Here is a 54495-nt window from a genome sequence, read left to right on the forward strand (position 1 = left end):
CTTCCCAAGCCCCCGACCGATCACCGCCATGACCGAGCGTTCCCGCATCATCACCTCCAACCAGCCCGGCCCCCATCACGATCTGGCGCGCCGGGTCGAACGGGCCCTGACCCACCCGCTGCGCAAGCCGCTGGCCGACCATACCCGCGAGGCCTTCGCCGCGGCCGAGGCGTGGCGCGCGGCGCGCGGCCAGGCGCCGCTGATCCTCGACGCCTGCTGCGGCGTGGGGCTGTCGACGCGGCGGCTGGCCGAGGCCCACCCCGACTGCGTGGTGATCGGCGTGGACCGCAGCGCCGACCGGCTGTCCCGCGAGCACGGTGCGCCGCCCGACAACGCCTTGCTGGTGCGCGCCGATCTGGTGGACTTCTGGCGGCTGGCGCTGGCGGCCGGCTGGCGGCCGGTGCGCCACTACCTGCTGTATCCCAACCCCTATCCCAAGTCGACGCACCTCAAGATGCGCTGGCAGGGGCACCCGGTGTTCCCCGCCATTCTGGCGCTGGGCGGGCGGCTGGAGCTGCGCTCCAACTGGCGGCTCTACGTCGAGGAGTTCTCGCTGGCCCTCGAGCAGGCGACCGGCGTCGCCGCGCCGGTGCAGGCGCACGACCCCGAGGGGGATTTCCTGACCCACTTCGAGCGCAAGTACCACCTCAGCGGCCAGCCGCTGTGGAAGATGGTCGCCGAGCTCCCGCATCGCCCGGGGCTGCTGCCGGTCGAGTGAGTCGGCTCAGCGGCTGCGGCGATCGCAGAACCTTTCGCTTAGCGTCTGCCGAAGCCAGCGGGCGATCGGCCCCTGGGCGGCGTCGCGACGCGAGACCGTCTCCACCTCGATGACCGGCAGGGTGCCCAGGGTCTCGTCCGACAGCGCGACCAGGTGCTCGCGAAACGGCGGGTAGCGGGCGATATGCTCGGGGACCATCGCCCAGCCCAGTCCGCGGGCGGCCAGCTCGCCGATCGAGTAGAAGCTGTTGAGGCGCCAGAACTGGGTGCCGAGCGGCGTCTCGTCGTCGCCCGTGGAGCGCGAGGCGATCAGCAGCTGGCGGTGGTCGGCCAGGTCGCCGAGGGAGGGCGCGCCCCGGCCGGCCAGGGGATGGTCACGGCCGGCCACCAGCGCCTGGCGCAGATGGGCGATCGGCACGCCCTCGAGCAGCGGGCCGCGGCCGAGGCGCCCGAGCAGGATGCCGAGATCGGCGGTGCGGTCCTCCACCCACCCGGCGATATCGCCCGGGGCGCCGTAGAGCAGGGTCAGCTGCAGGGCGGGGTAGTGATGGGCCAGGGCCTCGAGGGTCTCGTCCACCGGCGGCATCTCGACCAGCGCCTCGTCGATGGCCAGCACCAGCCGGGCCTCCTCGCCCTCGGCGATGGCCCGGGCGCGGGAATCCAGCCGCTGGCACTGGCGCAGCACCGCGCGGGCCTCGTGCAGCAGCGCCTCGCCGGCCTCGGTCAGGCGCGGCAGGCGGCCGTCGCGGTCGAAGAGCGTGCAGGCCAGGTCGACCTCCAGGTGGGCGATGGCGGTGCTTACCGCCGACTGGGCGCGGCCCAGGTGGCGGGCGGCGGCGGAGAAGGAGCCGCACTCGGCGCAGGCGACGAGCACCTCCAGCTGATCGAGGGTCCAGCGCATGGGTGACCTATCGGTTTTTCAGATGGAATCCAACTCGTATCCATCGCCATATTGGCGAGAATAGTCCGCCAGGTCGAGGCCGGCTGGCCTCGTGATGATATCTCGGGAGGTGACGATGCGCTCCTGGAAGGAACGTTTGACCCATACCACGCTGTTCGAGGCCGGCGGCCTGTTGATGGTGACGCCGCTGGCCAGCTGGCTGACCGGCCGTGACATGGGGGAGATCGGCGTGCTGGCCGCGGGGCTGGCCACCGCCGCCATGCTCTGGAACCTGGTCTGGAATCGCGCCTTCGATGCGCTGGTGCCGACCCGTCGCCGCAGCCTGGGACAGCGCTTCGCCCAGTCGTTCGGTTTCGAGCTGGGCCTGCTGGTGATGACCCTGCCGGCGGTCGCCTGGTGGATGGGCATCGGCCTCGTGGAGGCCTTCTGGCTGGATCTCGGCTTCATGCTGTTCTTCCTGGCCTATGCCATGGTCTTCAATACCCTGTTCGATCTCGTGATGCGCCGCCGGCTGGCGCGGGGAGGTGTCTGATGGCCTATCTGTATCTGGCACTGGCGATCGTCGCCGAGGTGGTGGCGACCAGCTCGCTGAAGGCGTCCCAGGAGTTCACCCGGCTGTGGCCGAGCGTGACCGTGGTGGTGGGCTACGTGCTGGCCTTCTACCTGCTGACCCTGGCGCTGCGCACCCTGCCGGTGGGCATCGCCTACGCCTTCTGGGCCGGGCTCGGCATCGTGCTGGTCACGCTGATCGGCGTGCTGGTCTACGGCGAGCGCCTGGATGTGCCGGCGGCGCTGGGCCTCGCCATGATCGTCGGCGGGGTGGTGATCATCCAGGCCTTCTCCGGGGTCTCCGCGCACTAGGGGGCATCAGGGGCGCGATGCCCCCATGGCCAAAAACCTTCTTCGCCCCGTCCCCGGTCTTCCTCCGGTTTCCGCCCCCTCTATCTTGCCGATCGGTGTCGGTCGGTCGAATCGCGCCCGGGGCACGGGTAGACTGCGGCCCTGCCGCGCTTTCTCCTGTGCCCTGCGATCTCTCGGATGACGCCCATGCTGCCTCGCTGTCTCTCGCTCTGCCTGCTGTTGCTGCTGCCCCTGACCGCCCTGGGGCAGGGCTTCTCCCATCTCGAGGAACTGGCCGATGACGGCTTTCGCATCGGCGCCGAGGCGCGCCTGCTGGGCAACGGCGGGCCGGGCGAGACCTTGGGCAGCCTCTCGCCGGAGCGCCAGCTGTCGCCGGCCTCGGTGTCCAAGATCTACACCGCGGCGGCGGCGCTCGCGCGCTTCGGCCCCCAGCATCGCTTCACCACGCGGCTGCTCGGCAGCGCCGAGCCCGATGCCGAGGGCGTGCTGCAGGGCGATCTGATCCTCGACGGCGGCGGCGATCCGGCGCTGACCAGCGAGGACCTGTGGCGGTTGGTGCAGCGGCTGCATCAGGCCGGGGTGCGCCAGGTCACCGGGCGGCTGGTGGTCAGCCAGTGGCGCTTCGGCCCGGTAGCCTGCCTGACCACCGACCGCTGCGAGGGGCAGCGTCGCGTCGACAACGCCTACAGCGCGCTGCTCTCCTCGGCGGCGGTCAACTACGGCAACTGGTGCGTGACCGTGGCTCCGGCGCGCACCGCCGGCGCCCCGGCCCGGGTCACGCCCTGCGACGGCCAGGCCGACCTGGTGCGCATCGACAACCGCATCGAGACCCGGCCGCCCGACAGCGGCACCGAGCTCTCGGCGCTGCGGGTGACCGACGGCGACGGCGACGTGATGCGGGTGTCCGGCCAGATCTCCACCAATGCCCGCCCGCGGGAGCTCTATCGCACCAGCTCGGACCCCGCCGAGCAGGCGGGCCGCACCCTGATGGCGATGCTCGAGCAGGCCGGCATCGCGGTGGCCGGTGGCCACGTCACCACCACCCTGGAGCCGCCGGCCGGCGCCTCGCGCCTGGCCGCGGTGGACGGCAAGCCGCTGCAGGAGCTGCTGCTGCGCACGCTCAACTACTCCAACAACTTCATGGCCGACACCCTGACGCTGGACCTGGCCACGACGCCGCGCCCCTCGCTGAGCCAGGGCGGCGATGCCATCGAGGCCTTCGCCGGCGGCCTGCCGGGCCACGGCCCGCTGCGCCTGGACAGCGGCAGCGGCCTGACGCCGGAGAACCGCACCAGCGCCGCCGGGGTGAACGTGCTGCTCGAGCACATGTTCCGCCAGCCCTCGCTGTTCCCGAGCTTCGTCGCCGCCCTGCAGTCGCCGAGCAACGGCGTGATGCGCTTCATCCGTCGCGGCCCGGCGACCTTCCAGGACCACGTCATGCTCAAGACCGGCACCCTCAACCAGCCGGTGTCGGTGCGCGCCGCGGCCGGCTACTTCCGCACCCGCTCCGGGCGCTGGGGCGTGTTCAGCGTGCTGGTCAACGGCACCGGCTCGACGCCCTACCTGAGCTGGTCCCAGGTGCTGGACCGGTTGTCGGTGGATCTCGCGGCGATGATCGAGGCGCATTGAGCCGCGCCGGCGTCGACGTAACAATTGCCCAACATGGCTCTGCTACTATCGGCGTTCTACGCCGAACGCTGATGGATGCTATCGATGAAACCCGGACACACCGGCTGGCGCCACCTGGTGCACTCCACCCGCTATTCCCTCAAGGGCCTCGGGGCGGCCTACCGCCACGAGGCCGCCTTCCGTCAGGAGCTCGGCCTGTGCCTGGTGATGGTGCCGCTGGCCGTGTGGCTGGGCCGCGAGCCGGTGGAGTGGATCCTGCTGATCGGCAGCTGCCTGCTGGTGCTGATCGTCGAGCTGCTCAACAGCGCCATCGAGAACGTGGTCGACCGCATCGGTCCGGAGCGCCACCGGCTCTCGGGGCGTGCCAAGGACATCGGCTCGGCGGCGGTGATGATCTCGCTGATGACCGTCGGGCTGACCTGGGGGCTGATCGCCTGGGATCGCTTCCTGGGCTGAGGCGGGCGGGCGCCGGCTAGTGCGTGGCGCCCCGGCTTGGGTATCCTGAGGGCATCGATCAACCGGATGCGAGACGCCCATGGCCCTGCCCGACGACTTCCTGCCGCTGGATGCCATCCCCGAGCCGCTGGCGGCCCCGCTGCAACACGCCCGGGAGCGCCTGGCCACGGCCCTCGAGCAGGCCGACAACCTGGCCGACATGCGCCAGCAGGAGGGCCCCGGCGAGAGCTGGGCGGCGCTGGCACCCCAGCGCCGCGAGCAGCTGGCGCGGGTGCTGGCGGTGTCGGAGTTCGTCGCCGAGACGCTGATCCGCCATCCCGACTGGCTGCCCCGGCTCGATGCGCTGGGCGAGCTGGGCGCCGCGCCGGACGCCGATGCCCTGAGCGAGGCCCTCGCCAAGCGGCTGGAGAGCGCCGAGGACGAGGCGGCCATGCACGCCGCGGTGCGCCGCTTCCGCCAGGCGCGCATGCTGGGCATCGTGTGGCGCGACCTGACCCGCCCGCCGGGCATCGACATGTGGGCCACCGCGGCCGCCGTCACCCGGCTCGCCGAGACCTGCCTGGAGCAGGCGCTGGGCTGGCTCGAACGCCACTTCGAGGCGCGCTGGGGGCGCCCCGGGCCGCGCGCCGACGGCGGCGAGCAGCGCCTGGTGGTGCTCGGCATGGGCAAGCTCGGCGCCGGCGAGCTCAACCTCTCCTCCGACATCGACCTGATCTTCGCCTTTCCCGAGAAGGGCGAGACGGTGGGCGGGCGCAAGGCGCTCGAGCACCAGGAATACTTCACCAAGATCGGCCAGAAGCTGATCGGCGCGCTGGACGCGGTGACCGCCGACGGCTTCGCCTTCCGCGTCGACATGCGCCTGCGTCCGCTGGGCGACGGCGGCCCGCTGGTCGGCAACTTCGCCTCGCTTGCGAGCTACTACCAGGACCAGGGCCGCGAGTGGGAGCGCTACGCCATGCTCAAGGCGCGCCCGGTGGCCGGCGATCTCGAGGCCGGCGCCGAGCTGCTGGCGAGCATCCGGCCCTTCGTCTATCGCCGCTACCTGGACTTCGGCGCCATCGAGTCGCTGCGCGAGCTCAAGGCGATGATCAACCGCGAGGTGCGCCGCCGCGGCATGCAGGACAACATCAAGCTCGGCCCCGGCGGCATCCGCGAGGTGGAGTTCGTGGTCCAGGCCTTCCAGCTGATCCGCGGCGGCCGCGACACCGAGCTGCAGGTCACCTCGCTGAAGACGGCGCTTGAACGCCTGCCGGACCTGGGCCTGCTGCCCGCCGCGGTGGTCGACGAGCTGATCCCCGACTACGCCTTCCTGCGCGACCTCGAGCACGCCATTCAGGCGCTGGAGGATCGCCAGACCCAGACCCTGCCGGCCGAGGAGATCGCCCGCGAGCGGGTGGCCCTGGCGCTGGACATGGAGGACTGGCCGGCGCTGACGGCGCGGCTCGACGAGGTGCGCGATCGGGTCCGCCGCCACTTCGACGCGGTGATCGCCGACCCCGAGGACGCCGACGAGGATGCCTCTGCCCCGGCGGGAGGCCGCGAGCGCGAGGAGTGGCGGGCGCTGTGGCGCGGCGAGCCCGGCGAGGAGGAGGCCGAGGCGCGCCTCCGCGAGGCCGGCTTCACCGATCCGGCCGCCGCCTGCCGGCGGCTGCGCGCGCTGCGCGACTCGCGCCAGGTGCAGGCGATGCAGCGCATCGGCTACGAGCGCCTGGAGGCGCTGATGCCGCTGCTGCTCGACGCCGCCGCGGACAGCGAGGCGCCCGACGTGGCCCTGCAGCGGGTGCTGCCGCTGGTCGAGTCGGTGCTGCGGCGCACCGCCTACCTGGCGCTGCTGCGCGAGAACCCCGAGGCGCTGGAGCACCTGATGCGCCTGTGCAGCGCCAGCCCCTGGATCGCCGAGCAGCTGGCCCGCCATCCGATCCTGCTCGACGAGCTGCTGACCCCGGACACCCTCTACACCCCGGCCGACAAGGCGCGGCTGGCCGACGAGCTGCGCCAGGCCCTGGGACGGATTCCCGAGGGCGACGAGGAGGCCGAGCTCGAGGCGCTGCGCGTGTTCAAGCACGCCCAGGTGCTGCACGTGGCGGCCTCCGACATCGTCGGCACCCGGCACCTGATGAAGGTCAGCGACTATCTGACCTACATCGCCGAGGTGATCCTCGAGACGGTGCTGGCCATGGCCTGGAAGCACCTGACCCGCAAGCACGGCTTCCCGCTGCGCCGCGACGGCGAGCGCTGCGGCCAGGCGCCGGAGTTCCTGATCATCGGCTACGGCAAGCTCGGCGGCATCGAGCTCGGCTACGGCTCCGACCTGGACCTGGTGTTCCTCCACGATGGCGCCACCCGCGGCAGCACCGACGGCGACCGGCCGATCGACAACGCGGTGTTCTTCACCCGCCTCGGCCAGCGCATCATCCACCTGCTCACCGCGGTGACCCCGGCCGGCAGCCTCTACGAGGTCGACATGCGCCTGCGGCCCTCGGGCAACGCCGGGCTCCTGGTGTCGAGCCTCGACGCCTTCGCCGACTACCAGCGCCGCGAGGCCTGGACCTGGGAGCACCAGGCGCTGGTGCGCGCCCGGGTGGTGGCCGGCCACGACACCCTGGCCGAGGGCTTCGACGCCGTGCGCGGCGAGATCCTCGGCCGCGAGCGCGACGTCGAGGCGCTGCGCGAGGAGGTGGTGGCGATGCGCCACAAGATGCGCAAGCACCTGGCGAGCCAGGGCGAGGGCGACGACTTCGACCTCAAGCAGGATCCGGGCGGCATGGTCGACATCGAGTTCCTGTGCCAGTACGCGGTGCTGGCGATGGCCCACGACAGCCCGGCGCTGCTGCAGTGGAGCGACAACATGCGCATCCTCGAGACCCTGGAGCAGTGCGGCCGGCTGCCCGCCGAGGACGGCGAGCGCCTGCGCGAGGCCTACCTGGCCTGCCGCACCGCGGCCCACCGCGCGGCGCTGACCGGCGATCCCCCCCGCGGCGACAACGCCGATTTCGCCGCGCATCGCCAGGCCGTGATCGCGGTCTGGCGGCGGCTGCTCGAGCCGGCGGCCTGACATCGCGCTCCTCCGCCCTTCAATGTTCAAGAACGTGACCACAAGGAAGCCATCACGATGCACAAGGTCCTGGTCCTGCACGGCCCCAACCTCAACCTGCTGGGCACTCGCCAGCCGGAGATCTACGGTCGCGAGACCCTGGCGGACATCGACGACGCCCTGCGCGCCAAGGCCGCCGATCACGGCTGGGCGATCGAGTGCCGTCAGAGCAATCACGAGGGCGAGCTGATCGATGCCATCCATGCCGCCCGCCTGGACGGCACCGGGGCGATCATCATCAACCCGGCGGCCTACACGCACACCTCGGTGGCGATTCTCGACGCCCTGAACGCCTTCGACGGCCGGGTGATCGAGGTGCATCTGTCCAACGTGCACAAGCGCGAGAGATTCCGCCATCATTCCTATGTCTCGCTGCGCGCCGACGGCGTGATCGCCGGACTCGGCAGCCGCGGCTACCATGCCGCGCTGGAAGCGGTGATGGGGGGCGTCTGACCTGGCGTCGGCGACGGCGCAGCTCGTGCCGAGGTAAGCCACGTGTGGGTGGCGGCGTCGTCGAGGCCGAAGCGTGGTCGAAGAGCGGGCAGGTGCCGATCGGCCTGCGGGACGAGGGGCGGGGCCTGCAGGGCGACAAGCGGGCGCCGGGGGCGTAAGGTGCGAAGGCTCGTGCCACGGACGCTGACCGCCCCGCCATGAACGATCGCCTCACGCCCTTTCAGCTGCTGATCCTGATCCTGTCCTTCTACGTGCTCGGCGCCCTGGCCGTGGACGTGCTCTTCGACCTGCGGCCCGAGGTCTCGCGGCTGCTGCACTATCTCGACCTGGTGGCCTGCCTGTTCTTCTTCGCCGACTTCTGCGTGCGCTTCCGGGCCGCCCCGAACAAGTGGCGCTTCATGCGCTGGGGCTGGATCGACCTGGTGGCGAGCATCCCGGCGGGGCTGCTGTTCGCCGGTCGCCTGGTGCGGGTGGTGCAGGTGATCCGCCTGCTGAGGGCGATCAAGTCGCTGCACATGATCTGGCGGCTCTTGTTCCGCAATCGCGCCGAGGGCATCTTCGCCTCGGCCGCCACCGCGACCCTGCTGCTGGTGGCCTTCGGCTCGGTGACCATCCTGCTGGTCGAGGGGCCCAATCCCGAGAGTGCCATCGACACCGCCGAGGAGGCGCTATGGTGGGCCTTCGTGACCGTGACCACGGTGGGCTACGGGGACTTCTTCCCGGTCACCACCCTGGGGCGGATGGTGGCGGTGGCGCTGATGATCGCCGGGGTGGGGCTGTTCGGCAGCTTCGCCGCCTACGTCGGCTCGCTGTTCGTCGATGATCAGGAGAGTGAGCAGTCGCGGCTGCACCGGGCCAATCGCGACCTGATCCGTGACCTGCACGGCGAGGTGCGCGCCCTGCGCGAGGAGGTGGGCGCGCTGCGCGGTGAGCTGGCTCGCCGGGACGGAGAAACGGCCGGCGACGAGCGCCGTCGGGACTAGGCCGCTTGTGAATCGCCGCCGGGGCCCTAACGCTCGTCGTCCTTGACCACATAATCGCCTTCCAGGGTGTCATGCCCGACGTTACGGTCCCGGCGCGCCTCGCGCTCCCGGGACGGGGCCTCGCGATGGGCGCCGCCGCCCACGTCCTCGGCCTGCTCGGCGCGCATCTGCTCCATGCGCTTCTTCATGCGGTGGCGCAGGAACGGCAGCATCAGCCAGCCGACCAGCAGGAACACCAGGCCGAGCAGGGTGCCGACGATCATCATGGCGCCGAACAGCAGCCAGGTGAGCACCAGCCGGGGGCCGCTCATGCCCCCGGTCGGGCGCGCCTGGCGCGCCCGTTCCCGCCATTGGCGGGCCGCCATCCAGGCGGCGTTGTGGTCTTGCCCTTGGCGTCGATCAGTCATGTTCCACTCCCGTGACCTTCAGGTCGTGATCGAGTGTGAGTTCGAGCTCGCGGCCGTCGCCGTCGAGGCCTTCGACTTCGATATCGTCGACCCCATCGACCTCGAGGGTGGAGAATCGTTGCAGGCCGTTGCGGTGCGCATTGGCCAGCGCCTGGCGCAGCTGGTCGCCGGTGAGGCTCCAGTCGGGGATCTGGCTGCGGGCCTGGGCCTCATGCAGCAGCGTACCATCCTCGACCCGCATGTCGACCTCGAGCTCCCAGCCGTCGTCGCGCCAGCCCTCGAGCTCCAGGCGCTGGTCGTCGTCGAGGTCGAGCTCGGCATAGTGGCTGAAGCCGTAGGCGTCGGCGCCGTCGAGCAGGCGCATCAGATCATCCTGGCTCAGGCCGCCGCCATCGGCCAGGGCGGTGCCGGTCATGCCGGCCAGGGTCAGGGGGGCGATCCAGTGAGTGAGCGTCTTCATCGTGGCTCTCCTTGTCGTATGGCGTCGGGGTGAGGCCTCGAGTGCGGCCTCGTGATGTCGTTATCGCACCGGTCGTCTTGCCGTGGGCTGACGCCGCCGTTCACGTTCGGTTCACGTCGCGGCCCGGCGGGGCGAGGCGTTCCCTCGGCCTGCCTGGGCGCGGCTGTCGGTCCGCTGGCGGCGGCGTTAATGGTGCATTCATGCGCCGTCTGGCACTCTGCCGCCATGAACACGTTTTCAAGATGGCGGCGGCCCCGCCGGCTGGCCGTGGCGCTCGCCGCGAGCCTGCTGGTCGCCGCCCTGGGCGGGCCGATGATCGGCGCCCAGGGCGATGACGACGAGCAATGGCAGGCGCTGCACGAGGCGGTGCACAGCGGGCGCATCGTGCCCCTGACCGAGGTGCTCGACTGGCTCGAGGCGCGCTATCGCGGCCAGGTGCTGGAGATCGAGCTGGATCACGAGGACGGCGAGCGCCGCTACGAGATCGAGATGCTCGGCCCCCAGGGGCAGGTGGTGGAGTTCGAGTTCGATGCCGAGGACGGACGGCTGATGGAGATCGAGGGAGTGAACATCGAGGGCATGCGACGCCAATGAAGGTACTGCTGATCGAGGATGATCGGGCGCTGGCCGAGGCGCTCTCCGAGGCGCTCTCCGAGGCCGGGCTGCTGGTGGAGGCCGCCGGCACCGGCGGCGAGGGCGACTACCTGCTGCGCACCGAGCGCTACGACGCCGTGGTGCTCGACCTGGGGCTGCCCGACGGCGACGGCACCCGCTGGCTGGCCCAGTGGCGCGACGACGGCATCGCCCTGCCGGTGCTGGTGCTGACCGCCCGCGAGCGCTGGTCCGACAAGGCCGCCGGCTTCTCCGCCGGGGCCGACGACTACGTCACCAAGCCGTTCGAGACCGCCGAGGTGCTGTTCCGCCTGCATGCCCTGGTGCGGCGCAGCCACGGCCACGCCCACCCGGTGCTCTGTGCCGGCGCGCTGTCCTACGACACCCACACCGGCAGCGTGACCCTGGCCGGGCGGCCGGTCTCGCTGACCGCCCAGGAATCGCGGCTGCTGGCCTATTTGATGCACGCCACGCCGCGGGTGGTCAGCCGCAGCGAGCTGGCCGAGCACGTCTACGACCGCGACCACGAGCCCGACTCCAACGTCATCGACGTGCAGATCAGCCGGCTGCGGCGCAAGCTCGGCGGCGAGCGCATCGAGACCCGCCGCGGCCAGGGCTATCGCCTGGTGGCGCCGGAGGACGAGCCGACGTGATCCCGACCCGCTGGAGCCTGGCGCGTCGACTGCTGCTGGCCGCCGGGGTGCTGGTGCTGGTGGTGCTGCCGCTGGCCGGGGGCGGGCTCGCCTATACCTTCCGCCAGACCGTCACCGCCTCCTTCGACGAGCGCCTGGACTCGATGCTGCGCGTGCTGCTGGCCTCGGTGGAGCGCGAGCCGCTGAGCGGCCGGCTGAGGGTGGCGCCGGCGCTGGGCGACGCGCGCTTCGAGCGGGTGTTCTCCGGCTGGTACTGGCAGGTCGGCGACGGCCAGGGCACGACGCGCATCTCGCGCTCGCTGTGGGACCAGCGGCTGCCGCTGAGCGGGAGCGGCGAGGGCGTGACCCGTCGCGACATCACCGGGCCGCGGGGCGAGCCGCTGCGGCTGATCGAGCGCCGCATCCGGCTGGCCAACGATCCGCGCCCGCTGCGGGTCGGGCTGGCGGTGTCGCGTCAGGAGCTCGATGACGAGGTGGCGCGCTTCGAATGGCTGCTGTGGCTGTCGCTGCTGACGCTGGGCGTGCTGCTGCTGGGCGGACTGGCGGCGCAGATCCGCTGGGGACTGGCGCCGCTGCGCCGCCTGCACGCCGATCTGCGCGAGGTGGAGGCCGGCCGCGAGGCGCGCCTCGGTACCCGCCTGCCGGCGGAGCTGGCCGAGCTGGCCGGGGCCATGAACGAGGTGCTGGCCCGCGATCGCCGGCTGATCGAGCGCGGTCGCGCCGCCGCCGGCAACCTGGCCCACGCCCTCAAGACGCCGATCAGCGTGCTGGGCACCCTGGCCGGTCGCCATCCCGAGCCGGAGCGCATCCGCGCCGAACTGACCCGGCTCGACGAGGCGGTGCGCCACCATCTGGCCCGCGCCTCGGCCGCCGGCGGCGCCTCGCTGGCCGGGCGCGTGCGGGCCGACGAGGCGCTGGCGCCGGTGATCGACGGCCTGGGGCGGCTGGCCGAGCGGCGCGGCATCGTGCTGGACGCCGAGCTCGAGGATGCCCTGTCGCTGCGGGTGGACGCCCAGGATCTGCAGGAAATGGTCGGAAACCTGCTCGAGAACGCCCTGAACTGGGCGCAGGGCCGGGTGACGCTGCGGGTCGCCGGCGAGGCCGGGGAGGCCCGCCTCGATATCGAGGACGACGGCCCGGGGATGAGCCCCGAGCAGCGCGAGGCCGCGCTGGCACGGGGCGCGCGGCTCGACGAGCGGCGCTCGGGCAGCGGCCTGGGCCTGGCCATCGTCGAGGACCTGATGGCGCTCTACGGCGGCCGGCTGACCCTCGAGGCGGCGCCGCTGGGCGGGCTGGCGGCGCGCATCCGGCTGCCGCTCGGCGGGCCGGCGTAGGCCGCCGGCCGGCTCCCTTTCCGTCGTTTCTCCGTCTCTTGTCCGTCAGTCGCCGGCCTGCCACAGGTCGGCGACGATCTCGTAGCTGCGCAGCCGATCCTCGAGGCTGTAGACGTCGGTGTGCAGCATCAGCTCGTCGGCGCCGGTGGCCTCGAGGAAGGCCTCCAGGCCCTCGCGCACGGTCTCCGGGCCGCCGATCACCGCCGCGCCCAGGAACTGCTCGACCTGGGACTGCTCCAGCGGCGACCAGTCCAGGTGCTCCGTCGGCGGCTCGGCCAGGATGCGCTGGCCGCGCACCAGGCCGAGGAACTTCTGACGCGCGGTGCTGGCCAGGTACTCGGCCCGCAGGTCGCTGTCGGCGGCGATCACCGGCAGGCCGACCATGGCGTAGGGCTCGTTGAGCAGCGCCGAGGGCCGGAAGTTGTCGCGATAGACCCGGAGCGCCTCGTGCAGCCGGGCCGGCGCGAACTGGGCGGCGAAGGCGAAGGGCAGGCCCTCGCGGCCGGCCAGCCGCGCGCTGTAGTCGCTGGAGCCCAGCAGCCACAGCGGCACCCGAGTGCCCTGGCCGGGCACCGCGCGCACCCGCTGGCCGGGGCGCTCGTCGTCGAGATAGCCCTTGAGCTCCTCGAGGCGCTGGGGGAAGTCGTCGACGCCGGCGAAGGCGTCGCGGCGCAGGGCGGCCATGGTCGCGGCGTCGGCGCCCGGGGCGCGGCCCAGGCCCAGGTCGATGCGGCCAGGATAGAGCGTTTCCAGGGTGCCGAACTGCTCGGCGATCACCAGCGGCGGATGGTTGGGTAGCATGATGCCGCCGCTGCCGACGCGGATGCGCGAGGTCTGGCCGGCGACGTGGCCGATCAGCACCGAGGTGGCGGCGCTGGCGATGCCGTCGATGCTGTGGTGCTCGGCCAGCCAGAAGCGCTCGAAGCCGCGGCGCTCGGCCAGCCGGGCCAGGGTGACGCTGTCGTCGAAGGTCTCGGCGGCGCTGCCGCCCTGGCGGATCGGGGCGAGGTCGAGCACCGAGAGCGGAATCTCGTTGAGGCGGGGCATGGGGGCTCCAGTCATTAGCTTGCTCAAGGTTATATGGGGACGACCGCGGCGCGACACAATGGCCGTGGCCGAATGGACGCGCCCGCTGGCTTCGTTGCGGCGCCCCCCTTAAGCTCAGAAGACAGGATGCACAAGGAAGCTTGCTCATGTCGCCCAGGTCCCCGGGCTCCCCGTCGCGACGACGCGGGGCCACCCCGCATCGCCGGTCGCACCGCCTCGACTGGACGCTACTCGATCGCTGGCTGGATCGGCTGGTCACCCTGGCCGTGATCACTGCCCTGCTGGTGGGAGGCGCGGCGCTGATCGTCAGCCTGGTGCTGTGAGCCTGCCCCCGTCGGGGTGGGGTCAGGGGCGGGGCTGCTGTTGGGTGATGCAGTGGATATTGCCGCCGCCGAGGAGGATCTCTCGGGCCGGCACACCGATCACCCGCCGGGTCGGAAACAGGCGCTGAACGATGGCGCGTGCCTCGTCGTCACGCGCCGGGTCGAGCAGCGGCATCACCACCACCGAGTTGCCGATGTAGAAATTGACGTAGGAGCCGGCCATGCGATCGCCGGGGCGACGGGGGTGGGAATGGCTGAGCCGGTCGATGCCGCTGGCCTCGTCCTCGGCGATGTGCAGCGGGCCGGGCTGGGGCAGCCGGTGTACCGTCAGGGGGCGCCCGTGGGCGTCGGTGGCGCTTTCCAGCACCGCCAGCGCCTCCCGGGAGATGGCGTGCTGGGGATCGAACTCGTCGTCGGTCCAGGTCAGGGCGACTTCGCCGGGGGCCACGAAGCAGGCCAGGTTGTCGACATGGCCGTCTGTCTCGTCGAGGTGGCAGCCGCGAGGCAGCCAGATCACCTTCTTCACGCCGAGGGTATCGCACAGGATGCGTTCCATCTCGGCCCTCGACAGGTCGGGATTGCGGTTTTCATTGAGCAGGCACTCCTCGGTGGTCAGCAGGGTGCCTTCGCCGTCCACGTGGATGGCCCCGCCTTCCAGCACCACCGGTGCCACGAAGCGCTCGATGCCGAGCATCTCTGCGATCTTGGTGCGGATGCGGCGATCCTTGTCCCAGGGAAAATAGAGCCCGCCCTTCAGGCCGCCCCAGGCGTTGAACTCCCAGTCGACCATCGCCATCCGGCCGTCGGGGTGGGTGAGGAACGTCGGGCCGACATCGCGCATCCAGGCATCGTTGCTGGAGAGTTCGACCACCCGCACGTGTTCCGGCAGCTGGATGCGGGCATTCTCGTACTGCTCGTCGTTGACGCCGACGAATACCGTCTCGCTCTCGGCGATGGCGCTGGCCACCTCGACGAAGGCCTGCTGTGCCGGCTTGGCGCCATAGCGCCAGGTGTCGGGGCGCTGGGGCCATAGCATCCAGCAGGCATCATGAGGGGCGAACTCGGCGGGCATGGCGAAGCCCCGGGCGGCCGGGCTCTTAGGAGCGGCGCCCGACCGGGCGCCTTGGGTTGATGTCATCGTCATGTCGGGTCTCACAGGTGACCGACCACCAGGAATACACCGGTGGCGATGGTGGCGGCAATCAGCACGTAGGGAAGCTGGGTCAGGGCATGGGCCATCGGCGTGCAGCCGCTACCCTGGGCGGAGAGCACCGTGGAGTCGCCATAGAAGCAGGCGTGACTGCCGAAGGCGCTGGCCGAGATCAGCGAGCCCACCACCAGCGCCATGTTGGCGTCGACGCTTCCTGCCAGCGGCAGCACGATGGGCATGGCCACGGCGAAGAGTCCCCAGAAGGAGCCGGTGGCGAAGGCCAGGAAGGCCATCGTCACGAAGACCACGGCCGGCAGCATGCCAGGCGTCATCAGCGGTTGCACCGTGGCGATGACGAAGTCGGTCAGGCCGAGCACATCGTTGACTTCCTTGAGGGTGAAACCGGCCACCAGGGTGCCGAGCGGCATGATCATGGCCTTGAAGCCGTCCAGGGCGGTATCGAAGGTGTCATGGAAACTCAGCAGTCGCTGGGCGCCGATCAGTGCCAGCATCACCGCCAGTGCCACGATCACGCCGCGCAGGATGTCGATGTCGAAGTACCAGGTGAAGAAGATCAGGGTGACGATCGGCAGCAGGAAGTTGAGCAGGTGCGGACGGGGTTGGTTGTCGTCGATCTCCAGGGTGGTGTCTTCCACGCCTTCCGGAATGATCTGGCCAGCCGCGGCCCGCGCCTCGGCGGCCTTCATCGGGCCGATGTTGGGGATCCAGCCCAGCGCCACCAGCGGCACGATGGCGGCGGCGATCCAGGCATAGAACATGTAGGGAATGGCGTCGATATAGAGAGCCATGCCGTTGCCGCTGACATCGTTTTCCTCCAGCAGGCCGGCGAAGAACACCGCCCAGGTGGAGAAAGGCACCAGGATGCAGATCGGTGCCGCCGTGGAGTCGACGATGTAGGCGAGTTTCTCCCGGGAGATGTTGAAACGGTCGGTGATCTTCTTCATCGAGGCGCTGATGGTCAGGGCATTCAGGTAGTCGTCGACGAAGATGATCAGGCCCAGCAGCCAGGTGGTCAGCAGGCTCTGCTGCTTGGTGTGGATGCGTCGCGCCATGGTGTCACCGAAGCTGAGTACCCCGCCGGTCTTGACCAGCAGGGCAATCAGGCTGCCGAACAGCCCGCAGACCAGGATGATCCAGGTGACCGTATCGTTGCCGAGCACGCCAAGCAGGATGTCCGAGCCCTGGGTGACCACGGTGGTCGGGTCGACCATCAGCAGGCCGACCAGGGTGCCGGCCAGCAGCGATTCGATGGTGCGTCGTGTGATGATGGCCATGCCCAGCACCACGGCGGTCGGGAGCAGGCTGTAGAGGCCATAGTCGTCGCCGTCGACGAGAGCGAAACTGCTAAGACCGGCAATCAGCACGACGGCAGAAAATATCAGGCCACCCTTGGTGGTACTGCCGAAGCCTTGCAGGTGGACCTTCGAGCTCGAAGGAGAGTGTGACATCGTCATTAACCTTTGTTGTTGAATTGTTATGGTTGCACATTGCACCGTGTCCAGCCCCGCCGGGGGCCGAGTGATACGCACGGCATCTCCGGCGGGGAACGAATGGTCGTTTACAGGTAGCCATCCTCGCGTAGTGAGGCCGTGGTGGCCGCGAAAGCTTCGTCGAGGATGGCCACCACCCGGTCGACGGTCTCGCGCGTCCAGATCAGCGGCGGCGAGACGATGTTCAGATGCCCCACCGGACGGATGATCAGGCCGCGTTGCTGGGCCTCGGCGGCCACCCGGTCTCCGACCCGTGCCTCCACCGGTAGCAGCGCCTTGGTGTCCTTGTCGGCCACGTTCTCCAGGCACATCATGAAGTGACTGCCGCGCACGTCACCGACGGTTTCATGGCGGGACAGTGTCTTGAGCTGTTGCTCGAGATAGGGGCCCACCTCGCGGACGTTCTCGCAGATGCCTTCGCGCTCGATGATCTCGATGTTCTTGAGCGCCGCCGCGCAGCTTACCGGATGACCGGAGTAGGTGAAGCCGGTGCTCAGTACGCCGCCCTTGCCCTGCGGGGTGCCGAGTACCTCGTAGATTTCGTCGGAGATCAGGGTGGCGCCCAGTGGCGCATAGCCGGAGGACAGCCCCTTGGCGCAGTTGATGATGTCCGGCTGGGTGTCGAACACCGCCTCGGACGCGAAGACGTGCCCCAGGCGGCCAAAAGCGGTGACCACTTCGTCGGCGATGAACAGGATATCATTCGCGCGGCAGACGGCCTGCACACGCTTATGGTACCCCTCCGGCGCCACCAGCACGCCGCCGGCTCCCATGATCGGCTCGGCGATGAAGGCGGCGATGTTATCGGCGCCGATCTCGGCGATGGTGTCCTCGAACTCGGCCACCAGATGATCGCAATAGTCGGCCTCGCTCATGCCCTCGGGGCGGCGGTAGCAGTTGGCCTCGCTGAGGTGGGTGACCAGATGGTCGAGGGTGTCGAAGTCCCAGTTGTTGCTCTCGATGCCGGTCAGGCTGGCGGCCAGGTAGGTGGTGCCATGGTAGGCATTGTTGCGCGAGAGGATGCGCTTCTTGCGGGGTTTGCCCAGGCGGTTGAAGTAGTAATGCACCAGGCGGATGGTGGCGTCGTTGGCCGTCGAGCCACCGCAGGTGTAGAAAACGTGATTGAGGTGCGCGGGCGCCAACTCGGCGAGTTTGGCGGCGAGCTCCGCGGCCGGGGCATTGGACAGATTGTTGAAGGTCGAGAAGTAGGCCATGCGGGTGGCCTGGTCGGCCATGGCCTGGCCGATCTCGGCGCGGCCGTGGCCGACGTTGACGCACCACAGCCCGGCGATGCCGTCGATGAAACGGTTGCCCTTGGCATCCTGAACGTAGATGCCGTCGCTGTCGGTGATCAGATCGCAGCCCTTCTCGTGGAAGACGCTGAAGTCGGTGAAGGGGTGGATGAAGTGATCCTTGTCCTTCTGCCACAACGCCTGGGCGTCCAGGGCGGGGGCGGAGGGGGTCGGGCGATGGAGTGTTGTTGTCATGGTGAAGCCTCCTGTGAGTCTCGACCAGCCTAGCGAGCCCCGGGATGCCGATGACATATCCTGATTGGGGTATATCGGGGGCGATGGTGCCCCTCGTATGGTGATGGCCAGGCGTTCGCCGCCATTAACAATGACCAACGAGGCGCACCATGACGATTTCCATCGACGACCAGCGGCTGTGGAGCACGCTGATGGCCATGGCCGAGATCGGCCCCACTGCGAACGGCGGCAGCTGCCGCCTGGCGCTGACCCCCGAGGATGCCGCCGGCCGCCGCCTGCTGCTCGACTGGTGCGAGACGATCGGCTGCACCTGGCGCGTCGACCGGGTCGGCAATCTCTTCATTCGCCGCGCTGGCAGGCGCGATGATCTCGACCCGGTGGCCACCGGCAGTCATTTGGATACCCAGCCCAAGGGCGGTCGCTTCGACGGCATACTCGGCGTGCTGGCCGGGCTCGAGGTCTTCCGCGCACTGCATGATCAGGGCGTCGTTACCGAGCGCCCGCTGGAGCTGGTGGTGTGGACCAACGAGGAAGGCAGTCGCTTCGCCCCGGCCATGGTCGCCTCCGGCACCTTTGCCGGGGAGTTTGCCGTCGAGGAGACCCTGGCCCGCCGCGATGCCGACGGTGTGACCCTTGGGGAGGCCCTGGAGGCCTGCGGCTTCGCCGGTGACATGCCGGTGGGCGAGCCGCGGCTGGACGGCTTCTTCGAGCTGCATATCGAACAGGGGCCGGTGCTCGAGGATGCCGACGAGTCGATCGGCGTGGTCACCGGCGTGCAAGGCATGCGCTGGTTCGATGTCACCTTCAGCGGCCAACCGGCCCATGCCGGCCCCACTCCGATGCGGTTGCGCCACGACGCCCTGGCCGCGGCGGCGCGCCTGATCGACCGACTGCAGACGCATGCCCTGGCCGATGACAGCGGCAACACCAAGGTCACTTTCGGGTGCCTGGATATCGAGACCGCCTCGCGCAACGTCATCCCCGGCGAGGTGCGCCTCACCGTCGATCTGCGCCACGTGGTAGAGGGCGAGCTGGACGCCCTCCAGGCGCGTTTCGAGCATGAGCTGGCCGCCGCCGCCGAGACCTACGGCGTGGCGGTGTCCCAGCAGCGTGTCTGGCTCTCGCCGGTAGTCGACTTCGCCCCCGAGTGCATCGCCGCGGTGGAAGCCGCTACCCGGGCCCAGGCGGTGCCCTATCGGCGCATGATGAGCGGCGCCGGGCACGATGCCGTCTACGTGTCCCGCGTCGCCCCCACCTCGATGATCTTCATCCCCTGCCGCGACGGCATCAGCCACAACGAGGCCGAATACGCCACCCCGGAGCACTGCGCCCTGGGCGCCCAGGTGTTGTGCGATGCCATGCTCACCCGCGCCGATCGTCCGGCTTGATCAAGGGAGTTTCTCATGACCGAACACCCCCGCATTCCCCAGACGCACGCTGACTGGCAATCGCTGGCCGCCTCGCTGGTCGAGCGAGGCCTCGAGACCCGCGCCTACATCGACGATGCCTTCGTCGCGGCCAAAGACGGCGCGACCCTGACCACGATCAACCCGGCTACCAGCGAGGTGCTCGCCGAGGTGGCGAGCTGTGATGCCGCCGATGCCGAGGCCGCGGTGGCGGTCGCCCGGCGCGCCTTCGATGGCGGCGACTGGTCGCGTCTCGCCCCGGCCGGCCGCAAGGCCGTGCTGCTCCGCCTCGCCGACCTGATGGAGGCCAACAAGCACGAGCTGGCGCTGCTCGACACCCTGGACATGGGCAAGCCGGTGGCAAGCTCGCTGGGCGACATGGCCGGTGCCATCGGCTGCCTGCGCCACCATGCCGAGTCCATCGACAAGCTCTACGGCGAGGTCGCGCCCACCGGCGACGACGCCCTGGGTCTGGTGCTGCGCGAGCCGCTGGGGGTGGTGGCCTCCATCGTGCCGTGGAACTTTCCGCTGATGATGACCGCCTGGAAGATCGCCCCGGCCCTGGCCGCCGGCAACAGCGTGATCCTCAAGCCCTCGGAGAAGTCGCCGCTGTCCGCGCTGCGCCTGGCCAGCCTGGCCCGCGAGGCGGGCCTGCCGCGGGGCGTGTTCCAGGTGCTGCCGGGCTTCGGCCACACCGTGGGCAAGGCCCTGGCGCTGTCGATGGACGTCGACTGCCTGGCCTTCACCGGCTCCACCGGGGTGGGCAAGCAGCTGATGCAGTACGCCGGCCAGTCCAACCTCAAGAAGGTGTTCCTGGAGTGCGGCGGCAAGAGCCCGAATATTGTCTTTGCCGATTGCAAGGATCTGGACCGGGTCGCCGAGCATGCCGCCGGGGCGATCTTCCACAACCAGGGCGAGGTGTGCATCGCCGGCTCGCGGCTGCTGGTCGAGAACCGTATCCGTGAGGCCTTCGTCGACAGGGTGCTGGCCGCCGCCGAGCGCATGCAGCCCGGCGACCCGCTGGACCCTGACAGCTTCATGGGTGCCATGGTCGACCAGGCCCAGTACGAGCGAGTGCTCGATTACATTCGCCGCGGCAAGGAGGAGGGCGCGATCCTGCGCGCCGGCGGCGCGGCGATCAAGGTCGACGGTAAGGGGCTCTTCATCCCGCCGACGGTGTTCGACGGCGTCACCGACGCCATGGCGATCGGCCGCGAGGAGATCTTCGGCCCGGTGCTGTCGGTGTTTGGCTTCGAGGACGAGGAGGAGGCCGTGCGCCTTGCCAACGACAGCGACTACGGTCTGGCGGCCGGGCTGTGGAGCCAGGACATCGACCGCATCATGCGCGTCACGCGCCGGCTGCGCTCGGGCCAGGTGTTCGTCAACAACTGGGCGGACATGGACCAGACGGTGCCCTTCGGCGGGGTCAAGCAGTCGGGCAACGGGCGCGACAAGTCGCATCACTCGCTGGAGGAGTACTCCGATCTCAAGAGTGTGTGGATGACGCTGGCGCCTTAGGAAAGCGCCGATTGATGCTGCGCTCGATAGCCTGGCCGCCCCGCCTCTCTTCGCTAGCGACGTCCATCAACGCTTTCCCACAGCATTGTATGGGCAGCATGAAAAGGCCGTCCGCGATGAACCGCGCCCGGCCTTTTCGCGTCAGCCGCCCTGCTGGCGCGATACCAGCGCCACATGGTCGAGGAACAGCCGGAAAAGCTGCGACTGGCTGGAGACGTCCAGGCGCTGGTAGATGTGCTTGCGGTGGACCTTGACGGTGCCGTCGCTGATGTCGAGCTCGAGGGCCGCCGATTTGGTGGAGTGCCCCGCCAGCAGCAGTCTCACGATTTCCCGTTCGCGCTGGGTCAGGGCCTCCTGACCGAAGCTGTCGAAGGCCGCCTCCACCGGCTCGCGCTCCTCCAGTCGGGCCTGGAAGCCGTGCCCCTGCCACTTCCAATATTCGCCGAGCAGGGCGGCCACTACTGGAGCGATATGGCGAAGCGCCAGCATGGCGCGACGCGTCACCCGAGGGCCGTCGCCGCGGAAGCCCAGCGACACCACCATCACCACGTCGTCGTCGACCCGAGCAAACAGCCCAATCTCGTCGGATAGCCCCAGAGCGCGATAGTAGTAGTGGTAGTAGTCGCTGCTCTCAAAGCAGTCCGGCGCTAGCTCGCGCAGCCGGCAGGCGCCGTGGTCGAGCCCGTCGTGTACGGCCTGGAAGAAGGGGTCGAGCAGGTAGGCCTGGCTCAGGTAGCGCTCGATGCCCTGCTGCCGCCGATCCGGCGGGTAATTGTCGTGGATCAGCAGGGGCCGGTGACGTCCCTTGTAGGTGTTGATCAGGATGGTGTCGAACCCGACCAGCTCGTGTAGCGTCTGCTCCAGCAGGGTCGGCAGGCTGGCATGACCGGCGCTGCGGATTAGTTGGGCCAGGCGCTGGTGCCAGGTCTGGCTGGCGGAGTTGGCGAGCAGGTCGGTGAGGTTCATGGGCAACGGCAGGCTCGAATGGCGGGAAGCCGCCTCAGGGTATCACCGGCGGCGCCTGGGGTGACACGGCATGAACCGGGCTAAGCTCGAGACGACACGACTGCAATCTCTGGAGGGACATGCGCACGCTGTTGCTGATACTGGCGATCATCGGCCTGCTGGTGGGGATCGCGCTCGACAAGGGCATCTGGACGCTGCCCGCCGGCTGGAATCCCTGGCGGCCGCTGGCCGTGGAAGACCCGCCGACGCCGGTGACGCGCTGGAAGCTCGGCCGCCTGCAGGACGATCCCGAGGCGTGTCTGGCGGTGCTGGCGCGCAGCGACGAGCCGGCGCTGGCCTATACGCCGCTGGCCGATCACGAGCCGGTGGCGGGCTGCCCGCTCGAGAACGTGGTGCGGCTGGAGCGTTCGGGGGTGAGATTCAGCTCGAGCTTCGTGGCCACCTGCCCGCTGGCGGTGGCCTGGCTGCGCTACGAGCGCCATCGCCTGCAGCCCGCCGCCCGGGCGCTGTTCGGCCAGCCCGTGGTAACGGTGGAGCACTATGGCAGCTTCGCCTGCCGCAATATCTATGGCCGCGAGGAGGGGCGGCGCAGCCAGCACGCCACGGCGGAGGCGCTGGACGTGGCCGCCTATCGGCTGGCCGACGGTCGGCGCATCGCGCTGCCCGGCGACTGGGGCGGCGACGATGCCGAGGGTGACTTCCTGGAGCGGGCCCGGCAGGGCGCCTGTGACGTCTTCGGCACCGTGCTGGGCCCGGACTACAACGCCGCGCATGCCGATCACTTCCACCTGGCCCTGCGCGGCTGGCGGGTCTGCCGCTGAGCGCGATCAGCGCTCGACGAGGTTGATGTCTTCCTCGTCGGTGGCTGGCCGTGACGAGTCGCATCACTCGCTGGAGGCGTACTTCGACTTCAAGAGTGTGTGGATGACGTTCGCCACTTGAACGTCGTCTGTCTGCGGATTCCAGCATTAGGCCGATCTCCCTGTGACATCGCGGCGCTACCAGCGACGCCCTGAGAGTTCATCGTCATGCCATTGGTTCATGCTTTTACGGCGTTTTCCGGCCCTCGGGCCGGTTTTTTGTTTACAGCTGGGTACGGCATGCAATGAGGCCTTACGTGGCTAGCCCCACAGTATGGCACTGCCCCCGAATGATACCCACGATGCGGGCTTCGTCATCATCCTGCAGGCGATAGCGCGGCACGCTGACGCTGATGGCGCCCGCGATGTTGCCATCGGCGCCACGAACCGCCAGGCCGAAGCAGATGATATCGGGTTCGTTCTCCTCATCGTCGATCGCATAGCCTCGCTCCCTGGTGAGCCGCAGTTCCTCACGCAGGCTATCCAGCGACGTATGGGTGCGGTGCGTGACCGGGTCCAGTTGAAGCTGTGACAGGTATTGTTCCCGGGTCGGCTCGTCCAGGGCGCCCAGGTACGCCTTGCCCACCGAGGTGGAGTGCATGGGCACAGGCATGCCGATGTAGGAGGCCATGCGTACCGCCTCGGGTGATTCCACCTTGTCGACGAATGTCATATGGCAGCCGACTGGCACGCCGAGGTGCACGGTTTCGCCCGTCTCCCTGCCGATCGCCTTGAGCGTGCTGCGTGCCCGTTGCTGCAGACTGCTCTCGGCGATCGTCTGTTGCGCCAGGCGAAGAATCTCCCGTCCCAGAACGTATTCGCCGCCGAGGGGGTTGCGCTCGATGAAGCCCTCCTGCTCGAGGGTGTTGAGCAACCGGTACACCGTGGGTCGAGGCAGTCCCAACCGTCGTTGAATATTGCCGGCGCTGGCATGTTCGGACAGCTCGGGAATGACCTGAAGCAGCCGCAACCCCTTGGTCACGGCGGCGGCTCCCTGCACGGCGGGCCGCGTCTGTTTCGTCTCGGTTTGGTCGTTCATACCCGGCCTCTACTACCAATGTCTAACGAATGTTCGGCGTCTAATCATTTGACGCCCTCTCCTGATCCTCTTAACTTCCCTAGGGCATTGTCCATATTATGAATCAATAGTCCACTATGTGGACAAAAGAGGTGCCCAATGTCGCAAGACGACCACCAGCGCATGCCGTATCAGTATCCCCAGCCCGCCGAGGCGTCAACGGAAATCGTCGTTCCCCAGGCGATTCCCGAAGACGAGCGCGTATGGGTGCCACAGGCAGAAAACGTCGATTTTCGGCCGCTGTGCCTGAATGCCTCCCAGGGCTACTGGGTCAACCTGCTGCGAGTTCGCAAGTCCGGCGTGCTGAGCCGGCATCGCCACCCCAACCCCGTGCACGGGGTGGTGCTCAAGGGCCGCTGGCGCTACCTGGAGCATGACTGGGTGGCGGAGGAAGGCAGCTATGTCTACGAGCCCCCCGGCGAGACCCACACGCTGGTCGTGGACGAGGACGTCGAGGAGATGATCACCCTCTTCCAGGTCAACGGCGTGATGTATTACGTCGATCCTTGGGGCAAGCATCTGGGCTTCGAAGACGTCTTCACCAAGATCGATATGTGTCGCCAGCATTACGAAGCCTGTGGCCTCGGCGGGGATTTCGTCGACCAATTCATTCGCTGAGTGCCCACGGGCGCTCGCGCTTCTCGCCAACACGACAACCTATAACAACACCAGCCATAACAATCAGCGTTGAAGGAGCCTCAGCATGATCTTCCACAACAAGTCGCTCGTCCTGTCCGCCGGCCTGCTGTCCGCCATGTTTGCTGCCGGGTCGGTCCAGGCCGCCTATCCTGAAAAGCCGATTCAATTGATCGTGCCCTGGTCCGCCGGCGGTGGCACCGACGCGGTGGCACGCCAGCTGGCCAGCGGCCTCGAGGAGGCGCTGGGCCAGCGCGTCAATGTAGTGAACCGCACCGGTGGCGGCGGCATCGTCGGTCATACCGCCATGACCATGGCCGAACCCGACGGCTATAGCCTGGGGCTGGTGACCGCCGAGATAAGCACCTACCGGAATATCGGCACGGCGCCAATCTCCTACGAGGACCTCGCGCCTGTCGCCATGGTCAACCTCGATGCCGCGGCCTTTAGTGTGGCAGCCGACGCCCCCTGGAGCGATCTGGAATCGGTCCTCGCCGATATCGAGGAAAACCCAGGGGCCTATACGGTCTCCGGCGCTGCGCCTGGCGCCGCCTATCATCTCGCCTTCTCCGGCTTCCTCAACCAGCAGGGCATCGATCCGAACGCGGTCACGCTGGTGCCCAGCGAAGGGGCGGCCCCCGCCATGCAGGAAGTGGTCGCGGGCGGGGTGAACTTCGTCTTCTCGTCGCTGCCCGAATCCGAGTCCATGCGCGAGGCGGGGCGGGTCGAGACGCTGGCGGTGTTCGCCAACGAACGCCTCGAGGCCTTTGCCGATATCCCGACCTCCGGGGAAATCACCGGCGAACCCTGGGCGGCGGGTACCTGGCGGGGCCTGGTGGGGCCGGACGGGCTGCCTGATGAGGTGGTCGAGACCCTGGCCGATGCCACCCAACGCGTCTACGAATCGCAAGAATTCCAAGACTTCATGGCCAGTCGTGGTTTCGGCGTCGAGTGGCTGGGCCCCCAGGCCTTCGGCGACTTCATGGCCGAGGCCGATGCCAACAACGCCGAGATCATCGACAAACTCGGGTTGGGCGAATAAGCCTCGTCCGACCACACGCGACAGGATTCGAGATGCGCATCAATGATCTCGTGCTCGGGCTGGTGATGGCGCTGCTCGGCGCGATCACCGTCCTCGCCTCCCGAGACTTTTACACGCTACCGCGCCAGGACTTTGGCGCGGGTACCTTTCCCACCCTGATCGGCAGCCTGCTGATCGTGCTGGGGCTATTGCTGGCGCTGCGCGGATGGCTGCGCCGCGGTCCGCTGTTCGTCTGGCAGGGAACGGTCGCGCCCTCGCGGACCCTGATCTGCCTGGGGGCGGTGGTGGCCGCGGTGAGCGGCTATGTGTGGCTCACGCCGCTCCTCGGCTTTCCCGTGTTGGCCATGGCGATGCTGACCGTGTTGATCGGCTGGCTGTCGAGGGGACGCTGGGGGTTGGCCGTGGCGGTGGCGGCCGTGGTCACCCTGCTGATCTGGCTGGGCTTCGCCATGCTCCTGCACGTGCCGCTTGATCTGGGTTTCCTCGAGGGAGTGATCTACTGATGGCAGAATTACATCAAGCGTTGGCGATGGTTCTGGCCTGGGACGTGCTCGCGATCATCGTTGGTGCCTCGCTATTCGGGCTGTTCATCGGTGCCATTCCCGGCCTGACCGCCACCATGGCCACTGCCCTGCTGGTGCCGGTGACCTTCTTCATGGACCCGCTACCCGCCATCGCGGCCATCGTCTCGGCCACGGCCATGGCCATCGTCGCCGGTGACATTCCCGGGGCCCTGCTGCGCATCCCCGGCACCCCGGCCTCGGCCGCCTACACCGACGAGGCCTACCTGATGGGGCGTCAGGGCAAGATCGGCCAGGCGCTCGGCGTCAACCTCGTCTGCTCGGTGCTGGGGGGCATCGTCGGTGTCGCCATCCTGGCCTTCTGCGCGCCGATCGTGGCGGACTTCGCCCTTCAGTTCACCAGCGACGAGTATTTCTGGCTGGCACTGCTGGGGCTGTCCTGTGCCGTGCTGGTCTCCGGTGCCGATCCCCTCAAGGGCGCGCTCTCCATGCTCCTCGGCCTGTTGATCGCCATGGTCGGCATGGACAGCGTCTCCGGCCAGATCCGCTTCATCTTCGGCGTGCCGGAGCTGATGGGAGGTATCTCCATCCTGCCGGTGCTGATCGGGCTGTTCGCGGTGGCCGAGCTGCTGAGGCGCTTGCCGGAGATCGGGCGTGGCGCCTTGCCTACGCCGCCGCCGGTCAAGCGCCCCTTCGCCGGAGTCGCGGGGCTGGTCTGGCGCTACAAGGGCGGAGTGGCCCGCAGCAGTGTCCTGGGTACCCTGATCGGCGCCTTGCCTGGTGCGGGGGCGGATATCGCCTCCTGGATCAGCTATGCCATCTCGCGTCGTCTTTCCCGGACGCCGGAGAAGTTCGGCACCGGTCATCCCGAGGGGCTGGTCGCGGCCAGCTCGGCCAACAACGCCGCCTTGTCGGGAGCCTACGTCCCGGCACTGGTGTTCGGGATTCCCGGCGACACCATCACCGCCATCATTATCGGCGTGCTGATGATGAAGGGGGTGACGCCGGGCCCGGATGTCTTCACCACCGATGCCGCCCTGGTCAACGCCATCCTGCTGTCCTTCCTGATCGCCAACCTGCTGTTGCTGCCGCTGGGACTGCTGGCGGTGCGTGGTGCCCGCCACATCCTGTCGGTGCCGGCCAGCGTGCTCTATCCGTTGATCCTGCTGTTCTGCATCGTCGGTGCCTACGCCGCCAACAACAGCATGCTCGATGTCTGGTTGATGCTGGGGCTGGGGCTGATCGCCTATGTGCTGGCCGAGAACGACTTCCCCATCGGCCCGATGATCCTGGCGGTCATCCTGGGGCCGGTGGTGGAAAGCAACTTCATGCGCTCGATGATCAAGTCCGGTGGTGATCTGTCGGCGTTGTTCGAGCGGCCCATCGCCGCCGGGCTGGGCGGCCTGGCGATCTTGGTGTGGCTGGCCATCATCGGCTCCACTCTGTGGGCGACACGACGCACGGCGCGTCACCACCTTTCCACCTGATTCCCACCTTCTAACCCACCGAAATCGAGGAGTGCCATGAAAACCCTAGTCGTCATTGGAGGTAGCTCGGGCATCGGCAAGGCGATCGCCGAGGCGTTTGCGGCCCGCGGAGACGAAGTACACGTGACGGGCGTCGAGCCCCCGGAGGACATGCGCGTCGAGGGGGTGGCCGGTCGCCATCGCCTGGATGTCCGTGACGAGGCGGAGGTAAGCCGATTCTTCGAGCGCTTCGAGCGCCTCGATGCTCTAGTGAATTGTGCTGGGGTCATCCAGCGCGAGGGCCGAGAGTTCACTCCCGAGGGCTTCGCGACCGTGGTGGATATCAACCTCAACGGCTCGCAGCGCTGCTGCCAGGCGGCACACGGCGCCCTGAAGGCCGCCGGCGGCTGCATCATCAACACCGCCTCCATGCTGTCCTTCTTCGGCAGCGGCCAGGCGCCTGCCTATTCGGCCTCCAAGGGTGGCGTCGCCCAGTTGACCCGCTCGCTGGCGATCGCCTGGGCCGCCGACGGCATCCGTGTCAATGCCTTGGCCCCCGGCTGGATCGCCACCGATCTGACCTCGGCGCTGACCCACAACAGCGAGCGCTCGGCGGAACTGGTGGGTCGCACGCCCATGGCGCGCTGGGGAGAGCCGGCGGACATCGCCGGCCCGGCGCTGTTCCTGGCCTCGCCGGAGGCGCGCTTCGTGACCGGCGTGATCCTGCCGGTGGACGGCGGTTATTCGGCCCGTTGAGTGCGACGGATGTGAGGACAACCGCATGAGCAAAACCGAATCGCCCGCCGATGCCACCACCGCAAGACTGCCTCGCTACGATTTTCGTCACAAGGTCGCCGTGGTGACCGGCGGCAGTCGTGGACTTGGGCGTGCCATCGTCGAGCGTCTCGAGCGAGATGGCGCCAGCGTCTGGGTGCTGGATGTCGCCCCCGATACGACAGCACCGCGCCAGTTGGTGGCCGATGTCACCGATCCCGAGGCGCTGGCTCGATGCGCCGAGACCATTCGGGCACAGAGCGGAGGGATCGACATCTTGGTCCACAGCGCCGGCATGGCCGGCGCCACGGCCCCCTTGGTGGAAAGCGATCCGAAGACCTGGCGGCGGGTCGTCGATATCAACCTGGTCGGCGCCTTCGAGGTGTGCCGCTGTTTCGTCCCCCATCTGCTGGAACGGCCGCGTGCCTGGCTGGTGAACCTGGCATCGCTGGCGGGCAAGGAGGGCACGCCCAACGCCTCCGCCTACAGTGCGGCCAAGGCCGGAGTGGTGGCCCTGACCAAGTCGCTCGCCAAGGAGCATGCCACCACCGCGCTGCGCATCAACGCCCTGGCCCCGGCGGCCATCGACACCGAGCTGCTCGGCCAGATGAGCCCGGATCATGTCCAGACCATGATCGACAAGTCGCCACAGGGGAGATTGGGGCGGCCGGACGAGGTGGCCGAGATGGTGGCCTGGATGGTGTCGGAGGCCTGCAGCTTTCAAACCGGGGCCGTGTTCGACCTGTCCGGTGGCCGGGCGGTGTATTGATCGATACCCACCAGGATCGTGCTGCCAATCGCAGGCCGCGGCCTGGTCGGAAACATCACATGAAGGAGAGACACGATATGGACCTGAACATCGCCGGACGCTGGGCCGTGGTGTGCGCCGCCAGCAAGGGGTTGGGTCGAGGGTGCGCGCGCGCTCTGGCCAGGGAAGGCGTCAACCTGGTGATCAATTCGCGCAGCGAGGACGCCCTGCAGGCGGCCGCCCAGGAACTGATCGCCCTCAATGGCGAGATCGAGGTGCGCCCCGTGGCCGGCGATATCGGTAGCGAGGCGGTGCGTGCCGCGGTGCTGGCGGCCTGTCCGAGGGTCGATATCCTGGTCACCAACAACGGTGGGCCCCCGCCGGGGGACTTTCGCGACTGGGAACGCGATGACTGGTTGCAGGCGGTGGAGGCCAACATGCTGACGCCGATAGAGCTGATCAAGGCGACCGTGGATCGCATGGCGGACAACGGGTTCGGGCGAGTCGTCAACATTACCTCGGGGGCCGTGAAGGCGCCCATCGATAGTCTGGGGCTTTCCAACGGGGCGCGGGCGGGCCTCTCCGGTTTCGTCGCGGGCCTGGCGCGTCAGCCACGACTGGCGAGCCGTAACGTGACGATCAACAACCTGTTGCCGGGTAGCTTCGATACCGAGCGTCTTCGCAGCGGGCTCGCCGGGGCGGCCGAACAGGGGCACCAGACGCTCGAGGCGGTGCGCGAGCAACGCCTCCAGGGCATTCCGGCGCGGCGTTTCGGCTCCGCGGACGAATTCGGTGCCTTCTGCGCCTTTATGTGCAGCGGCCAGGCCGGCTACCTGACCGGGCAGAACATCCTCCTCGACGGCGGCGGCTACCCCGGGACCTTCTAGTTCCCGGACCTCAGCCGCCGTGCTGGCGGTAGACCAGCGCCACTTGGTCGAGGAACAGCCGGAATAGCTGCGACTGGCTGGAGACCTCGAGGCGCTGGTAGATGTGCTGGCGGTGCACCTTGGCGGAGCCGTCGCTGATGTCGAGCTTGCGGGCCGCCGACCTAGTGGAGTGGCCGGCCAGCAGCAGCCGGACGATCTCCCGCTTGCGCTGTGCCAGGGCCACCTGCCGAAGCTGTCGAAGGCCGCCTCCACCGGCTCGCACTCCTCCAGTCGGGCCTGCGGGCCGTGGCCCTGCCACTTCCGGTACTCGCCGAGCAGGTCGGCCAACACCGGGGCGATATGGCGCAGCGCCAGCATGGCGCGACGCATCACCCGGGGACCGTCGCCGCGGAAGCCCAGCGATACCGTCATAACGCGTCGGCATCGACCCGGGCGAACAGCCCGAACTCGTCGGACAGCTGGGCGCGACAGTCGTGGTGGTAGTCGTCGCTGCTCTAGAAGCGGTCCGGCGCCAGCTCGCTCAGCCGGCAGGCACCGTGCTGGGCCCGGACTACAACGCCGCGCATGCCGATCACTTCCACCTGGCCCTGCGCGGCTGGCGGGTCTGCCACTGAGTGCGATCAGCGCTCGTCGAGGTTGATGTCTTCCTCGTCGGTGGCCGCGCCGGTGGCGGCGCCCACGCCGCCGCCGATCACGGCGCCCTGGCTCACATCGCCGCCGGTCACGGCCGCCGCGCCGGCACCCACCGCGGCGCCCACGCCCGCACCGCTCGCGGCGCGTTCGCCCGTCGTCGTGCCGCAGCCGGCCAGGGCCAGGGTCAGCAGGGCGCCGAGGCTAAGCATCAGGGTCCGTTTCATGGGGTATCTCCTTCCGGTGCTGGAGGCTTCGTTGCAGGGGAGCCGGCCGCTACGCTGCCGGCCGTCGTTACCCATGGTGGTCGAATCCCTGCCGCGGTGCCAACTGTGGACGATCAACGACACCCCGCCCGGGGTGGCGGGATGGCCGTGCTGGCCTCATCATGAGACCGTCACCACAGAGAGCAGCCACGGGAGGCCACGACGACGCCATGCTGGGATTCCTTCAGGGAGCCGCCTACGGCCTGTTCCTGACCTGCCTGCCCTGGTGCCTGGCGGGGCTGGCCAGCCCGCGGCTGGCGCTGGCCGTCGAGCAGCCCAGCCGCTGGCAGGTGGTGGTGCGCTATGCCTTTCTGGTGCCCTTCCTCAGCCTGCTGATGTGGCTGACCTCGCTGTGGGGCGGCTTCGACCCCAGCCTCGGCGGCTGGCTGGCGGGGCTCGCCGCCATCGCCGTGGAGCTGCCGCTGGAACGGCGCTGGCGGCGTTTCCGGGCGAGGCGGCACAAGCGCCGGCTCGAGGAGATGCTGCGCGCCGAGGCCACCCGCCGCCGCCACGAGTCGGCCCGGGAGGCCGGCGTCAGCGAGCTCGATCCCGACCATCCGCCGGCCGACGCCGACGAGGTGGTGCAGGCGCTGTGCCGGGCCAAGCGGGCGCTGCTGGAGGTCGACCGTGCCGATCATGCCGCCCAGGTCGACCGCCTCTACAGCCGCTACGGCAACGTGCTGGAGGTCATGGCCTCGCGCTTCACGGCCGGCGAGCTGGCCCACGAGCGGGCCCGCTCGCTGGTGGTCGAGGTGTGCATGGGGGCGGTGGACAACTTCACCGCCATGGCCTCCCAGGCCCGCGGCGTGGCCGGCCTCGACGTCGACTTCATCCGCCGCCGCCTCGGCCATGAGGCCGGCAGTCTGTCGGCCAACGAGACCGACGCCCTGCGCCGCCGGCTGGCGCTGATCGAGGACACCGAGAAATCGCTGCGCCGGCTGGCGGCGCGCAACGAGGCGGCGCTGACCGCGCTGGACGACACCAGCGTGGCGCTGTCGCGCATCGTCACCGGCCGCCCGCGGGCCCGGGTCGGCGCCGACCAGGCCTGCGAGGAGCTGCGCCGCTTCATCGACGGCGCCGGGCGCTACGGCCGCGAGACCTGACCGGGCGCGCCGGATAGACTGGCGGCACGTCCTGGCCGCGATCATTCGCGGCAGCCACAGCCAGAGAAGACATGGCATCAGCGAGAGAAGAGGAGAGCCTGCCAATGACCGACGCGCCTCAGCCCGAGGGCAGCCCGCTGTCGCTGCCGCCCGTGGAACGCATCGCCGAGGAGCTGGAGCGGCCGGCGGCGGACGAGGCCGGGCGCGCCGCGGCGGACCCGCGGCTCGCCGCCATGGCCGAGGCCTTCGTGGCCGAGACCCTGGGCGACGAGGCCGAGGGCGCCGCCGCCCGCCAGCGTCGGGCGGTGGACGAGATGGGCCTCGAGCTCCAGCAGCAGGCCGCGCGCCAGAGCGAGATGCTCAAGACGCCGCTGCGCCAGCTGGCTCGCCACGGCGAGGAGGGCGGGCCGGTCGCCAAGGCGCTGGTGGCGCTGCGCGGCCGCATGGACGACCTAGACCCGCGCCATCATCGCCTCGAGCCCGGCCGCTTCGACCGGCTGCGTCGGCTGCTGCCGGGCGCCAGCAGCCGGCTGCAGCGCTACTTCCACCGCTTCGAGACCGCCCAGCAGGCGCTGGAGGCGATCATCGCCGATCTCCAGGGGGGGCGTGACATGCTGGAGCGGGACAACCTGACGCTGTCCGACGACCAGGAGGCCATGCGCGCCACCCTCGACCAGCTCGAGCGCCAGGTGTCGCTGGGGCGGCTGATCGACGAGCGCCTGATGGCGGCCCGCGACGAGATCGCCGACGACGACCGTCGCGCCTTCGTCGAGGAGGAGCTGCTGTTCCCGCTGCGCCAGCGCATCCTCGACCTCCAGCAGCAGCAGGCGGTGTGCCAGCAGGGCGTGCTGGCGCTGGAGGTGATCATCCGCAACAACCGCGAGCTGATGCGCGGCGTCGACCGGGCGGTCAACGTCACGGTGTCGGCGCTGAGCGTGGCGGCCACCGTGGCCCTGGCGCTGGCCAACCAGCGGCTGGTGCTCGACCGCGTCGAGTCGCTCAACGCCACCACCAGCGAGACCATCGCCGGCACCGCCCGGGCGCTGCGCCAGCAGGGCGTGGACATCCAGACCCGCGCCGCCTCCGCCAACCTCGACATGAAGGCCCTCGAGGGCGCCTTCGCCGACGTCATGGCGGCGGTCGACGACCTGGCGAGCTATCGCCGCGAGGCGCTGCCGCGGCTGGGCGAGCAGATCGAGCGGCTGGAGGGGCTGACCCGCGAGGGCGGCGACGCCGTGGAGCGCCTGGCCCGTGAATCCGGCGAGCCCGCGGGGACAGACAAGCGCTGATCCCGGCGTTGCCGGCCCCTTCGCCGCTTTTCCTTGCTGTTCTTGTCTCTCTGAGTGGGCCGCCCTCGAGGCCATCGAGGCGAGCGCGCGGCGTCTGAGGCGTCGCCGGCTGGACTATGCTGCAGGAGTGATGTTCGCGTCGCCGTGACGGCGCCCGGGATCGGCCCGTGGCGCCGACGTCGGGCGGCAGGGAGCGATCATGAACACCGCAGTACGCAACGTCTTCGTGGTGGGGCTGGACGACTTCAATCGTCAGCGGCTCGAGGGCCTGAAGGGGGCGGAGGACTGCCGCTTCCACGGCGTCATCGCCCCCGAGGCGGTCTACGACACCGAGGTCTTCGACATCGCCGCCATGCTCGACGAGTCCACCGCCCAGCTGGAGGCCTTCGACGGCACGGTGGACGCCATCGTCGGCTACATGGACTTCCCCGTCTCGACCATGCTGCCGATCCTCTGCGAGCGCTTCGGCACCCGCTCGCCGACGCTGTCGAGCCTGCTCAAGTGCGAGCACAAGTACTGGAGCCGGCGGGTGCAGCAGGAGGTCATCGCGGCGCACATCCCGGCCTTCACCGCCTTCGATCCCTTCGACGACGAGGCCCTGACGCGCATCGGCGAGCAGGGGCTCCACTTCCCGTTCTTCGTCAAGCCGATCAAGTCCTCCGGCTCGCGGCTGGGCTTTCGCATCGACACCCCGGAAGACTTCTACCATGCCATCGAGCGCCTCCGCGCCGAGATCGGCCTGATCGCCGATCCCTTCAACACCGTGCTCGAGCAGGCCCGGCTGCCGGGCGAGATCGCCGCCGTGGAAGGCCACTTCTGCATGGCCGAGGCGATCATCGGCGGCTGGCAGTGCACCGTGGAGGGCTACGTCTTCGAGGGCGAGGTGGTCAGCTACGGCATCGTCGACTCGCTGCGCTATCCCCAGGTGCTGAGCTTCTTCCACTACCGCTATCCGTCCGGGCTGCCCGAGGCCGTCCAGGCCATCATGCGCGAGCTGACCGAGCGGGTGATGCGCCACATCGGCTTCGACAACTCGGCGTTCAACATCGAGTTCTTCTGGGACGAGGTGCAGGACCGCATCTGGCTGCTCGAGATCAACACCCGGCTGTCGCAGTCGCACTGCGACCTGTTCGAGAAGGTCGACGGCGCCAGCCACCAGCAGGTCGCCGTCGACCTGGCGCTGGGCCGGCGGCCCGGCATGCCGCATCGCCGGGGCGAGTTCGCGGTGGCCGCCAAGTTCTTCTATCGGGTGTTCTTCGTCGATGCCGTGGCCGTCAGGGTGCCGAGCGACGAGGAGATCGCCGCCCTGGAGGCGGATTTCCCGGGCACGGTGATCCACCTGCAGGTGGCGCCCGGCCAGCGGCTGTCGACCCTGCCGGAGCAGGACAGCTACAGCTTCGCGCTGGCGCATGTCTGGATGGGCGCCGACGGCGCCGAGCGGCTGCTGGAGCACTACGAGCGCCTGGCGGCGCGGCTGAATTTCGAGTTCGAAGACATCGTGGGCTGAAGAAGGAGGGCAGCAGGATGCGCATCGTCGAGGACTTTTCCCGCAGGGTTCAGGAGCAGGAAACCTGGATTCCCATGGCCGACGGCACGCGCCTGGCGGCCCGCATCTGGCGGCCGCTGGACGCCGAGGAGCACCCGGTGCCGGCGATCCTCGAGTACCTGCCCTATCGCAAGCGCGACCTCACCGCCGCCCGCGACGTCCAGAGCCATTCCTACTGGGCCGGCCACGGCTATGCGGGGGTGCGGGTCGACATCCGCGGCACCGGCGAGTCCGATGGCGTGCTCACCGACGAGTACCTGCCCGAGGAGCTGGCCGATGGCGTGGCGATCATCGAGTGGCTGGTCGCCCAGCCCTGGTGCAGCGGCGAGGTCGGCATGATCGGCATCTCCTGGGGCGGCTTCAACGGCCTTCAGATCGCCGCCCTGCGGCCGCCGGCGCTCAAGGCGGTGATCACCCTGTGCTCCACCGACGACCGCTACGCCGACGACATCCACCACATGGGCGGCTGCCTGCTGGGCGACAACCTGTCCTGGGCCTCGACCATGTTCGACGGCAACGCCTGCCCGCCGGACCCGGCGCTGGTCGGCGACCGCTGGCGCGACATGTGGCTCGAGCGCCTCGACGGCAGCGGCCTGTGGCTGGCCCAGTGGCTCGAGCACCAGCGCCGCGACCACTACTGGAAACACGGCTCGGTGTGCGAGGACTTCGCCGCCATCCGCTGCCCGGTGTACGCCATCAGCGGCTGGGCCGACGGCTACTGCAACGCCGTCTTCCGCCTGCTGGCGGGGCTCGAGGTGCCGCGCAAGGGGCTGGTCGGCCCCTGGTCGCACAAGTATCCGCACCTGGGCGTGCCGGGGCCGGCCATCGGTTTCCTGCAGGAATCGTTGCGCTGGTGGGACCAGTGGCTCAAGGGGCGTGACACCGGGATCATGGACGAGCCGATGCTGCGGGTGTGGATGCAGGAGTCGGTGCCGCCCTCGGCGCGCTACGCCGAGCGACCGGGGCGCTGGGTGGCCGAGCCGAGCTGGCCGTCGCCGCGCATCGTGCCGGCATCGTTCCGCTTGAGCGTGGGCCACGACCTGCTGCCCGAGGCGCCGGACGCGGCGGGGGACGACGAGGTGATGACGCTGCGCTCGCCGCTCTCGGTGGGGCTCTACGCCGGCAAGTGGTGCTCCTACAACGCGCCGCCGGACCTGCCCCACGATCAGCGCGACGAGGACGGCGGCTGCCTGGTGTTCCAGACGCCGCGGCTGGAGGAGGCGATCGAGATCTGCGGCCAGCCCACGGTCGAGCTGGAGCTCGAGGCCGACCGGCCGGTGGCCATGGTGGCGCTGCGGCTGATCGACGTCGCCGAGGACGACAAGGCCACCCGGGTGTCCTACGGCCTCTTGAACCTGACCCATCGCGACAGCGACGAGCATCCCGAGCCGCTGGAGCCCGGCCGGCGCTATCGGGTGACGGTGGCGCTCAAGCACATCGCCCAGCAGTTCCCGGCCGGGCACGCGATCCGGCTGTCGCTGTCCACCAGCTACTGGCCGCTGGCCTGGCCGGCGCCGCGGCCGGTCACCCTGACCCTGTGCCCCGGGCGCAGCCGTTTGATGCTGCCGGTGCGCGCGCCGCAGACCGAGGAGGAGGCGGCGCTGCCGGCCTTCCTCGAGCCCGAGGGCGCGCCGCCGATCGCCAAGACCCTGATCCAGCCCACCCAGGAGAGCTGGCGGGTGATCCGCGACCTGGCCAACGACCAGACCACCCTCGAGGTGATCAACGACGAGGGCCGCTACCGGCTCGACGCCATCGACCTGGAGATCGCCGGGCGGGTCACCGAGCGCTACCGCTACTCCTACGGCAGCTACGACAGCGTCAGCGGCTGGACCGAATGGGAACGCACCTTCCGGCGCGGCGACTGGGAGGTGCGCACCCTGACCCGCACGCTGATGACCAGCGACCCGGACAGCTTCCGCCTGCGCGCCACCCTGGACGCCTGGGAGGGCGAGACGCGCATCTTCGCCCGCACCTGGGACGAGACGATTCCGCGGGATCTGGTGTAGCGGGGATAGGGGGCGTCCTCGATGGTCGGCGAGAGGCGCGGCTGCTATCTTGGCCTCTTTCGCGACAGGGATGCCCCGCCATGAGCGTGACCACCGCCGACGCGCCCGCGACGCCCCGGGCCTCGCGCAAGGAGATCCTGGGCTGGGCGATGTTCGACTTCGCCAACCAGGCCTACACCCTGCTGATCATCACCGTGGTGTTCGGCGAGCTGTTCACCACGGTGATCGTCGGCGACCGCGGCGACGGCTACCGGCTTGCCAACTTCCTGTGGAGCCTGGCGCTGGCGATCAGCTATCTGCTGGTGGTGATCACCGGGCCGCTGTGCGGGGCGGTGATGGACTACCGGGCGGAGAAGAAGCGCTTCCTGTTCGCCAGCTACGTGGTCACCATCGTCGCCACGGCGCTGCTCTACTTCGTCGCCCCGGGCCACGTGTGGCTGGGGCTGATCCTGATCGTGGTCTCGAACTACGCCTACTCCATGGGCGAGTCCTTCATCGCCGCCTTCCTGCCGGGGCTCGGGCCGCCGGAGTCGCTCGGCCGCATCTCCGGCTTCGGCTGGGCGCTGGGCTACGTCGGCGGGCTGTTCGCGGCCGGCTTCACCCTGGTGGTGCTGGGCGAGGCCAGCGCCGAGAACTTCGAGCGCATCCGCTGGGTCGGGCCCTTCGCCGCCGGCTTCTTCCTGGTCACCGCCATTCCCACCTTCCTGTGGGTGAAGGAGCGCGGCACGCCTCAGAACAGCGGCCTGTCCTACCGCACGATCGCCTGGCGGCGGGTCTCGACCACCCTCCACGAGCTGCGACGCTTCCGCGACCTGGCCATCTTCCTGGTGTCGCTGCTGTTCTCCATGGCCGGGGTCTACATCATCATCGCCTTCGCCTTCATCTACGGCGCCCAGGTGATCGGCTGGGACGAGTCGGTGCGCAACCTGATGTTCATCATCGTGCAGATCACCGCCGCCGCCGGGGCGATCGGCTTCGGCGCGATCCAGGACCGCATCGGCACCCGGGGGACCTACCTGATCACCCTGGTGCTGTGGGTGGCGGCGATCCTGGCGATCTGGGCCACGCCCGCGCTCACCGCCTGGCTGAACGCCGCGCTGGGCCTCGACTGGCAGGCCCAGCACCTGTTCCTGCTGGTCGGCTGCCTGGCGGGCCTCAGCCTGGGCTCGAGTCAGTCCGCCAGCCGTGCCCTGGTGGGGCTGTTTTCGCCGAGCCGCAAGGCCGCCGAGTTCTTCGGCTTCTGGGGCCTGGCCAACAAGCTCGCGGGGGTGGTGGGCATCGTCGCCCTGGGGTTGCTGCAGTCGGTGGTCGGCTTACAGGCCTCGATCCTGCTGTGTGCGGGGCTGTTCATCGTCGCCATCCTGATCTGCCTGTTCGTCGATCAGCACAGAGGCATGCGGGCGGCGAGAGAGTGGGAAGCCCGCAACGGTTCCGGCATATCCCACTCCAGCTAGTGTGGGGTATGCCGGGGCAAGCTGGAGCGAGGGGTTTTTGGCCATGGGTGAGGCGACCCTCGCCGAACGGGCTGGCCATGGATGGCCAGCACCGGTCCTGCAAGCGGAGCAGGACGCGAAAGCGCCGCAGGGCCAAAGTAGCGCCCAAGGATGGGTTCATAGCGCCCTCGCGCAAGCTTGCCCCGGCAAGGATGATCTTGCTTGTAGCCGTACTTCGTCTTCAGGCGGGGCGTTCGAGGGCGAACAGGTCGGTGGTGCGGCTGTAATCCGAGCCGGCCATGCGGCCGACCGGGCGCAGCGTCTCGATATCCACGTGGCGGCCGTCCCAGACCTCGGGCTCGGCGTGCACCGCGACCACCTCGGCGAGCACCAGGTTGCCGGCCAGCGGGCTGTCGCCGAAGCGGATCACCTCGCGCAGCCGGCAGCCGAAGGCGATCGGCGACGCGGCGATGCGCGGTACCCTGAGCTCGCCCATCGGCGCCTTGGCCAGCCCGGCGTGGTCGAACTCGTCCTCGCCGCGGGGCAGGCTGGCGCTGGTGGCGTTCAGCGCCTCGGCCAGCGCCTCGCTGCCGACGTGGATCACGCATTCGCCGACCTCGTCGAGGTTCTGAAGGGTGTCCTTGGCCTTGCCCTCGCCGTTGAGCAGCGGCGAGAAGGCCAGCACCGGCGGATTGACGCTGGCCACGTTGAAGAACGAGAAGGGCGCCAGGTTGGCGCGCCCCTCGGCGTCGACGGTGGCCACCCAGGCGATGGGGCGCGGGGCGATGGCGCCGGAGAACAGCCGGTAGATCGTGCCGGCCTCGAGGGCCTCGGCGGACAGGGCGTCGGTGGGCTGGGCATCGGCAGAGGCGTCGCTCATGATCGCTCCTTGAGGGTGAACGAAGGGTCTCATCCCAGCATGGGCGCCGGCGGGCGTCCAGTGTCATGATGGGCGCCGGACGACGGGAGGGCGGTGAATGAGCGAGCAGGGCGGTGGCGTGAGGCGTGCGGGGCTGGGCATGATGCTGGCCTTCTGGGCGCTGCTGATCGGGCTCGGCACCTGGTGGTTCCAGGGCTGGTTCGAGGCGCGGGAGAACCCCAACGCCAACCTCGCCGAGTCGCTGGATGGCGGCCCGCTGACGCTCGCGCGCAACGCCAACGGCCACTTCGTCGCCACCGGGCGCCTCAACGGCGAGCCGGTGACCATGCTGCTCGACACCGGCGCCACCCAGGTGGCCGTGCCCGCCGACCTGGCCGAGCGCCTCGACCTGCCGCGGCACGGCTCGGCCAGCTTCTCCACCGCCAACGGCCGGGTGCGCGGCCACCTGACGGCCCTCGACGAGGTGCGCCTCGGTGGGCTGGTCGCCCGCGACGTCCAGGGCTCCGTCGTGCCGGGCCTCGAGGGCGACACGGTGCTCTTGGGCATGAGCTTCCTCGGCCGCTTCGATCTGCAGATGCGCGGCGACACCCTGACTCTTCGGCTGCCCGAGAAGGGCAAGGGCTGAGTGCCGACGGGGCTCACCCGCCGGCGCGAGGCTGATACCATGGCGACCATGAACAGCGCCACGTCCGCCGCCGTGCTCACGGCCTCCCTGGACGACCCCTTCTACTACCTGGCGAACTTCCAGTGCGTGCTGGACTGGGTGGCCGCGCGCCACGCGGACCTGCTCTCCGAGCCCGAGCGCGCCTTCCTCGCCGACTTCCCGACCCTGCCCCGGGCCTCCCGGGCGCTGCTGGTGCGCATGGTGATGCGCAAGGGCGAGCACTTTCGCGTCTCGCGACTGGCCTACGACGAGATCGGCGACGCCGATGCCGCCCTCGGCCCGCTGATCGAGGCCGGCTGGGTCGAGGCCGCGCCTCCGCTTTCCCTCGGCGAGCTGTTTCGCCAGCTGCGCCTGGCCGAGCTCAGGCGGGCCTTCGCCGACGAGATCGCCGCGGCCGGCCTGCCGAAAAGCGTGGCCAAGGGCGCGCTGCACGCGGCCCTGGCCGAGCGCGGGCTCGAGCCCCGGCGACTGGAGGACTGGTGGCCATCGGCCCCGGATCGCGTGGTGCGCCTGACCCTGATGGAGCGCTGCGATCGGCTCAGGCTGATGTTCTTCGGCAACCTGCGCCAGGACTGGGCGGAGTTCGTGCTCGCCGAGCTCGGCCTGCAGCGCTTCGAGAGCGTGCCCTTCGGTCCGGAGTCCCGCGCCTTCCAGCGTCGCGACGAGGTCGACGCCTACCTGGCCCTGCACCGGCTGCGCGAGCGCCTCGACGACGGCGAGTGCCCGGCGGCGCTGGCCGTCGAGGTGCCGCCGGCGCCCGACAACGCCTGGCTGGCCGCCCGCCGCTCGCGGCTGCTGCTGAAGCTGGGCCGCGAGGCCGAGCGAAGGGGCGAGGCCGAGGCGGCGCTCGACGCCTATGCCGCCGCCGGCCTCGGCGAGGCGCGCGTGCGCCGGCTGCGCCTGCTCGAGCGACGCGGCGAGTTCGCCCTGGCCCATCGGCTGATCGAGGCGGCCGAACCGGTGGACGAGGCCGAGCGCCAGGCGCTGGCCCGGCTGCACCCGCGGCTGTGCCGCAAGCTGGGTCTGCCATCGCCGCCCCACGAGCCGGAGCCCGTGCCCGAACGGCTCGACCTGGTGCTTTCAGCGTCTCCCGGCGGCGTCGAGCGCGCGGTGGCCGAGCACCTGGCCACGCCCCAGGCGCCGGTGCACTTTGTGGAGAACGCCCTGATCACCGGGCTGTTCGGCCTGCTGTGCTGGGACGCGATCTTCGCGCCGCTGCCCGGCGCCTTCTTCCACCCCTTCCACACCGGGCCCGCCGATCTCCACCGCGAGGACTTCGTGGCCCGACGCCGCGACCTGTTCGACGCCTGCCTGGCCGAGCTCGACGACGGCCGCCATCGCGAGACCGTCCGCACACGCTTCGGCGAGAAGCAGGGCCTGGCCTCGCCCTTCGTGCACTGGGGGGCGCTCGACGAGGCGCTCCTCCAGCGCGCCCTGGCCGCCATCCCGCCGGCGCATCTGCGTGCCCTGTTCGAGCGGCTGCTCGACGACCCGCGGGCCAATCGCGCCGGGCTGCCCGATCTGATCCAGTTCTTCCCCGAGGATGAGCAAGGAGAAGGCGGCGTCGGCTATCGGCTGATCGAGGTCAAGGGCCCCGGCGACCGGCTGCAGGACAACCAGCGCCGCTGGCTGGCCTTCTTCCACGCCCATGACATCCCGGTGGCGGTCTGCCACGTGAGATGGGAGGGCGCGTGAGCGAGGCGGGCCGGCGCGTCGCCGTCCGGGCGCTGTGCGAGTTCACCGCCCGCGAGGGCGACCTGGACCATCGCTTCACCCCGGCGCCGAGCGCCCGGGAGGGCATCGAGGGCCACGCCCGGGTGCAAAGCCGGCGCGGCGACGGCTTTGAAGCCGAGGTGGCGCTGTCCGCCGACGTCGCCGGCCTGACCGTGTGCGGCCGCGCCGACGGCTTCGACCCCGCGGCCAAGCGCCTGGAGGAGATCAAGACCCATCGCGGCAGCCTCGAGCGCATGGCCGCCAACCAGCGCGCCCTGCACTGGGCCCAGGCGGAGGCCTACGGGGCGCTGCTGTGCGCCGAGCGCGGCCTTGAGTCGATCACCCTGGCGCTGGTCTACCTGGATATTGCCACCGGCCGCGAGACCGTGCTGACCCGGGAGGCCAGTGCCGCCGAGCTGTGGGCGCGGCTCGAGGCCCACGCCCGGGCCTACGCGGCCTGGGCCGATCAGGAGGCCCGGCATCGCGCGGCGCGGGACGCGGCCCTCGGCGCGCTGGCCTTCCCCCACGGCGACTTTCGCCCCGGCCAGCGGACCCTGGCCGAAGACGCCTACCGCGCCGCCGCCACCGGCCGCTGCCTGCTGGCCGAGGCGCCCACCGGCATCGGCAAGACGCTGGGTACCCTCTATCCGCTGCTCGCCGCCATGCCCCGCCAGGGCCTCGACCGGCTGGCGTTTCTGACCATGAAGACCCCGGGGCGGCGGCTGGCGCTGGACGCCCTGACGGACCTGGGCGCCGACCGCGACTCCGAGCGACTGCCGCTGCGGGTGCTCGAGCTGGTGGCGCGCGACAAGGCCTGCGAGCATCCCGATCGCGCCTGCCACGGAGAATCCTGCCCGCTCGCCCAGGGCTTCTTTGATCGGCTGCCGGCGGCGCGCCGCGACGCCGTGGCCCGCGGCTTCTGGGATCGCGCGTCGCTGCGCGCGCTGGCCCTCGAGCACGGCGTCTGCCCCTACTACCTGGGCCAGGAGCTGGCCCGCTGGGCCGACGTGCTGGTCGGCGACGTCAATCACTACTTCGACGACGGCGCCCTGATCCACGGCCTGGCCCAGGCCGAGGGTACGCGGCTCGGCGTGCTGGTGGACGAGGCCCATAACCTGGTCGACCGGGCCCGCGGCATGTACAGCGCGGGGCTGGATCAGCGCCGGCTCAACCGGCTGCGCAAGGGCGCGCCGCCGGCGCTGTCGAGGCCGCTGTCGCGGCTCGCGCGGCGCTGGCAGGACCTGCTGCGCGAGGCCGAGGAGCGGGAGTGGCAGGCGCTGGACGAGGTGCCGGGCGGGCTGCTCGGCGCCCTGCAGCAGGCGGTGGCGGCGATCACCGACTACCTGGGCGAGCATCCCGCCGGGGCCGATCCGGCGCTGCAGGAGTTCCTGTTCGAGGCGCTGGCCTTCGCCCGGCGCGCCGAGACCTTCGGCGAGCACTCGCTGTGCGAGCTCGAGCGCCACGGCCGCGGCCGGGCCAGGCTTTCGATCCGCAACCTGGTGCCGGCGGACTTCCTGGCGCCGCGCTTCCGCGCCGCCCGCTGTGCGGTGCTGTTCTCGGCGACCCTGAGCCCGCCGGGCTATCATCGCGACCTGCTGGGCCTGCCCGACGATACCGTCATCCGCAGCGTGCCCGCGCCCTTCGTCGCCGAGCAGCTGGAGGTGCGGCTGCGCCGCGACGTCTCGACCCGGCTGCGCGATCGCGAGGCGTCGCTTTCGCCCATCGTCGCCGAGCTGGCCGGCCAGTACCGGCGCCGCCCCGGCCACTACCTGGCCTTCTTCAGCAGCTTCGCCTATCTGGAGGCGGCGCTTTCGCGCTTCCGCGAGGAATGCCCCGAGATCCCGGTGCGCGCCCAGCGGCGCGGCATGAAGGAAGACGAGCGCGAGGCCTTCCTGGCCGGCTTTGCGCCCGGCGAGACCGGCATCGCCTTCGCGGTGCTTGGCGGCGCCTTCGCCGAGGGCATCGACCTGCCCGGCGAGCGGCTGGTGGGCGCCTTCGTGGCGAGCCTCGGCCTGCCGCCCTTCGACGCCTACCATGCGGCGCTGGAGGCGCGGCTGGAGACGCGCTTCGGCCGCGGCTTCGACTACGCCTACCGGGTGCCCGGCATGATCAAGGTGGTGCAGGCCGCCGGCCGGGTGATCCGCGGCCCCGATGACCGCGGCGTGGTGGTGCTGATGGACGACCGCTTCGCCCGGGCCGAGAATCTCGCCCTGCTGCCCGACTGGTGGCGGCTGGCGACCTGAGCTGCGCCGCACGATGTCGCTATGCCGCTCTTGCCGACGAGGACACGCCGATGACCCGAACCCGCCATGAACGCCCCACCTTCCAGCTGCGGCTGGTCGCCGACCGCGACGTGGTGCTGGGGCCCGGCAAGATCGACCTGCTGGCGGCGATCGCCCGGGAGGGCTCGATCACCGCGGCCAGCCGTGCGCTGAACATGAGCTACAAGAAGGCCTGGCAGCTGATCGAGACCATGAATCGCCACTTCCCGAGCGAGGTGATCGCCACCAGCACCGGCGGCAGCACCCGCGGCGGGGCCGAGCTCACGTCGCTGGGCGAGGAGCTGCTGGCGCGCTACCGGGCGATCGAGCGCCGCCTCGACCCCGAGGCCTGCGACGATGCCCGGGCGCTGCTCGCGCTGATGGCGGGGGAGGCATAGGCGGCCGTCGACAGGTTTCGGAGGGCGCTGTGCCCCCTTCCCTGGGCGCCTGCTTCGCTCACGCGTCCTGCTCCGCTTGCAGGACCTGTGCTGGCCATCCATGGCCAGCCCGTTCGAAGCAGTGCTTCTCACCCATGGCGTAGGACCCTCGCTTCGACCTGCCCCCGGCCTTCTGTGCGCGTGTCTTCGTGCTTGCCCGGGCGTTCATCGAGCGCTAACGTTCCGTTGTTTCCAGCAAGACATAACGGGAGTCTTCATGCCGTCGTGCACCGCTCGTCATCCGCTGCGCGTCCTCGGCGCCGGCCTCGTCCTGGCGCTGGGCGCCGCCGTCGTGCCGGCCCGGGCCGAGCCCGACGCCAAGGTGCACATCTTCGCCGCCGCCTCGCTCACCGATGCCCTGGACAGCGCCATCGCGCGCTTCGAAGCGAGCCACGACGTCGACGTGGTGCCGGTCTATGCCTCCTCGTCCACCGCGGCGCGCCAGGTCGCCCGGGGCGCGCCGGCCGACCTCTATTTCTCCGCCAACGAGCAGTGGATGGACTGGCTGGGCGAGCAGGGCATCGAACTCGCCGAGCGGGCCGACCTGCTGCAGAATCGCCTGTCGCTGATCGCCGCCGCCGACGAGCCGGCGTCCTTCACCCCCGGCAAGGGCACGCCGCTCGGCGCGCTGCTGGCCGACGGCGAACGCCTGTCGGTGGGCGATCCCGACCACGTGCCGGCCGGCATCTACGCCCGCCAGGCGCTCGAGTCCCTCGGCGAGTGGGAGGCGCTGGCCCCGCGCCTGGCCCGGGCCGACAACGTGCGCGCCGCCCTGGCGCTGGTCGAGCGCGGCGAGGCGCCGCTGGGCATCGTCTATCGCACCGACGCCCTGGCCAGCGACCGGGTGCACGAGCTGGGCCGGTTCCCTCGCGACAGCCACCCGGCGATCCGCTATCCGGTGGCGCTGATCGACCCGCCGGCCGATGACGCCGCCGAGGTCTTCCGCGCCTGGCTGGGCGGCGCCGAGGCCCGGGCCATCTTCACCCGCTTCGGTTTCGACGCCGCCGGCGCCGAGCCGGCCGCCGACGGCGCCGAGGGCTAGTCGATGCTGTCGCCGGTGGAGGTCGAGGCCATCCTGATCAGCCTGCGCGTGGCGGGCACCGCGGTGGCCTGGATCCTGGTGCCGGGCATCGCCCTGGCGTGGCTGATGGCGCGCCGCGAGTTCCGCGGCAAGGCGCTGCTCGACGGCGTGCTGCACCTGCCGCTGGTGCTGCCGCCGGTGGTGGTCGGCTATCTGCTGCTGCTGTCGCTGGGCCGCCAGGGCTGGCTGGGCCGGTGGCTGAACGAGTGGTTCGCGGTGAGCCTGCCCTTCAGCTGGCAGGGCGCGGCGGTGGCCGGCGGGGTGATGGCCTTCCCGCTCTTGGTGCGGGCCGTGCGGCTGTCGCTGGAGGCGGTGGACGTCGACCTGGAGGCCGCGGCCAGCACCCTGGGCGCCGGCCGCCTGCGGGTGCTGTTCACCATCACCCTGCCGCTGGCGCTGCCGGGGCTCCTGACCGGCACCGTGCTGGCCTTCGCCCGGGCGCTGTCGGAGTTCGGTGCCACCATCACCTTCGCCGCCAACATTCCCGGCGAGACCCGCACCCTGCCGCTGGCGCTCTACACGCTGATCCAGACCCCCGGTCAGGAAGGCGCGGCGGCGCGGCTGTGTGCGCTGTCGGTGGTCATCGCCATGGTCTCGCTGGTGGCCTCGGAGTGGCTGGCCCGGCGGGCCCGACGCCGGCTTCGCCAGCGCGATGGATGAAGGCCCCCTGCGCAGCGATGAGCTATTCCGGCGCCAAGTCGAGCGAGGGCGCTATGAACCCTTCCATGGGCGCTACTTTGGCCCTGCGGCGCGCTCGCGTCCTGCTCCGCTTACAGGACCGGTGCTGGCCATCCATGGCCAGCCCGTTCGGCGAGGGTCACTTCACCCATGGCCAAAAACCCCTCGCTCTGGCTCGTCCCCGGCGCTCATCACGACCCGAATGGGTAAGGAGTCTTGAGAGGATGCCATGTCATATGTGACCGCCGCCCATGACGGCGCCGCCGGCGAGCGCTCGGCGCTGACCCTGGACGTCGAGCAGCGCCTCGGCGACTTCTCGCTGTCGGCGTCGCTGGCGCTGCCTGCGAGCGGCGTCACCGCGCTGTTCGGTCCCTCCGGCAGCGGCAAGACCAGCCTGCTCAGGATGATCGCCGGGCTCGATGCGCCGCACCGCGGGGCGATCCGCCTCGGCGACGAGACGCTGGTGGACACCGCGCGTGGCGTTCGGGTGCCGCCGCACCGGCGTCATCTGGGCGTGGTGTTCCAGGAGCCGCGGCTGTTTCCCCACTACCGGGTGCGAGGCAATCTCGCCTACGGCATGCGCGGCGCCGGGCGCGAGCGCTTCGATGCCGTGGTCGAGCTGCTCGGCATCGGCGCGCTGCTGGAGCGTTTCCCGGCCACGCTGTCCGGCGGCGAGGCGCGCCGGGTGGCGATCGGCCGGGCGCTGCTCAGCGAGCCGCGGCTGCTGCTGATGGACGAGCCGCTGACCGGCCTCGACGGCGCCCGCAAGCAGGAGCTCCTGGACTACATCGCGCGGCTGGCCGGCGACATCGACATTCCCATCGTCTACGTCAGCCACGATCCCGACGAGCTGACCGCCATCGCCGACCACCTGGTGCTGCTCGAGCAGGGCCGGGTGGTCGCCGACGGCCCGCTGGACGCGCTGCTGCAGCGCTTCGAGCTCACCGAGCGGCTGGGCGGCTTCGATGCCGCGACCCTGGTCATGGCGACGGTGGAGGAACACGACCCGCACTATGCGCTGAGCCGGCTGCGCCTGGCCGACGGCCAGCGGCTGACGCTGCCCGCGGTGGACGCCGCGCCCGGCACGCGGCTGCGGCTGCGCATCCCGGTGCGCGAGGTGGCGCTGGCATTGGACGAACCCGGCGTCATCAGCTATCGCAACCGGCTGCGCGCGACGGTCGAGGAGATCGGGCCGTCGCGGCCCGGGCAGGCCGCCGTGGAGCTGCGCCTGCGGCTCGGTGAGAAGGGTGCCGACGAGCAGAGGCTGCGCGCGCGGCTGACCCGCAAGTCCCTCGACGAGATGGGACTCGAGCCAGGCATGTCGGTCATCGCCCTGGTGCGCAGCGTGGCCTTTGATACCCGGCGGCCCTAGGCTTTTACGAAAAGTGCCTGCGCTCGCCCATACGGCGTTAAAAATCGGCTCAAAGTACTCATTTACAGCTTGTAAACTCCGCCTTTTCACCGAGTTTTGCCTTGTCTGGCCTTCGCTCGTCGACTTTTCGCACAAAGCCTGGATAAGGCTCTAGAAGTACGTCTCCCAGGTGTCGACGACGGTCAGGCCGTCGTCGACGAGGTGGATCAGCCGCCACTTGTCGAAGGTCAGGCAGGGGTGGGAGGCGCCGAAGGCGACCACGTCGCCCACGCGCACGTCGCCGGCATCTTCCGGCAGGGCGACGAAGGTGTGCTGATCCATCTGCCTGGTGACGTCCCAGCCCGCCACCGACAGCGGCGCCTCGACGCGGCCGCCTTCCCGATAGCGCACCAGCGGCTCGGGCAGGCGGTCGCCGCCGATATCGCGCTTGCCGAGCGCCACGATGGCGAGCCCCGGCTCCGGCAGCGACTGCACCTGGGCGTAGACCGTGAGCGCCGGGCGCAGGCCCTCGTGCAGGTCCGGGCGACGCGCCAGCACGCCGCGCTGGGCCTCGCGGTAGAGGCCGTGGTCGTGCACCACGTAGCAGCCCGGGCGCAGCACCGGGGTGAAGCGGCCCTCGAGGCCGCCGTCGCGGAAGGCCTCGGCGATCAGGTCGTACCAGGCCGAGCCCGAGGCGGTGACGATCGGCGATGCGACGCCGAACAGTCCCTCGTCCGCCAGCCGGTGAAGGTTCTCCACCAGCCGCTCGGCGTAGGCGCGAATCCTCGCCGCCGGATCGTCGCCGTGGACCACGCCCTCGTAGCCCTCCAGGCCGGCCAGCGTCAGCCCCGGCCGTGCGGCGATGTCCCGGGCCAGCGCCGCGATCTGCGCGTCGTCTCGGCAGCCGCAGCGTCCACCGGCCACGCCCGCCTCGATCAGCACCGGCAGCGTCAGGCCGGCGCTGGCGAAGGCCTCGTCCAGCTCCGCCACGTTGTCGTGGCCGTCCACGGTCACGTAGAGCTCGGCGCCGGCGCGCATCAGGTCGACGGCGATCGCCATGTTGGCGCGGCCGATGAGCTGGTTGGCCAGCAGCAGGCGGGTGGCGCCCTCGGCGAAGGCGGCGCGGCACTGGGGCAGGGTGGCCAGCGTGATGCCCCAGGCGCCGGCCTCGAGCTGGCGGCGAAACAGCGCCGGGGTCATGGTGGTCTTGCCGTGGGGCGCCAGCCGCGCGCCGTGGCGCTCGGCGAAGGCCTGCATCCAGGCCAGGTTATGGGCCAGCGGCGCCTCATGGATCACCGCGGCGGGCAGGCTGACGTCGGCCAGCAGGTCGCGGCCGGTCTCCCGGGTGCCCTTGTGATGGCTCATGGGGTCTCCTGTCACGTGGTGCCGCGCCGCTCCGGTGGGCGCTCGGGCGCGGTGGTGGCGATGTCCTCGTCGGCCTCGAACAGCTCCTCGAGCTCGCGGGCGGCCTGCTGGATGGTCTGGATCTGCTCGCGCTTGTTGCCGAACGATTCGAGCTGGCGCTCCAGGGCCCGCTCGTCGTGGGGGCGGAAGGTCTCCACGGTGTGCTGGGCCTGCTCGCGGGAGATGCCGACGCCGACCAGCACCTCGCGGGTCAGCTCCAGGCTCGCCGGCAGCAGCTCGCGGATGATGTAGGTGACCTCGGCGCGCATCAGCAGCTGGGCGTGGTAGCGGTCCCGCGCCCGGGCGTAGACGCGCAGGTGCGGGAAGCGCCGCTTGACCCGCTGGACGATGCGCATCGAGGTCTCGATGTCGCCGATCGCCACCACCATCACCCGGGCCTTGTCGGCGCCGGCGGCCTCCAGCAGGTCGATGCGCGAGGCGTCGCCGAAGTAGATCTCGGTGCCGTAGCGGCGCACCACGTCGACGCGCTCGGCGTTGCTGTCGAGCACCGTGTAGGGAATCTTCAGCCCCTGCAGGATGCGGCCCATGATCTGCCCGAAGCGCCCGAAGCCGGCGATGATGATCTGCGGCCCGGTGGGTGGCGGCCGGTCGTAGTCGCGGCGCGGCTTGTCGGCCTTCAGCAGCGGGCGGATCAGCCGCGCATGGAGCAGGAACAGCACCGGCGTGGCGGCCATGGACAGCGACACCACCAGCACCAGCAGGCCGACCAGCGAGGCGTCGAGCAGCCCGGCGGCGCCCGCCGCGGTGAGCAGCACGAAGCCGAACTCGCCGCCCTGGGAGAGCAGCGCGCCGAGGTTCAGCGCCGTCTTCCAGTCGCTGCGGTAGAGCCTCGCGGCGAGCGTCATGGAGAGCCACTTGGCGGCCAGCAGGCCGGCGGCGAGGCCCAGCGCCAGGCCGGGCCGCTCGGCCAGCAGACCGATCTGGGCGGTCATGCCCACCGCCATGAAGAACAGCCCCAGCAGCAGGCCGCGGAAGGGCTCGATGTCGGCCTCGATGCTGTGGCGGTACTCGGAGTCGGCCAGCAGCACCCCGGCGATGAAGGCGCCGAGGGCCATGGACAGCCCGGCCAGCTCCATCAGCAGGGCGGCGCCGATCACCACCAGCAGCGCCGTGCCGGCGAACACCTCGCGGCTGCGGGTGCCGGCGGCGAAGCGGAACAGCGGGCGCAGCAGGTAGCGGCCGCCGACGATCAGCCCGACGAAGGCGCCGACGGCGATCAGCGCCTCGGCCAGCAGGTGGGTCCAGCCGCCGCCCAGGGAGGCGCCGCCGGCCAGCAGCGGAATGGCCGCCAGGACCGGAATGGCGGCGATGTCCTGGAACAGCAGCAGGGCGAAGGCGTAGCGGCCGTGGCGGCTGCCCAGCTCGCCGCGCTCGCCCAGCAGCTGCAGCACCAGCGGCGTGGAGCACAGCCCGAGGCTGAAGCCGGCCACCAGCGCCGCGGCGGGCGAGAGGCCCGCCAGCAGGGCCAGGCCGGTGAGCAGCGCCGTGGTCACGGCCACCTGCAGGCTGCCGAAGTGGAACACCGCCTTGCGCATCAGCTTGAGGCGGGCCGGCTTGAGTTCCAGGCCGATCACGAACAGCAGGAACACGATGCCGACCTGGGAGAACTGCAGCACCGCGTCGGCGTCCGGCACCAGGCCCAGCGCCGAGGGGCCGATCACCACGCCGGCGACCAGATAGCCGAGCACCTCGCCGAGGCCCAGCCGCTTGACGAGCGGCACGATCAGCACCGCGGCGGCGAGGAAGATCAGGGCGTTGTAGAGCAGGGCGATGGCCACGTCGGGCTCCTTCGATGGCGGAATGGTGGGAGGGCGGTCTCTCTATCCTATCGCATGCGCCCCGTTGGCTAGGGGGTTAGGAGAGACGGTGCGTCGCGCGGCTCGCCGCGGTCGCACTTGACGCAGGGCAGCGCCAGGCCCAGCCGCGAGCGGCGGCCGGCCTCGGTGGTCACCCAGGGGCGCTCGGCCCAGGGCGGCTGGTGGCGCACGTGCCGATGGTGACCGCAGGCCAGCTCGGCGACCCAGTGGCCTTCGTCGTCGCGGTGATAGCCGACGATCGGCTGTTCCATCTCAGGCCTCCGTCAGGCCGGCGCGGGGCAGCACCTCGTCGCGGGTCAGCGGCGCCAGCGGCAGCGCCTGGGCCTCGGCCGGCGTTACCCAGCGCAGCTCGGCGATCTCGGCGGCGGCCTGCAGCGGGCCTGTGATCTCGGCGCGGAACAGATGGGCGCGCAGCCCGTGGCCGGGCTCGTTGGCGGCGGGCGCGTGGAACTCGCCCAGCGGCGCGAGGCGCGTCGGCGGCTGGCCGAGCTCCTCCTCGAGCTCCCGGGCCAGGGCCTCGGCGGGAGACTCGTCGGGCTCGATCTTGCCGCCGGCCTGCATGAAGGCCTCGGTGCCGCGCTTGCGCACCAGCAGCAGGCGGCCCTCGGCGTCCTCGATCAGGGCGGCGGCGATATGCAGGATGGGGGTGTCATTCATCGGGCAGGCTCCTGGCAACGACGCGGGGCCGCCCCTGAGGCGGCCCCGAGAGAGGCGCGAAGGCGCGGCCTAGAACGCCAGCTCCACGCCGGCGTACACGCTGCGGTCCGGCGCCGTATAGAAGTAGCGGCCATTGTTGGCATTGATGGCGATGTTGTCGTAGTGCTCGCGGTCGAACAGGTTCTGCACGCCCACGTAGGCCTTGAGCATCGTGTCGTCGTCGAGGCGCCAGCCGTCACCGGCGCGCAGGTTGGCCAGCCAGACGTCGTCGACCTTCACGCGGTTGGCGTCGTCGGTGAACATCGAGCCCACGTAGCGGGTCTCCAGGGTGGCGAAGCGCTCGCCGAGGCCCTGCCAGGTCAGCTGGTTGACCCAGGTGCGCTCGGGCAGGCCCGGGATGCGGTGGTTGTCGTAGTTGCCGTCTTCATCCTCGTAGTCCTGGAACTCGTAGCGCGCCAGGGTCAGGGCGCTGTCGAGGCGCCAGTCCTCGGCGAACTGCCAGCCCAGGGCCACTTCCAGGCCGTCCTGACGGCTGCGGCCGGCGTTGCGATAGAAGTCGCGGTCACGTCCCTCGAGCTGGTAGGAGACCAGCGAGTCGCGCACCCGGGTCGAGAACAGCGCCACGTCGTAGTCGAGGCCGGCATCGACGAAGTTGCCGCGCAGGCCGATCTCGCGGTTCCAGGCCTTCTGCGGCTCGAGGTCCGGATTGAAGCCGCCGACGCCGGTCGGGTTGGCGAACTCGGCGAAGGTCGGCGTCTCGTAGGCGGTACCGGTCGAGAGATAGGCCTGGTGGTTCGGCAGGTAGCGATAGCTCAGCCCGGCGCTGCCGCTCCACTGGTCGAAGCTGCGATCGCCGCCGTTGTCGCCATCGGCGAGGTAGTGGTCGTCGATATCGAACCTGGTGTGGTCGAAGCGGGTGCCGAGCGACAGGGTCCAGCGGTCGGTCAGCGCCAGGTCGCCCTGGGCGAAGGCGCCGATCGAGGTGGCGGTCTGGGTCTCGTCGGCGGAGCGCCTGAGATGTTCGCCGTCGATGGCGACGTCATCGCGGTAGCGCTCGTCTTCCTGGCGCGCCACGTCGACGCCGGCCACGTAGCTCAGCGGCAGGCCGCCCAGGGTCAGCGACTGGCGATACTCGGCGCTGCCGCCGTAGTAGTCGCGTTCGTAGGCGACGAAGTTCCCCACGCCGACGGTGCTGCGGGGGCCGGCATAGGCCAGCTGCTGCTCGAAGTCGCGCTGCAGGTAGAAACCGCGCAGGGTCAGCTCGCCGGGGCCGGCGGCCAGATCCTCGTACTCCAGGCCGAGCAGCTGCTGGTCGACCGACTGCCCCGCGCCGATACGCGTCGGCGAGTAGGAGTAATAGCCCAGAGAATCCAGCGTGCCTTCCCGATCTTCGCCGACGCCCTCTTCATCCAGCGCTCCCGGATCCTCGGAGCGCGGGTTGTCGAGCAGGTTGACGATGGCGGTGATCGAGCGGTCGGCGTCCAGCTCGCGGCGCAGCTTGGCGTTGAGCTGGTACTTCTCGACCTCGCTGTGATCGCGATAGCCGTCCATGCCCAGCGCCGAGACGCTGATGTGATGCGACCAGGGGCCCTCGACGCCGCCGTTGCTGAGGGCCAGCTTGCGATAGCCGTCGCTGCCGCCCTCGACGCGCAGCCGGGTGCCCGGATCGCTCTCGCCGTCGGCGGTGGTGACGTCGATCACGCCGCCGGCGGCGTTGCCGTACTGCACCGCCGCCGGGCCGCGGATGATCTCGATGCGTCGGGCGCCGTCCAGATCGATGGCATCGAGCTGGGCCTGGCCGTCGGGCAGGGTGTAGGGAATGCCGTCGACGCGCACCGTGATGCCGCGCACGCCCCAAGGAGTGCGGGCGCCGAAGCCGCGGATCGACACCCGCTCGCCCTGGACGAAGTTGTGACGGTTCTGGAGATACAGCCCCGGCACGGTGGCCAGCGACTCGTTGAGGCGCTCGCGGGACTGGCCCTGGGCGATCGGTTCGTCGTCCACCACCGACACGGCGGCGGGCGTGGCATAGAGCTCACGCTCGAGACGCGATGCGCTGACCGTCAGCGGCTCGAGGGCGAGCTCGGCGGCCTGCCCGGCGGCGGGCAGCAGCAACAGGGGCGTCATCAGGGTGGGGGCGAGTGACCGTCGGGGCATGGGGCGTCGAGTCTCCGGGGCGGAAAATGAGGGCGCGAATGTTCTCATTCTAACGAGTGTCAGGCAAATCGAAGGGCGGCCGTGGCCGGACCTTCGGCGTCGGCCAGGCCACGGCCTGGCAACGACGACATGCCCGCCCGGCGGCGACCCCGAGATGACGGCAGCCGGGAGGGCGACTGGGGCAGTCAGCGCTTCGCCTGCTACTGCGTCCTGTGCGTGCTGGGGGCTGGGGCGGCGCAGCGGCTGGTGGTCTCGATGTCGGCGGGCCCGTTCGCGCCCACGGTGGGGGCCTCGGGCGGCGTCCATGCGCTGCCGCTGGCCTTCGGCCTGCGCTATCCGAACCGCGACATCCTGCTGCTGATCCCGCCGATCCCGATGAAGGCCAAATACTTCGTGATCGTCGTCGCCCTGTTGGAGCTGTGGTCGGGCGTCGCCGGGACCCGCCAGGGCGTCGCGCACTTGGCGCACCTGGCGGGCATGCTGGGGGGCTGGCGCTGATCCTGGCGCGGCGCCGGCGCCCATGAGCCCTCCGGCTTACTGCTTGGGCGGCTCGACGTGGCCGCCGAAGCCGAAGCGCATGGCCGAGAGCAGGCGATTGGCGTAGGTGTTCTCCTTGCGCGAGGCGAAGCGCGAGAACAGCGCGTTGGCCAGCACCGGGGTGGAGACCCCCTGCTCGACGGCGGCGTCGACGGTCCAGCGGCCTTCGCCGCTGTCGGAGACGGCCCCGCTGTAGTGGTCGAGGCGCGGGTCGCCGGCCAGCGCCTGGGCGGTGAGGTCGAGCAGCCAGGAGGAGACCACGCTGCCGCGGCGCCAGACCTCGGCCACGTCGGCCAGGTTCAGGTCGAAGCGCTGGTCTTCCGGCAGCTCCGGCGAGGCCTTGCTCTGCATCAGCTCGAAGCCCTCGGCGTAGGCCTGCATCAGGCCGTACTCGATGCCGTTGTGGACCATCTTGACGTAGTGACCGGCGCCGACCGGGCCGGCGTGGATGTAGCCGCGCTCGGCGCGTTCGTCCGGGGCGTTGCGGCCGCGGGTGCGTTCCAGGTCGCCGTAGCCGGGGGCCAGGCTGTCGAACAGCGGCTCCAGGCGGTCGAAGGTCGCGTCCTCGGCGCCGACCATCA

Annotated in this window: 54 protein-coding genes (1 of these 54 only partly in view); 36 read left to right on the forward strand and 18 right to left on the reverse strand. The window is 70.2% G+C overall.

Annotated elements, in window-relative coordinates; all coding sequences use genetic code 11:
- The first annotated feature begins 28 nt into the window (after window positions 1-28).
- Window positions 29-718, forward strand: a complete 690-nt coding sequence (locus FIU88_RS01515; RefSeq protein WP_152477922.1) for a tRNA (guanosine(46)-N(7))-methyltransferase TrmB — start codon at window positions 29-31, stop codon at window positions 716-718.
- 6 nt (window positions 719-724) lie between these two features.
- Here the strand turns inward: FIU88_RS01515 and FIU88_RS01520 are convergent, their stop codons facing one another.
- The gene (locus FIU88_RS01520) at window positions 725-1618 is read right to left on the reverse strand and encodes a LysR family transcriptional regulator (RefSeq protein ID WP_152477923.1); all 894 of its coding nucleotides are present in this window, start codon (window positions 1616-1618) and stop codon (window positions 725-727) included.
- 115 nt (window positions 1619-1733) lie between these two features.
- Here FIU88_RS01520 and FIU88_RS01525 point away from each other — a divergent pair, with 115 nt between their 5' ends.
- The 7 genes from FIU88_RS01525 to FIU88_RS01555 all read left to right on the forward strand — a co-directional run bounded on the left by FIU88_RS01525 (window position 1734) and on the right by FIU88_RS01555 (window position 9094).
- Complete coding sequence (locus tag FIU88_RS01525; RefSeq protein WP_016855256.1) at window positions 1734-2150, forward strand: PACE efflux transporter; 417 nt, start codon at window positions 1734-1736, stop codon at window positions 2148-2150.
- Window positions 2150-2479, forward strand: coding sequence for a multidrug efflux SMR transporter (locus FIU88_RS01530; RefSeq protein WP_016855255.1), 330 nt, complete (start codon window positions 2150-2152; stop codon window positions 2477-2479). The genes FIU88_RS01525 and FIU88_RS01530 overlap by 1 nt, the downstream gene beginning before the upstream one ends.
- A 186-nt stretch (window positions 2480-2665) precedes the next feature.
- Window positions 2666-4108 carry a D-alanyl-D-alanine carboxypeptidase/D-alanyl-D-alanine-endopeptidase gene (gene dacB, locus FIU88_RS01535; RefSeq protein ID WP_152477924.1) on the forward strand — a complete coding sequence of 481 codons (1443 nt, stop codon included), beginning with the start codon at window positions 2666-2668 and terminating at the stop codon, window positions 4106-4108.
- Window positions 4109-4192: 84 nt separating this feature from the next.
- On the forward strand, window positions 4193-4564 hold the full coding sequence (locus FIU88_RS01540; RefSeq protein WP_016855253.1) for a diacylglycerol kinase: 372 nt from the start codon (window positions 4193-4195) through the stop codon (window positions 4562-4564).
- Between the two features lie 79 nt (window positions 4565-4643).
- Window positions 4644-7619: a bifunctional [glutamate--ammonia ligase]-adenylyl-L-tyrosine phosphorylase/[glutamate--ammonia-ligase] adenylyltransferase gene (gene glnE, locus FIU88_RS01545; protein ID WP_152477925.1), complete on the forward strand. Its 2976-nt coding sequence runs from the start codon at window positions 4644-4646 to the stop codon at window positions 7617-7619.
- 57 nt (window positions 7620-7676) lie between these two features.
- Window positions 7677-8111, forward strand: a complete 435-nt coding sequence (gene aroQ / locus FIU88_RS01550) for a type II 3-dehydroquinate dehydratase (protein WP_172977632.1) — start codon at window positions 7677-7679, stop codon at window positions 8109-8111.
- A gap of 197 nt (window positions 8112-8308) precedes the next feature.
- Window positions 8309-9094 carry an ion transporter gene (locus tag FIU88_RS01555; RefSeq protein WP_152477927.1) on the forward strand — a complete coding sequence of 262 codons (786 nt, stop codon included), beginning with the start codon at window positions 8309-8311 and terminating at the stop codon, window positions 9092-9094.
- Between the two features lie 26 nt (window positions 9095-9120).
- Here the strand turns inward: FIU88_RS01555 and FIU88_RS01560 are convergent, their stop codons facing one another.
- The gene (locus FIU88_RS01560) at window positions 9121-9501 is read right to left on the reverse strand and encodes a hypothetical protein (RefSeq protein ID WP_152477928.1); all 381 of its coding nucleotides are present in this window, start codon (window positions 9499-9501) and stop codon (window positions 9121-9123) included.
- Window positions 9494-9961 carry a hypothetical protein gene (locus FIU88_RS01565; protein ID WP_152477929.1) on the reverse strand — a complete coding sequence of 156 codons (468 nt, stop codon included), beginning with the start codon at window positions 9959-9961 and terminating at the stop codon, window positions 9494-9496. Before FIU88_RS01565 ends, FIU88_RS01560 begins: the two co-directional genes overlap by 8 nt.
- A gap of 225 nt (window positions 9962-10186) precedes the next feature.
- Between FIU88_RS01565 and FIU88_RS01570 the strand changes: the two genes are divergently transcribed.
- Genes FIU88_RS01570 through FIU88_RS01580 form a run of 3 tightly spaced genes read left to right on the forward strand, consistent with a single transcriptional unit; the run spans window position 10187 to window position 12560 of the window.
- Entirely contained in the window at window positions 10187-10555 is a 369-nt protein-coding gene (locus FIU88_RS01570; protein ID WP_152477930.1) for a PepSY domain-containing protein, read from the forward strand.
- Window positions 10552-11226 (forward strand): response regulator transcription factor, encoded by a 675-nt coding sequence (locus FIU88_RS01575; RefSeq protein WP_016855246.1) that lies wholly within the window; start codon window positions 10552-10554, stop codon window positions 11224-11226. Before FIU88_RS01570 ends, FIU88_RS01575 begins: the two co-directional genes overlap by 4 nt.
- Window positions 11223-12560 (forward strand): sensor histidine kinase, encoded by a 1338-nt coding sequence (locus tag FIU88_RS01580; RefSeq protein ID WP_152477931.1) that lies wholly within the window; start codon window positions 11223-11225, stop codon window positions 12558-12560. The genes FIU88_RS01575 and FIU88_RS01580 overlap by 4 nt, the downstream gene beginning before the upstream one ends.
- A 45-nt stretch (window positions 12561-12605) precedes the next feature.
- Here FIU88_RS01580 and FIU88_RS01585 read toward each other — a convergent pair whose 3' ends face one another.
- Complete coding sequence (locus FIU88_RS01585; protein ID WP_152477932.1) at window positions 12606-13607, reverse strand: LLM class flavin-dependent oxidoreductase; 1002 nt, start codon at window positions 13605-13607, stop codon at window positions 12606-12608.
- Between the two features lie 146 nt (window positions 13608-13753).
- Between FIU88_RS01585 and FIU88_RS19100 the strand changes: the two genes are divergently transcribed.
- Window positions 13754-13930, forward strand: a complete 177-nt coding sequence (locus FIU88_RS19100; RefSeq protein ID WP_172977633.1) for a hypothetical protein — start codon at window positions 13754-13756, stop codon at window positions 13928-13930.
- Between the two features lie 22 nt (window positions 13931-13952).
- On the opposite strand, the gene aguA is transcribed toward FIU88_RS19100, so the two are convergent.
- The 3 genes from aguA to FIU88_RS01600 all read right to left on the reverse strand — a co-directional run bounded on the left by aguA (window position 13953) and on the right by FIU88_RS01600 (window position 18078).
- On the reverse strand, window positions 13953-15068 hold the full coding sequence (gene aguA / locus FIU88_RS01590; protein ID WP_152480092.1) for an agmatine deiminase: 1116 nt from the start codon (window positions 15066-15068) through the stop codon (window positions 13953-13955).
- 14 nt (window positions 15069-15082) lie between these two features.
- Window positions 15083-16549 carry a Na+/H+ antiporter NhaC family protein gene (locus FIU88_RS01595; RefSeq protein WP_152477933.1) on the reverse strand — a complete coding sequence of 489 codons (1467 nt, stop codon included), beginning with the start codon at window positions 16547-16549 and terminating at the stop codon, window positions 15083-15085.
- 110 nt (window positions 16550-16659) lie between these two features.
- On the reverse strand, window positions 16660-18078 hold the full coding sequence (locus FIU88_RS01600; protein WP_152477934.1) for an aminotransferase: 1419 nt from the start codon (window positions 18076-18078) through the stop codon (window positions 16660-16662).
- Window positions 18079-18227: 149 nt separating this feature from the next.
- Here FIU88_RS01600 and FIU88_RS01605 point away from each other — a divergent pair, with 149 nt between their 5' ends.
- Both FIU88_RS01605 and FIU88_RS01610 read left to right on the forward strand, forming a co-directional pair.
- Window positions 18228-19466, forward strand: coding sequence for a M20 family metallo-hydrolase (locus FIU88_RS01605; RefSeq protein ID WP_152477935.1), 1239 nt, complete (start codon window positions 18228-18230; stop codon window positions 19464-19466).
- A gap of 15 nt (window positions 19467-19481) precedes the next feature.
- Window positions 19482-21002 (forward strand): aldehyde dehydrogenase, encoded by a 1521-nt coding sequence (locus FIU88_RS01610; RefSeq protein WP_152477936.1) that lies wholly within the window; start codon window positions 19482-19484, stop codon window positions 21000-21002.
- Between the two features lie 141 nt (window positions 21003-21143).
- Here FIU88_RS01610 and FIU88_RS01615 read toward each other — a convergent pair whose 3' ends face one another.
- On the reverse strand, window positions 21144-21968 hold the full coding sequence (locus FIU88_RS01615) for a helix-turn-helix transcriptional regulator (protein ID WP_152477937.1): 825 nt from the start codon (window positions 21966-21968) through the stop codon (window positions 21144-21146).
- A 119-nt stretch (window positions 21969-22087) separates the two neighbouring features.
- On the opposite strand from FIU88_RS01615, the gene FIU88_RS01620 reads away from it, so the two are divergent.
- A complete protein-coding gene (locus tag FIU88_RS01620; protein WP_152477938.1) occupies window positions 22088-22789 on the forward strand; it encodes an extensin family protein in 702 nt (233 codons plus the stop codon).
- A 292-nt stretch (window positions 22790-23081) separates the two neighbouring features.
- Here the strand turns inward: FIU88_RS01620 and FIU88_RS01625 are convergent, their stop codons facing one another.
- Entirely contained in the window at window positions 23082-23867 is a 786-nt protein-coding gene (locus FIU88_RS01625; RefSeq protein ID WP_152477939.1) for an IclR family transcriptional regulator, read from the reverse strand.
- Between the two features lie 138 nt (window positions 23868-24005).
- On the opposite strand from FIU88_RS01625, the gene FIU88_RS01630 reads away from it, so the two are divergent.
- From FIU88_RS01630 to FIU88_RS01660, 7 genes are all read left to right on the forward strand, one after another.
- Window positions 24006-24524 (forward strand): 2,4'-dihydroxyacetophenone dioxygenase family protein, encoded by a 519-nt coding sequence (locus FIU88_RS01630; RefSeq protein ID WP_152477940.1) that lies wholly within the window; start codon window positions 24006-24008, stop codon window positions 24522-24524.
- An 85-nt stretch (window positions 24525-24609) separates the two neighbouring features.
- Window positions 24610-25584 carry a tripartite tricarboxylate transporter substrate binding protein gene (locus tag FIU88_RS01635; protein WP_253742663.1) on the forward strand — a complete coding sequence of 325 codons (975 nt, stop codon included), beginning with the start codon at window positions 24610-24612 and terminating at the stop codon, window positions 25582-25584.
- 32 nt (window positions 25585-25616) lie between these two features.
- Window positions 25617-26087, forward strand: a complete 471-nt coding sequence (locus FIU88_RS01640) for a tripartite tricarboxylate transporter TctB family protein (protein WP_152477941.1) — start codon at window positions 25617-25619, stop codon at window positions 26085-26087.
- The gene (locus FIU88_RS01645) at window positions 26087-27592 is read left to right on the forward strand and encodes a tripartite tricarboxylate transporter permease (RefSeq protein ID WP_152477942.1); all 1506 of its coding nucleotides are present in this window, start codon (window positions 26087-26089) and stop codon (window positions 27590-27592) included. Before FIU88_RS01640 ends, FIU88_RS01645 begins: the two co-directional genes overlap by 1 nt.
- 36 nt (window positions 27593-27628) lie before the next feature.
- Window positions 27629-28327, forward strand: a complete 699-nt coding sequence (locus FIU88_RS01650; RefSeq protein WP_152477943.1) for an SDR family NAD(P)-dependent oxidoreductase — start codon at window positions 27629-27631, stop codon at window positions 28325-28327.
- A gap of 25 nt (window positions 28328-28352) precedes the next feature.
- Window positions 28353-29114 (forward strand): SDR family NAD(P)-dependent oxidoreductase, encoded by a 762-nt coding sequence (locus FIU88_RS01655; RefSeq protein ID WP_152477944.1) that lies wholly within the window; start codon window positions 28353-28355, stop codon window positions 29112-29114.
- Window positions 29115-29191: 77 nt separating this feature from the next.
- On the forward strand, window positions 29192-29980 hold the full coding sequence (locus tag FIU88_RS01660) for an SDR family oxidoreductase (protein ID WP_152477945.1): 789 nt from the start codon (window positions 29192-29194) through the stop codon (window positions 29978-29980).
- Window positions 29981-29990: 10 nt separating this feature from the next.
- Here the strand turns inward: FIU88_RS01660 and FIU88_RS19355 are convergent, their stop codons facing one another.
- Complete coding sequence (locus FIU88_RS19355) at window positions 29991-30203, reverse strand: response regulator transcription factor (RefSeq protein ID WP_172977634.1); 213 nt, start codon at window positions 30201-30203, stop codon at window positions 29991-29993.
- Window positions 30204-30456: 253 nt separating this feature from the next.
- Here FIU88_RS19355 and FIU88_RS19360 point away from each other — a divergent pair, with 253 nt between their 5' ends.
- The gene (locus FIU88_RS19360; RefSeq protein ID WP_172977635.1) at window positions 30457-30594 is read left to right on the forward strand and encodes an extensin family protein; all 138 of its coding nucleotides are present in this window, start codon (window positions 30457-30459) and stop codon (window positions 30592-30594) included.
- 6 nt (window positions 30595-30600) lie between these two features.
- On the opposite strand, the gene FIU88_RS01675 is transcribed toward FIU88_RS19360, so the two are convergent.
- Window positions 30601-30837, reverse strand: coding sequence for a hypothetical protein (locus FIU88_RS01675; protein ID WP_016855242.1), 237 nt, complete (start codon window positions 30835-30837; stop codon window positions 30601-30603).
- A 209-nt stretch (window positions 30838-31046) separates the two neighbouring features.
- On the opposite strand from FIU88_RS01675, the gene FIU88_RS01680 reads away from it, so the two are divergent.
- The 5 genes from FIU88_RS01680 (at window position 31047) to FIU88_RS01700 (ending at window position 38277) form a co-directional block, all read left to right on the forward strand.
- Window positions 31047-31979 (forward strand): cobyrinic acid a,c-diamide synthase, encoded by a 933-nt coding sequence (locus FIU88_RS01680; RefSeq protein WP_152477948.1) that lies wholly within the window; start codon window positions 31047-31049, stop codon window positions 31977-31979.
- 104 nt (window positions 31980-32083) lie between these two features.
- Complete coding sequence (locus FIU88_RS01685) at window positions 32084-33268, forward strand: toxic anion resistance protein (protein ID WP_152477949.1); 1185 nt, start codon at window positions 32084-32086, stop codon at window positions 33266-33268.
- Window positions 33269-33467: 199 nt separating this feature from the next.
- Window positions 33468-34775 carry an ATP-grasp domain-containing protein gene (locus FIU88_RS01690; RefSeq protein ID WP_152477950.1) on the forward strand — a complete coding sequence of 436 codons (1308 nt, stop codon included), beginning with the start codon at window positions 33468-33470 and terminating at the stop codon, window positions 34773-34775.
- Window positions 34776-34792: 17 nt separating this feature from the next.
- Entirely contained in the window at window positions 34793-36823 is a 2031-nt protein-coding gene (locus FIU88_RS01695) for a CocE/NonD family hydrolase (RefSeq protein ID WP_152477951.1), read from the forward strand.
- 80 nt (window positions 36824-36903) lie between these two features.
- Window positions 36904-38277 carry an MFS transporter gene (locus FIU88_RS01700; RefSeq protein WP_152477952.1) on the forward strand — a complete coding sequence of 458 codons (1374 nt, stop codon included), beginning with the start codon at window positions 36904-36906 and terminating at the stop codon, window positions 38275-38277.
- A gap of 220 nt (window positions 38278-38497) precedes the next feature.
- On the opposite strand, the gene FIU88_RS01705 is transcribed toward FIU88_RS01700, so the two are convergent.
- Window positions 38498-39136, reverse strand: a complete 639-nt coding sequence (locus FIU88_RS01705; RefSeq protein ID WP_172977636.1) for a flavin reductase family protein — start codon at window positions 39134-39136, stop codon at window positions 38498-38500.
- Window positions 39137-39233: 97 nt separating this feature from the next.
- Between FIU88_RS01705 and FIU88_RS01710 the strand changes: the two genes are divergently transcribed.
- The 7 genes from FIU88_RS01710 to modC all read left to right on the forward strand — a co-directional run bounded on the left by FIU88_RS01710 (window position 39234) and on the right by modC (window position 47342).
- The gene (locus FIU88_RS01710) at window positions 39234-39761 is read left to right on the forward strand and encodes a TIGR02281 family clan AA aspartic protease (protein WP_016855235.1); all 528 of its coding nucleotides are present in this window, start codon (window positions 39234-39236) and stop codon (window positions 39759-39761) included.
- Window positions 39762-39809: 48 nt separating this feature from the next.
- Entirely contained in the window at window positions 39810-41495 is a 1686-nt protein-coding gene (locus FIU88_RS01715; protein WP_172977742.1) for a VRR-NUC domain-containing protein, read from the forward strand.
- A complete protein-coding gene (locus FIU88_RS01720; RefSeq protein ID WP_152477954.1) occupies window positions 41480-43756 on the forward strand; it encodes an ATP-dependent DNA helicase in 2277 nt (758 codons plus the stop codon). The genes FIU88_RS01715 and FIU88_RS01720 overlap by 16 nt, the downstream gene beginning before the upstream one ends.
- Before the next feature lie 50 nt (window positions 43757-43806).
- Window positions 43807-44172 carry a winged helix-turn-helix domain-containing protein gene (locus FIU88_RS01725; RefSeq protein ID WP_152477955.1) on the forward strand — a complete coding sequence of 122 codons (366 nt, stop codon included), beginning with the start codon at window positions 43807-43809 and terminating at the stop codon, window positions 44170-44172.
- Window positions 44173-44428: 256 nt separating this feature from the next.
- A complete protein-coding gene (modA, locus tag FIU88_RS01730; RefSeq protein WP_152477956.1) occupies window positions 44429-45253 on the forward strand; it encodes a molybdate ABC transporter substrate-binding protein in 825 nt (274 codons plus the stop codon).
- A 3-nt stretch (window positions 45254-45256) separates the two neighbouring features.
- Complete coding sequence (modB, locus tag FIU88_RS01735; RefSeq protein WP_152477957.1) at window positions 45257-45952, forward strand: molybdate ABC transporter permease subunit; 696 nt, start codon at window positions 45257-45259, stop codon at window positions 45950-45952.
- A gap of 247 nt (window positions 45953-46199) precedes the next feature.
- Complete coding sequence (gene modC, locus FIU88_RS01740; protein WP_152477958.1) at window positions 46200-47342, forward strand: molybdenum ABC transporter ATP-binding protein; 1143 nt, start codon at window positions 46200-46202, stop codon at window positions 47340-47342.
- 150 nt (window positions 47343-47492) lie between these two features.
- Here modC and FIU88_RS01745 read toward each other — a convergent pair whose 3' ends face one another.
- The 5 genes from FIU88_RS01745 to FIU88_RS01765 all read right to left on the reverse strand — a co-directional run bounded on the left by FIU88_RS01745 (window position 47493) and on the right by FIU88_RS01765 (window position 53377).
- Complete coding sequence (locus FIU88_RS01745; RefSeq protein WP_152477959.1) at window positions 47493-48686, reverse strand: amino acid deaminase; 1194 nt, start codon at window positions 48684-48686, stop codon at window positions 47493-47495.
- 11 nt (window positions 48687-48697) lie between these two features.
- Complete coding sequence (locus FIU88_RS01750) at window positions 48698-50524, reverse strand: monovalent cation:proton antiporter-2 (CPA2) family protein (protein WP_016855227.1); 1827 nt, start codon at window positions 50522-50524, stop codon at window positions 48698-48700.
- Window positions 50525-50592: 68 nt separating this feature from the next.
- Complete coding sequence (locus FIU88_RS01755) at window positions 50593-50814, reverse strand: DUF3565 domain-containing protein (protein WP_016855226.1); 222 nt, start codon at window positions 50812-50814, stop codon at window positions 50593-50595.
- Between the two features lies 1 nt (window position 50815).
- Window positions 50816-51220: an NUDIX domain-containing protein gene (locus FIU88_RS01760; RefSeq protein WP_016855225.1), complete on the reverse strand. Its 405-nt coding sequence runs from the start codon at window positions 51218-51220 to the stop codon at window positions 50816-50818.
- A gap of 69 nt (window positions 51221-51289) precedes the next feature.
- Window positions 51290-53377 (reverse strand): TonB-dependent receptor, encoded by a 2088-nt coding sequence (locus tag FIU88_RS01765; protein ID WP_152477960.1) that lies wholly within the window; start codon window positions 53375-53377, stop codon window positions 51290-51292.
- A gap of 81 nt (window positions 53378-53458) precedes the next feature.
- On the opposite strand from FIU88_RS01765, the gene FIU88_RS01770 reads away from it, so the two are divergent.
- On the forward strand, window positions 53459-53875 hold the full coding sequence (locus FIU88_RS01770; protein WP_152477961.1) for a rhomboid family intramembrane serine protease: 417 nt from the start codon (window positions 53459-53461) through the stop codon (window positions 53873-53875).
- A 36-nt stretch (window positions 53876-53911) separates the two neighbouring features.
- On the opposite strand, the gene gnd is transcribed toward FIU88_RS01770, so the two are convergent.
- On the reverse strand, window positions 53912-54495 hold the 3' portion of the coding sequence (gnd, locus tag FIU88_RS01775) for a phosphogluconate dehydrogenase (NAD(+)-dependent, decarboxylating) (protein ID WP_016855223.1). The gene runs 397 nt beyond the window's last position; 584 of the gene's 981 nt are visible here — the last part of the coding sequence; its start codon lies off the right edge, out of view; it ends in the stop codon at window positions 53912-53914.

Source organism: Halomonas sp. THAF12 (assembly GCF_009363675.1).
GTDB lineage: Bacteria > Pseudomonadota > Gammaproteobacteria > Pseudomonadales > Halomonadaceae > Halomonas > Halomonas smyrnensis.

What these genes read in the sequence shown, in the direction of transcription:
- modC (WP_152477958.1), top strand. Translation starts at nt 46,200, where the DNA reads ATGTCATATGTGACCGCCGCCCATGACGGCGCCGCCGGCGAGCGCTCG.
- FIU88_RS01725 (WP_152477955.1), top strand. Translation starts at nt 43,807, where the DNA reads ATGACCCGAACCCGCCATGAACGCCCCACCTTCCAGCTGCGGCTGGTC.
- FIU88_RS01765 (WP_152477960.1), bottom strand. Translation starts at nt 53,377, where the DNA reads ATGCCCCGACGGTCACTCGCCCCCACCCTGATGACGCCCCTGTTGCTG.
- FIU88_RS01615 (WP_152477937.1), bottom strand. Translation starts at nt 21,968, where the DNA reads ATGAACCTCACCGACCTGCTCGCCAACTCCGCCAGCCAGACCTGGCAC.
- FIU88_RS01625 (WP_152477939.1), bottom strand. Translation starts at nt 23,867, where the DNA reads ATGAACGACCAAACCGAGACGAAACAGACGCGGCCCGCCGTGCAGGGA.
- FIU88_RS01715 (WP_172977742.1), top strand. Translation starts at nt 39,810, where the DNA reads ATGAACAGCGCCACGTCCGCCGCCGTGCTCACGGCCTCCCTGGACGAC.
- FIU88_RS01565 (WP_152477929.1), bottom strand. Translation starts at nt 9,961, where the DNA reads ATGAAGACGCTCACTCACTGGATCGCCCCCCTGACCCTGGCCGGCATG.
- FIU88_RS01645 (WP_152477942.1), top strand. Translation starts at nt 26,087, where the DNA reads ATGGCAGAATTACATCAAGCGTTGGCGATGGTTCTGGCCTGGGACGTG.
- FIU88_RS01635 (WP_253742663.1), top strand. Translation starts at nt 24,610, where the DNA reads ATGATCTTCCACAACAAGTCGCTCGTCCTGTCCGCCGGCCTGCTGTCC.
- FIU88_RS01595 (WP_152477933.1), bottom strand. Translation starts at nt 16,549, where the DNA reads ATGTCACACTCTCCTTCGAGCTCGAAGGTCCACCTGCAAGGCTTCGGC.
- FIU88_RS01525 (WP_016855256.1), top strand. Translation starts at nt 1,734, where the DNA reads ATGCGCTCCTGGAAGGAACGTTTGACCCATACCACGCTGTTCGAGGCC.
- FIU88_RS01560 (WP_152477928.1), bottom strand. Translation starts at nt 9,501, where the DNA reads ATGACTGATCGACGCCAAGGGCAAGACCACAACGCCGCCTGGATGGCG.
- FIU88_RS01660 (WP_152477945.1), top strand. Translation starts at nt 29,192, where the DNA reads ATGGACCTGAACATCGCCGGACGCTGGGCCGTGGTGTGCGCCGCCAGC.
- FIU88_RS01620 (WP_152477938.1), top strand. Translation starts at nt 22,088, where the DNA reads ATGCGCACGCTGTTGCTGATACTGGCGATCATCGGCCTGCTGGTGGGG.
- FIU88_RS01700 (WP_152477952.1), top strand. Translation starts at nt 36,904, where the DNA reads ATGAGCGTGACCACCGCCGACGCGCCCGCGACGCCCCGGGCCTCGCGC.
- FIU88_RS01640 (WP_152477941.1), top strand. Translation starts at nt 25,617, where the DNA reads ATGCGCATCAATGATCTCGTGCTCGGGCTGGTGATGGCGCTGCTCGGC.
- FIU88_RS01605 (WP_152477935.1), top strand. Translation starts at nt 18,228, where the DNA reads ATGACGATTTCCATCGACGACCAGCGGCTGTGGAGCACGCTGATGGCC.
- FIU88_RS01585 (WP_152477932.1), bottom strand. Translation starts at nt 13,607, where the DNA reads ATGCCCCGCCTCAACGAGATTCCGCTCTCGGTGCTCGACCTCGCCCCG.
- FIU88_RS01655 (WP_152477944.1), top strand. Translation starts at nt 28,353, where the DNA reads ATGAGCAAAACCGAATCGCCCGCCGATGCCACCACCGCAAGACTGCCT.
- FIU88_RS01695 (WP_152477951.1), top strand. Translation starts at nt 34,793, where the DNA reads ATGCGCATCGTCGAGGACTTTTCCCGCAGGGTTCAGGAGCAGGAAACC.
- FIU88_RS01610 (WP_152477936.1), top strand. Translation starts at nt 19,482, where the DNA reads ATGACCGAACACCCCCGCATTCCCCAGACGCACGCTGACTGGCAATCG.
- FIU88_RS01690 (WP_152477950.1), top strand. Translation starts at nt 33,468, where the DNA reads ATGAACACCGCAGTACGCAACGTCTTCGTGGTGGGGCTGGACGACTTC.
- modA (WP_152477956.1), top strand. Translation starts at nt 44,429, where the DNA reads ATGCCGTCGTGCACCGCTCGTCATCCGCTGCGCGTCCTCGGCGCCGGC.
- FIU88_RS01685 (WP_152477949.1), top strand. Translation starts at nt 32,084, where the DNA reads ATGACCGACGCGCCTCAGCCCGAGGGCAGCCCGCTGTCGCTGCCGCCC.
- FIU88_RS19100 (WP_172977633.1), top strand. Translation starts at nt 13,754, where the DNA reads ATGTCGCCCAGGTCCCCGGGCTCCCCGTCGCGACGACGCGGGGCCACC.
- aroQ (WP_172977632.1), top strand. Translation starts at nt 7,677, where the DNA reads ATGCACAAGGTCCTGGTCCTGCACGGCCCCAACCTCAACCTGCTGGGC.
- FIU88_RS01515 (WP_152477922.1), top strand. Translation starts at nt 29, where the DNA reads ATGACCGAGCGTTCCCGCATCATCACCTCCAACCAGCCCGGCCCCCAT.
- aguA (WP_152480092.1), bottom strand. Translation starts at nt 15,068, where the DNA reads ATGACATCAACCCAAGGCGCCCGGTCGGGCGCCGCTCCTAAGAGCCCG.
- FIU88_RS01520 (WP_152477923.1), bottom strand. Translation starts at nt 1,618, where the DNA reads ATGCGCTGGACCCTCGATCAGCTGGAGGTGCTCGTCGCCTGCGCCGAG.
- FIU88_RS01760 (WP_016855225.1), bottom strand. Translation starts at nt 51,220, where the DNA reads ATGAATGACACCCCCATCCTGCATATCGCCGCCGCCCTGATCGAGGAC.
- dacB (WP_152477924.1), top strand. Translation starts at nt 2,666, where the DNA reads ATGCTGCCTCGCTGTCTCTCGCTCTGCCTGCTGTTGCTGCTGCCCCTG.
- FIU88_RS01630 (WP_152477940.1), top strand. Translation starts at nt 24,006, where the DNA reads ATGTCGCAAGACGACCACCAGCGCATGCCGTATCAGTATCCCCAGCCC.
- FIU88_RS01600 (WP_152477934.1), bottom strand. Translation starts at nt 18,078, where the DNA reads ATGACAACAACACTCCATCGCCCGACCCCCTCCGCCCCCGCCCTGGAC.
- FIU88_RS01675 (WP_016855242.1), bottom strand. Translation starts at nt 30,837, where the DNA reads ATGAAACGGACCCTGATGCTTAGCCTCGGCGCCCTGCTGACCCTGGCC.
- FIU88_RS01530 (WP_016855255.1), top strand. Translation starts at nt 2,150, where the DNA reads ATGGCCTATCTGTATCTGGCACTGGCGATCGTCGCCGAGGTGGTGGCG.
- FIU88_RS01720 (WP_152477954.1), top strand. Translation starts at nt 41,480, where the DNA reads ATGGGAGGGCGCGTGAGCGAGGCGGGCCGGCGCGTCGCCGTCCGGGCG.
- FIU88_RS01575 (WP_016855246.1), top strand. Translation starts at nt 10,552, where the DNA reads ATGAAGGTACTGCTGATCGAGGATGATCGGGCGCTGGCCGAGGCGCTC.
- FIU88_RS01710 (WP_016855235.1), top strand. Translation starts at nt 39,234, where the DNA reads ATGAGCGAGCAGGGCGGTGGCGTGAGGCGTGCGGGGCTGGGCATGATG.
- FIU88_RS01680 (WP_152477948.1), top strand. Translation starts at nt 31,047, where the DNA reads ATGCTGGGATTCCTTCAGGGAGCCGCCTACGGCCTGTTCCTGACCTGC.
- FIU88_RS01705 (WP_172977636.1), bottom strand. Translation starts at nt 39,136, where the DNA reads ATGAGCGACGCCTCTGCCGATGCCCAGCCCACCGACGCCCTGTCCGCC.
- FIU88_RS01570 (WP_152477930.1), top strand. Translation starts at nt 10,187, where the DNA reads ATGAACACGTTTTCAAGATGGCGGCGGCCCCGCCGGCTGGCCGTGGCG.
- FIU88_RS01650 (WP_152477943.1), top strand. Translation starts at nt 27,629, where the DNA reads ATGAAAACCCTAGTCGTCATTGGAGGTAGCTCGGGCATCGGCAAGGCG.
- FIU88_RS01755 (WP_016855226.1), bottom strand. Translation starts at nt 50,814, where the DNA reads ATGGAACAGCCGATCGTCGGCTATCACCGCGACGACGAAGGCCACTGG.
- FIU88_RS01540 (WP_016855253.1), top strand. Translation starts at nt 4,193, where the DNA reads ATGAAACCCGGACACACCGGCTGGCGCCACCTGGTGCACTCCACCCGC.
- glnE (WP_152477925.1), top strand. Translation starts at nt 4,644, where the DNA reads ATGGCCCTGCCCGACGACTTCCTGCCGCTGGATGCCATCCCCGAGCCG.
- modB (WP_152477957.1), top strand. Translation starts at nt 45,257, where the DNA reads ATGCTGTCGCCGGTGGAGGTCGAGGCCATCCTGATCAGCCTGCGCGTG.
- FIU88_RS01555 (WP_152477927.1), top strand. Translation starts at nt 8,309, where the DNA reads ATGAACGATCGCCTCACGCCCTTTCAGCTGCTGATCCTGATCCTGTCC.
- FIU88_RS01745 (WP_152477959.1), bottom strand. Translation starts at nt 48,686, where the DNA reads ATGAGCCATCACAAGGGCACCCGGGAGACCGGCCGCGACCTGCTGGCC.